Source organism: Virgibacillus sp. 7505, from assembly GCF_002272135.1.
Lineage (GTDB): Bacteria > Bacillota > Bacilli > Bacillales > Amphibacillaceae > Terribacillus.
Genome location: NZ_NPBF01000027.1, coordinates 1 through 57,671, shown reverse-complemented (window position 1 = coordinate 57,671; position 57,671 = coordinate 1). Strand labels below are relative to the sequence as shown.

Below are 57,671 nucleotides of genomic sequence, written 5' to 3'. Positions count from 1 at the left end.
TAGTCATCCAGTCTCCAACTGGTATTGTGTTTAAATTCTCCATGAAATTAAGCATGGCCATTCACCTCACCCTCCCCAGCAAGCGCACCGATAACCGCACCTCTGACGATAATTCCCAATAACTTTCCGTTCTCCGTAACTGCTAACGGAACAGGAGAATCATGGATGACTGCAAACAAATCATGCAATGGCGTATCCTTTTCCACTGTCGGCACATCACGCTGAATGATTTCTGATAGGTTCTTAACTTCATTCTTTCTGGCTTCATTCGCTGCATCAGCAGTAATTATCCCATGCAGCATACGTTTACTATCCACAACAAAGATACTGGATAGACCAGCTTCCCGCATACGCTCAAGCGCAACACGAGGGCCGTGCTTGTCTATATTTACAGTTTCTGGTCGTTTCATGATTTGGTGAGCAGTAAGCACTTTTGCCCGATCGACGTCTTCAACAAACTTTTCAACAAATTTATTGGCCGGATTTATAAGTATTTCCTCAGGAGTGCCAATCTGGACGATATGACCGTCTTTCATCAAGGCGATGCGATCACCAATGCGGAGTGCTTCATCTAAATCATGCGTGATGAACAGAATCGTCTTCTTCATTGTTTCCTGCAAATCCAATAGTTCATCCTGCATATCTTTCCGGATAAGCGGATCCAGAGCAGAGAAAGCTTCATCCATCAGCATCACTTCTGGATCATTTGCCAATGCACGTGCCAAACCTACACGCTGCTGCATCCCGCCGGATAATTGGTCAGGATATTGGTTAAGATAGCTTCCCAACCCGACAAGCTCCAAGGATTCTTTCGCTTTTTTTGTTCTTTCTTGTTTACTGATTCCTTGAACTTCCAATCCGTATTCTGTATTCTGCAAGATCGTGCGGTTTGGGAATAACCCGAATCGCTGGAATACCATGCTCAGCTTTTCCCGTCGCACACGACGAAGTTCCTTTTTGTCCATCTTTGCCAGATTTTCTCCATCAATATAAATGTTACCTGTCGTTGGCTCTATCAGACGATTAATCAGTCTTACCAAAGTGGATTTACCACTTCCTGACAGACCCATGATAACAAAAATTTCACCGGCTTCTACCTCAAATGATGCACGATTTACACCAACTGTGCTCCCTGTTTCTTTTAGAATCTCTTCTTTTGACTTACCCGCTTCTGCTAATTGCAGAGCAGCCTTCGTGTTTTTCCCAAACACCTTAGAGAGATTTTCTACTTTGATAATCGGCACAGTATTCACCTCTTTTTCACTAGTCTTCTGTAACTTATCTGTAATAATCAGGATTATTTTCCTATCCCTTTGTTTCGACCCTATTAATACTAAACATAAAAAACAAACAAATCAAACGAAATGAATCGTTATATCTGAACATATAGTACGTACAGTATATACTGTACAAAGCATAAGCTTGTTTTCCTTCTATTTCCGCCAAGATACTCCTAAATACTTTGATATGGAGCATAATCATTCTTTACAGGTTCCCCTAGGCTCGAGAAAATAGTTACATATAGACAAAAAAATGATAGCACTTCATTATAGGAACTTAACATAGAGCTGTCGTGCTGCTGGCTATATTATATGTAGAAAAACGTCCATCACTCTGAAGCAGAGGGTAATTTTGATTAAGAGGAATATCACATAGCTAGCCCGAGCCGTAAGTTCATAACCAGATAACAGAGAAAAAACCGCTATCAGCTCATGCTAATAGCGGTTTTTCATATCCAGTAAAATCAATTCATCAACCAGACCCTTATATGTATCGTCCTGTTTTTCTTCACGAAGTGCCAGCAGTACATCCCAATAATACAGCTTCTCAGGCAGCATCCCGACGAATTCCAGAAGCAGCGACGTGTAATCGAGCAAGCCTTCTTCCTTTTGCTCCTTATATAAGCTATTAAGCCGCTGGAGCATTTTTAGGACAGCAGCATACTCCTCCTCATTTATATTCCGTTCTATGAGGAGTTTACGGAAAGGGTATTTATCCAACACTCCAGTCTCTGCAATTAAATGCAGATGAAAAGACAGCGTACTCTTTTTTTCTTCCTCCATAAAAACGCTTCCTTTGCCTTTCAAACTGACCGTTTCATACAAACGGATCTTGTTCTTATATTTTAAAGTAAAATTTCCAGGAAAGCTATTGATTTTCCCGCCCAAACGTACTAATATCTCTTAAGTGAAGAAAGCTGACCCTAACTTTAAGTCAACTGAAGGGAGCCACTGGACATGAATTGCTGGAGAAGTGTCGATGCACAGAAAGATCTCGGTACCAATCGTATATTCCTTATTTCCACAATGATAGGTATATTGACATTCATCATTCTTTATCCGATGCTGACGCTCATCCACCCAAAAATGAAATTAGAAGAAACTGGTCTATTACTATCAATAATTTCCCTATATATGCTTCCGCTCATCCACGGTATCACACATTTGATTCCTTTTTGGATGACAGGGAAGCGCTGTGAATATAAACTGCAATGGAGCAGACAATTCATCCCGACCGTGCATTTCAAGGTTAGAACCAAGACAAGCCGGATTATTCCGTTTCTTTCCTTAATTATGCCGACTATACTGATTACCCTGCCTTTGCTGATTGGAGCGATTCTCATGGATACGATGCCTATCTATTATATCCTTCTTGTCAGTGTGAATGCAGGCATGACCTTCTCAGATGGCTTCTACCTTTGCAATTTATTGCAGGCCCCGCGCAAGTGTGTCATTGCAGGGACAGATAAAAGCTACGATATCTTGGTCAAATGACGCTCCCCCTGGAGCGTTTTTACATATGGAAAAACTGTGGAATTGCCGTCACAGGTTGCCTTTTATCCTTGAATATGTGATATATTGTCTTATGGGGAAACGGCGGACAGGCCGCCAATCAAATATAAGTGGATTAGGAGTGTTTGTTTTCATGAAGAAATTGGCTATCGCTGCAGTATTCGCGACAAGCGTTGTCGCACTATCAGCATGTGGTTCCGGTGAGACAGTGGTAGAATCAAAAGCTGGGGATATCTCCAAAGAGGATTACTATCAGGAACTAAGTGACAAATACGGTTCTCAAGTATTACAGACAATGGTTCTGGAGAAGGCCCTTGACGATAAATATGATGTGGACAAAGAACAAATTGACGAACAGGTCGACAAATTGAAGGATCAGTATGGAGATACTTTCGAATCTGTCTTGCAGCAAGCCGGCTATGCAGATGAAGATGCCTTCCGCGAATCCGTGAAAACAAGCCTTCTTCAACAGCAGGCAATTGCAGACGGCGTGGACGTTTCTGATGAAGAAATCCAAGCTCGCTATGATCATATGAAAACAGATCTAAATGCAAGCCACATTCTTGTTGCCGATGAAGATACAGCGAAAGAAGTTAAAAAGAAGCTTGATGACGGAGAAGATTGGGACAAGCTTGTTGAAGAATACTCTACAGATACTGGTACAGTAGAAAACAAAGGCTCTCTCGATTGGTTCACTGCTGGTACAATGGATGCTGCCTTTGAAGATGCAGCTTATAAACTGAAAAAAGGTGAAATCAGTGATCCAGTAGAATCCAGCTTTGGCTGGCATATCATTCGCCTGGATGACACTCGCGATACAGAACAAGAAGTAGGTTCCCTTGATGACGAACGTGACCAAATCAAGACAGAACTAGCTATCCAGAAAGTAGACTCAGCTAAACAGCAAGAGAAAATAAACAAAATATTAAAAGATGCAGACTTTGATATCAAGATCGACGAATATAAAGATCTAATTGATGATATGACTTCTACATCTACAACTTCCGGCTGATAATAAAAAAGACCGAAACGAATTCGTTTCGGTCTTTTTTTTATTACTTTTTAACTGCACGTCTCGCTTTTTCTTCCTCGATACGCTCCATATAAACATTTCCTTCCCGCTCGATGAACTGCTTCTCTGTTTGATAATCATGCCGTTGCGTCCGGAATGCCATGAAGCCGCTGCCGATCATGCAAAGAAAAATGAGCATGACCCACAATGGGATGTCCGGCATTGTAATACCCCCTTGTCCTTGTTGTGTAATATCTATGCAAGTGGACAAGGATTCATGACAAAGATCAGGACGCTGCCCGCTGTTCCTTCTGGTAGCGTTTGAACATCGCGTTATAGACGAAGGCACTCACTAGAGCCAGCAAAGCAAGAATCGTGAATGTGAGCTGATAGCTCATATAGCTGACGAGCACAAGGCTAAGCGGCGCAAGTAGCTTCCCAAGTGTGAAGCGAAGACTTGCTGCAGAAAAGTATTGCCCTCTGCTTTCCTCTGTGGCCAGCGATGCGACAAAACTTTCCTGTAAGCCAACTACCATAAGCTCCCCGATTGTAAAGAGAATGATTGCTACCACAAAAATCCAGAAGCTTTCCGTCATCCCGTAAAGCCATATACCTGCAGCATAGGCAATGCTTGATGCGACAAACACTCGGGCAATCCGGAATTTGGTGACAAACTTGGATGTAAATACTGTGAATATAGCTACTAACAAACCATTCAAAGCCAGGATAAGTGAAAATGCTTGTTTTCCATCCACCTCTATGCGGAAATCACCAAGTGCAAAAACGGTTTGATTGGTAATGACTTCGCTCGTATAAACAGCTATCAGGATATCCAGCTGCATGAACGTCTGCGCAACCAGCACACCCGCCACGATGAAAAGGAGGAAAGTTCGGTCTTTAGCAATGATGCGATATGTCTGGAGTTCTTTCCAGACAGCTTTATACCATGCTGCATGATCTGCTTTCTCTTGCTTCTTCTCTGGCACTGTTTCACGAATGAAGACTTGCATAATGACAAATAAAATGGCAGTAAGCAGGAATCCAGCCAGCAGCATTTGAAAACGGTACGAATAAAATAAAACGGTCCCAATCAACGGCCCTACCACTACAGCTATATTGAGGCTTGTATAGAAGACCGCAAAAACGGCAGTTCGATCTTTCTCCTTAACCACATCGGCTACCATCGCATGTGATGCTGGCCAATACAACGCACTCCAAATACCAAGGAAGCTAAACGCAAGGAAAGTCAGGGCTGATGATGTCAGCCAAGGTGAATTCGCGTATGCAAACACGAGGAAGGTGACGGATTGACCGGCAACCGCAATACTCATCATCCTTCTTCGGCCAAAGCGGTCAGCACAATATCCCCCTACTAAGCTTGCAAGTACGGAAAGCGCTTGGGATAACATGAGCAGCCATCCAGCTCTGTCCTTCCCGAAAGCGTCTTGGAAAAAGATCGTCATGAACGGGAAGTAAGCCCAGAACAGGAAATTCATCATTGCTTCCCCAAGCAATCGGATCTTTAAATTGCGATCCCAATCCTTCCATCTCATATAATTCCCTCTATTCTATTTTTCTCTCTATTACTTTCACTCGCGCTCGAAAGCAGGTTTATAAAAGCTGCGGTTCTCCAAAGAGAAGACGCGCTCCGAAAAGTCTCCCGGCGCTACTTTATCCATGACGCGCTGCAGTGTATTCATTTTCGCATCAATCAGGTCGATCATATGCAGGAGCTCCGCTTCACGCACGAGCGGCGGCTTCGGACTGCCCCATTCCCCTTTGCCATGGTGGCTTAAGATCATATGCTGTAAAATCATCACTTCTTCTGCCTCGATTTGCAATTCCCTGGCGGCCTGGGCGATTTCATCTGACATGATCGAAATGTGACCGAGCAGCTTCCCTTCTACCGTATAAGTAGGATTCGTTGCACCTGAGAGTTCCCGTAATTTACCGATATCATGAAGAATGATTCCTGCATAAAGCAAATCCTTATTGATCTCCGGATACAGATTTTTCAATTCGCGAGCAATCCGCAGCATCGATACAACATGGAAAGCCAGCCCGGAAACAAATTCGTGATGATTACGTACTGCCGCCGGATAAGCAAGCAGCTGCTCTTGATAATTGGATAGAAAATACCTCGTAATTCGCTGTAAATTCGGATTCTCCATATCAAATATGAATGATGTCAATTCTTCCAGCAGCTGTTCCTTCGAAAGCGGCGCACGCTTGACAAAGTCATGCGCATGTACACCATCATTCGGTTCTGCCACCCGAATAGCCTGTATTTTAAGCTGCAGACGACCGCGGAATGCGTTTACCTCACCTTGGACTTTAATTACATGGCCAGCTTGATAGCGCTGTTCATCCGCAGGTGATGCATCCCATAGCTTCGCCTCGATATCCCCGGTATCATCACCTAATATCAGTGTCATAAAAGCTTTACCATTACTTGCAATAGCTTTGTCTGCTTGTTTAATCAGCAGAAAGCTATCGAATTTATCGCCTACCTGAAAATACCCAATACCTTTTTTCAACGCTATTCTCCTCCCTCATAAATACAGCCCTTACTATTCAGCAAGGGCATCATGCTCCAATGCCCTTTATCTCTTTGGCGGCTTTGGAACGTATTTGAATATTTCTCCTGATTCGACCACATTGATGAACTGCAGGAGCCACGTGTAATAATCGCGAGCATATTGAAGACGGTCAATATCTTTGTCGATTCTCTCAATTAATTCTGGATCCTCAACATCTTCCTTCAAATGCTTCAGTTCCTCAATCGTCTCCTCAGCTTCCTCCAGATTCGATTGCGTACTTTTCTCCCATTTATTTCCGAAGAGCGACGTAAAAGATTTGTACCAGTCTTCCTCCGATTTATATAGATCCTTCCGCATACCTTTTTTATATGCAGGCTCTACCATTTTCATCTCAGCTAATGCCCTGACTCCTGTTGACATGCTTGTTTTACTCATCTCCAAAGCATCTCTCATATCATCCAATGTCATTGGTCGATCCGCAAAATAAAGCGCACCATATAGCCGGCCAACAGATGAGGTGATTCCATATAAATTCATATTCTTGGCAATGACCTGTATGAATTTTTCGATAGATTCCTCGTATTTAGCCCAATTTTCTTCGTTACTCGGCACTGCCCGACCCTCCAGCTTACAATAATCCAATTTTTATCTTAACCAGTTTACCATTATTGTCACCTTTTTGCGAATGCTAAAACGCTACAACGAACCAGTTTTCTGCGTTTTTTCAAGCTGAAGCAATTTAGACTGCTGAGTCCATTCAGGTGCCGGTTCTTCCCACGTGAATAAAATGATCTGCTGCACATCCGCGGCAGCCTGAAGTATAGGAAGAAAGCGTCCTCTTCTTTCAATATCTGTATGGCTGAATGCGTCGTCAATCAATAACGGAAAGCTCTGCTGCATACCAAGATGTCGGGAAAGTGCCAGCCGCATGCAAAGATAAAGCTGCTCAATCGTGCCTCTTGAGAGCTGCCCCAAGGCAATGTCCCTGCTGTATCGATCTTTCACAACCAAACTACCCGCTTCTGTCAGTGCCAGCCCGCTATACTGATCTGCTACCTGAGAAAACAAACTGCTCGCTTCTCTAAGGACTTTCGGAAATCGTTCTTCCTGAAACGTTCTTTTTGTTTGTGAAAGCATATCGTAAGCAAGTTTCCGTACAGCCCACTTTCGTCCAGCCGCTGTCAGCACCTGCTTCTGCCGCTGCAGCTCATGATAAGCTGCTGATGCTGTTGTGTCCGATTCAAGGTCGGCAAGCTTAACTTGCAGCGTGGCGGCGTGCTGTCGGCATTTATCCAGCTCCTCCTCCACAGCCTCTTGTTCCGTTTCAAGTTTGGCAATCACTTGCTCCACTCTATCCTGTTCATATTCCACTTCTTCTGATCTGTACTTTCCGTCTGGCAGAATGGCTCTTATCTGCACATGGAAATGCTCCAATTCTACGAGAAGCTGCTTTCTTTTCCGATATTGCTCTGCTGCGTGCAGGAACTGATGGTAGTCATTAGCTCCGCCTTCTTCAAGCAAAATAGCCTTTTGTTCCTGTAACGGCTTGAGCTGCTTATCCAATTCTTGTAAATACCGCTGTATCTCCTGCTGTCGTTCAAAAAGCTGTTCCTTTGCGTGTCTTAGCTTTTGCTGTGACTCGATTACATATTCTGCTTGCTCTATTATTTCCTCTGGCCGTGCACCAATTGTTACATCCATTATGTCACCCAGCCGGTCAATAGAATCCGTATAGCGCTGCTGCTCCTCTTCAAGCTCTCGCCTTACCCTGTTCTGCGCCTCTGTCAGCTGCTCTTTTGCTTTCCACTCGTGGACCGCTTTCACCCAATACACTAGTGGCACGTCCGTTAAGAAAGGAAATTTCTCTATCTGAATAGCTATCTGTTGCTCCAGATACTCTCTCCTTATTACTTGCTCAGACTGTTCTTGCTGTAACTCCATAAGCTGTATTTCCAACGGGTGGCGCTGCTCCTCCAATTGACGCCATCGGACTCGCAACTCCTTCTGTTCTGTGAGTTTTTCGGAAATATAGGAAGAGCTCTCAGAATGACCTCCGGGCTGATGCCCAAGGCGCCAGTTCAAACCAGCACCAACCAGCAGAAAAATGCCACTTCCAGCTAAGAGCCAATTTGCAGTCAAAATACCAATACCACTTAATAGTCCTGCAAAAACAACCAAAAGGGTAATAGGTGAAATTGTCCTCTTACGTAAATCATTTCCTCTATGTTTTCTGTCATTCTTGTTGTGAAGTTCCCTATATTCCTTTTCTGAAAGCAAACTCTGATGGATCCTATTTTGCAGATGATCCATTTTATCTATTTCCTGTCGCTTCTCAGCAATAGACTGATGAATTCGCTTACTCTCTGCCTGCAAAATCATCATTTTTTCCTGAAGCGGACGCCATTCCTCGGCAGCTTCCGCCATATGTGAATTCCAGGCAAAATCTTCTGGATACGGATAGCTGAGATGCACACGAGCTAGCTGATTTCGAAGTTTATCACGCTCTTCCTCCAATAGCTCGATACGTTTCTTCACAGCTGTCCAGTCTGTCCTGGCGCCCAGTTCATACAATTCCTTGTATAAGTCATCTTTCAACAACTGCTCTTTTGTCGACACCAAATCCTTTTGTATTAAAGCAGATTCCTTCTTGTGGACATGATATTGAGCTTCCAAAGTCTGAAGCTGATACTGGATTTTCTGCATCTGTTTGAATCCTTCAGAAGGAAAACCTTCCACATGTGCCAGCTGCTTCAGCTGTTCCTTCGCGAAAGAGGCCTTCTTTTGCCATGGAATAGCTTGCAGTACTTGTTTCTGGACACGGATCTGAGCGCGAAGCTCTGCCTTATGATTTTGCAGCTCATTTGTTTTTTCAAGTGTTGCGCGCAGTTTCTCTTTATCCGGCTGATAAGCCGCTTCCTTATCTGCTAGCTCTTGTACAAGGCGTTCCTGTTCTGAGACGGTATGCAGCATAGCATTGATTCTCGGCTTCCTTCCTTGAGGACGGAATAGCTGCTGCAATTCCTGCTGCAGCTTTTTCTCCAGCTTATGAACATCTGCTGATCCTGTCTGACCTGCATCCAAAAGGACTTGCCCCAGGTGCTCTTTGTCTGTCAGCTGCAAGGAAACAAGTGATTCCGTATCCAATGTGAAAACCTGGCGGAATACGGAAGCATCCATACCGCCAAGCTGGTCCTCCAGCCACTGCTGATCTTTTTGTTCAGAACCTATATAGCAGACAGCTTCACCATTATGCCGATCCAGGATCCGTTCGACAACTGCTTGTCCACCAGGTAAACGGAGGGTGAGTCTTCCGCCTGGAGTACCCCCTGTCCTTGGTTTATAAGATTCCAGTTCCCGCGTACGCATCCCAAATAGTATGTAGATAAGAAAAGCTTTTAATGTGGACTTACCAGCCTCATTCTCCCCCTGGATGATCACAAGGGAGCTCTCTTGGAAATCGAAAGTATAATCATGCCATTTACCGAAATCATAAATATGTCCGCCGCTGATTTGCATCGTTATTCTACCTCCAATAAAGTTTGGAGCAGCAGTTGTTTCGCTTCACCGAGCAGCTCCTGTAATTCCTCCTCGGAATAAAACTGCTGGATCTTACGGTATTGACGATTTCCCATCAACTCCTCCAAACTGCGTGTCATTTCATCAGCTGAATAGGAAGTGGTGTACAGCGCTGCAGTGAAGTCGTTACGTTCCAGAAGCAGCTCTTCCTTCATGTCAAGGGTTGCCTGTACCGTGAAACCTGCAAGTACAAGCTGGCTGCCCAGATTCTGCTGCTGCTCATTGATAATTTCAAGCAGCTCCTCCAAGCGCTCCTCCTGGCTCCATCGCATCAATAGATGGGCAGGACCATGGAAGATCACGTGAAGTACAGCATCCCCAAATGCTTCCTCCCATCGGAGACAGCTTTCCAGCAAAATCTGTTCCACATCATATAATGCTGATCCTTCTTTGACATCCACGTCCACTGTTTCAAATCGGATATCCTGCAAGGGAAGAAATGACATAACACAGGATTGGCCCTCCAACTCCACTAAATAGCAGCCTTTCTCCCCAGACTCTTTGCGATGTCTGCCCTGGATATTCCCCGGGTATACAATAGGCGGCTGCTCTGACAATACCTCGCGTTTATGAATATGCCCAAGCGCCCAATAATCAAAGCCGGTATGCTTCAGCTCATCTACACTGAAGGGAGCATAGACATCCGCATCTCCGCCTGTCCCCAGACTGCCATGGAGCATGCCTATCTGGTAAATCCCTTCTCCTTTGACTTCGTACTCCAGCGCCTTTCGAGATTTAATATGTCTTGTCGTATAGCTGAACCCGTGGATCGCCGCTGCTGGCTCACCATTTTTCTCATGGAAGAATGTTTCCACTTTTTCGGTTTGAAAAATATGTACATTGTCCGGGTAACTCATCATTGGCTGTTTTCCTGTAAAATCATGATTTCCATACTGCATGTACACATCGATACGGTGCTCTTGCAACTCTTTACAGGCTTCACGCAAGGCAACAAGTGCTTTTAGAGATTGCCTGTTAGCATCAAAGATATCTCCAGCCAGTAAGATAAAATCAACTTTTTCAGATATTGCACATTGTACAAGCTGTTTCAAGGCCTGGAAAGTGCTTTCCTGCAGCCGGCCTTTCATAGCAGGATGCGCAGCAGTCAATCCTTCCATTTGGCTATCCAGATGAAGATCGGCAGCATGAATGAATGTTAGTTTAGGCAGCATAGAAGGTTCCTTTCTTTAGTCGTCGTTTGCTTCTATAGTAGCATGCACCTCTTGCGAATGCACGTTCGGTTTCAAAACAAAAGAAAACCCCCTTGCCAAATGGCAAGGAGGTTATTGCTTACGCCTCTGGCTGTCCGTAAAGCTCTTCCAAAGGCTTCGTGATGATTCTGCTGATATCATTGATTGCGATGTTCAGACGCTGTTCTTGTTCCATCAATTTTGCAATTTGTTCGTCCTGCTGCACTACTTGAACTACGCTTTGTGCTTTTTGAACTTCTTCTTCTGTAATTTCCTGTCCTTGCATTTGTTTTTGCTGCAATTCAAGTTGGATGTTACGGAAGTTTTCGAACATCTGCTTGGATGATGGATCATTCATTACCGTATCATAAGCGGCTTTCAAGCCTTTGAATTCATCACTTTCACGGATTGCTTTTTCTAAGTCATACGCATGATCGTACATATTAGCCATGGGTACGTACCTCCTCATTTTTACTCAAGTTCCACTATAACAAACCGATAGAGCGCTGTATAGTTCGAACCATCAGATAAAGAGCGCGATAACTCCCTGAACGATCCCGATGATACCACCCAACAGGAATCCGAGGTATGTAATCAGCTTGAATTCTTTATTAGAGATAGCCAGGACAAGCTCTTCCACTCGTTCCAGAGGAAAACCGGATACTTCTTTCTCGACCATCTTGGAAAGCTCCAATTGTTCCATGATGACCGGCACCTGCTCAGATAGACGCTGTAGCACTCGTCCGACAAGCATGGTCAGCTTTTCTTCTATTACATGGTCTTGAATATCTTTCGTATACACCTGGATTGGTGTGTCTAGCAGCTCATCAAATGGGATCGATTTCCTAACCACTTGCTGAATAGCCTCATCCACTGTTTCTGGACCGATTGTTTCCGTTACATCGCCGACTGTCTTGCTCATCAGCTTATTCAGCTCACTAGCAAGCAGCTGCTGCAGCCAGCGACGGGTGCCTTCTGACCCGACAGATTCGATGATAACAGGCTGAATTTTATCGACTGCACTGCTAGGATCCATAAAAGAGGACAGCATACTGCCAAGAAAACCCCTGCCTTGCAGAAAGCTTTGGACAAGCTCCTGTATTTTGCGACGGCCATCGTAGCTATCTACATAAGCTGCGAGCATCTGCTGAATATGCATTGCTGCTCTGTCAGCAGCAGCCTCTGTCTTTTCTTTCAATTCCTCTGGCAACAAGCTGCCTAGTTCTCTTTCTGCTTGTTTCTCCAGCTGTGTTTTTAATAATTCGGCAGTCTTTTGGTGCAATATATCCGTATCCACAGCTACATTAAAATCTAACAGCAGCTGACGCAATGTTCGTTCTGAACGCAAAAAACGGAACACTTCACGTTTTGCCCAACTGTTGACCTTCCATTGGAAGCCTTCATCAACCAGCCTTGCTTGCATGCCCTTCGGCGTAAGAAGATGGTCAACGACCGTTTTTCCAAGCGAACGGGCCAAGTCACTTCTGCGTTTTGGTATTAATCCCGGAGTAAATGGGACTCGCCATTTCCCTATATATATAGCGCGATGAGGCTTAAACAGCATCTTTATCGCTAAGTAATTCGTGATACCGCCAATCAAGGCACCAATAAGCGCCATGGATAAAATCAACCAAATATCTCCACTATTCATGTTGTATCGACCTTTCTGTTTACTTCGGTTTTAGTATAATACAAATAACACCAATTACAAAGAAACAGATTGTATGGATAGGAGAAGTGCGTATGAAGGAGGAACTGGAAAGACTATTTTCGGGTATCATAACGGCAGACAGCCTTAATGGACTTGATACGAATACATACCATTGGTTTCGATTGGAGAATGGGGAGATTATCGGTTTGCCAGCCAATCAGCTGAACGAACGCGAACTTGCCTTACTTCATCACTTTGGTTCACCTGTTACAATACCAACTGGCAGCAGTACAGATACAGCCTGGTATCAACTGCTGCACAGCGGAAAAACAGCGGATGAACTAACCGAGAATGCTCTATATTCGTCTGGCTGCCGCTTCATTTTCTTTACTGTAGAGGGGCTTGTTAAACCCGAGGTGTTCAGGGAAGCAATGGATAGTCTGACTGATCATCCGCTTGCATGCCTGTGGTTTACGAAGCAAACAGGCTTACTGATCGAGAGCCGTCAAACAGAACCTATTCTTTATGAAAAAGTCATCGACATGCTTATGTATGATTTATCTGTCCCGCTCCGGCTATTTGTAACTCCCTGGCTGCATTCAGTAAAACACGCTTCTGAACAATATGAGTGGCTGCTGACAGTGTACAAACAGATTCCATTCCATTCAGCCAACCACGTGCTTCATTTCCATGATGCGTTACCGCAATTGATCAGTATGCTGATGCCGGAAAATGACCGAAAATATATCATGCATCACATCCTGCAAGGATTGCAAGAAGACGACGAACTGCTTCGGACAGTGAATATGTATTTCACTTGCAATCAAAATCTTACTCTTACAGCGAAAAAGCTGTACATACACCGCAATAGCTTGAATTATCGTTTAGACAAACTAACAGAGAAAACTGGCCTCGATATACGGAAATTCCAGGATGCGTTTGCCCTATACTTGGCCCTGCATAACCTTCCATAAAGAAAGAGGCACCGAAACGGTGCCTCTCTTGCCATCAATATTCAATTAGAATTGACCGCCGCTAAGCTGAGACTGTGCAGAAGCTACAAGACGTTTAGTGATCTCTCCACCGACAGATCCGTTTGCACGAGAAGTTTCGTTGCCATCAAGACCTACACCGAATTCTTGTGCGATTTCGAATTTCATTTGATCAAGTGCTTGTTGTACGCCAGGTACTAGCAATTGGTTTGAGCTGTTGTTGTTCGCCATGTTTGTTCACCTCCTATGCCTATAGTTTGGGCAAGAAGGCGCTTTTTATCAGGCTTACTTATTGGAACTCCTGGTCAAACATGGCAGTTACTTCGGATAAGTCATTTCTTCTGGTTTTATATAGGAATCGAATTGTTCTTCTGTCAGTAATCCGCTTTCTATAGCTGCTTCTTTCAATGTTTTATTTTCAGCAAAAGCTGTCTTAGCAATCTTGGCAGCATTTTCATAGCCGATATGCGGGTTCAAAGCTGTCACAAGCATTAAGGACTCTTGAAGATTTTTTGCGATTTTTTCCCGGTTTGGTTCAATTCCGACTGCACAGCGATCATTGAATGAAAGCATACTGTCGGCCAGAAGCTGCGCAGATTGAATAAAGTTATAAGCAATTACGGGTTTGAATACGTTCAGCTCAAAATTTCCTTGGCTGGCTGCAAATCCAATTGCAGCATCATTGCCCATCACTTGCACAGCTACCATCGTCACAGCTTCACTCTGGGTAGGATTCACCTTGCCAGGCATAATGGAGCTTCCAGGTTCATTTGCCGGAATTTCAATTTCACCGATTCCGCAGCGCGGCCCGCTTGCGAGCCAGCGCACATCATTAGCGATTTTCATCATATCTGCCGCAAGACCCTTCAGCGCCCCATGTGCATACACGAGCTCATCATGACTTGTCAGAGCATGGAACTTATTCACAGCTGAAATGAATTCTTTTCCAGTAGCCTCAGATAGTTCACGGCAAACCTTCTCAGAGAAATCAGGATGGGCGTTCAAGCCGGTTCCTACTGCAGTTCCGCCAATTGCAAGCTCCTTGACAAACGGCAGGCTTGTCCTGATCATCTGTTCCGATTTTTCCAGCATACGATGCCAGCCGCTGATTTCCTGTCCAAGTGTTAGCGGTGTTGCATCCTGCAGATGCGTACGGCCTATTTTCACGATATCATGAAAAGCATCTGATTTTTCTTTCAACGTTGTTTTGAGCTGGATCAAAGCAGGCAATACCACATCTTCCAGCTGTGTCACAGCAGCTATATGTAGAGCTGTCGGGTAAGTATCATTGGAGCTTTGAGACTTGTTGACATCATCATTAGGATGCAAACGCACTTCTTTTCCTTGTTCTTCAAGCCACTTGTTTCCGACATAAGCAATAACTTCATTGACGTTCATATTCGATTGTGTCCCGCTGCCTGTCTGCCAGACAACTAGCGGAAAATGATCATCCAGCTCACCGCTTATAATTTGATCCGCAGCATAGCCGATTGCATCACTTTTATCTTTTTCCAATAAACCTAAATCATGATTGGCCTTTGCGGCACTTTTCTTAAGCAAAGCGAAAGCGTATACAATTTCTTTCGGCATTCTTTCTGAACCAATCGGAAAATTCTCCCGGCTCCGCTGTGTTTGCGCTCCCCAAAACTTATCTGCAGGCACCTGAATTTCACCGATAGTATCTTTTTCCACACGAAATTCCATTTTACTTCCCCTCTCCAAAGTCTTCATTTGATAAGGCATCTTTATTGTAACAAATAATCTCTAATTTTGCGGCTATCATCTTCGGAAGGTTGGCCATCTTTTCATTTTTGAAAAAATTTAATAATTTCGCTACCTTTCCGGTTTACAATATGTTAGAATCGAGTTGAGTTAATAATCAATCAATTTTATTTCGTGCAGCATTTATAAGCACATTTGGACAAGTAAGTCTTAGGCATACCTTCTATGCCGCTAAATCTGTATGTGACCTCCCATCACATAAATTGGAGCCACTGCCCATTAGGACAGCGGCTCTTTTTCAGCTCTTAAGATCGGACTCCATTTGGAAATGCTCCTCCAATGTCGTTCCTTCTTCATAAATTTGCTTCGCCAGATCTTTTCCGACATATCGGATGTGCCATGGCTCATAGCTGTAGCCAGTTATATCGGACTTCCCTTCTGGGTAGCGAATGATGTAACCATATTCATGTGCATGTTCTGCCAGCCATTCCCCTTCATCTGTATCGATGAAAGTCTCTTCCAGCGCTAATGCCATCTCTGCAGATGTCAAATCGATAGCGAGCCCTGTTTGGTGCTCACTTCTGCCTGGTCTGGAAGATACTTTATCCGTCTCTTCCTGCCCTTGGGTCGCTACGTTATTCTCATAAATTTCCTTTTGCCTTGCTTCCGATCGGTACCCGCTTGCAGCCACAAGTTCCATCCCGTCCTCCTGGGATGCGTCGAACAGCTCTTCCAATGCTTCCGCTGCTTCTTTACGCATTTTCCGCTTCTCCAGATGCTCACTGAAGTAAAACGGTACGTCAGGCTCAACTAAGTCCTTCGGTTCCCAGCCATCCGGAAACTTTCTTGTTTTGTTCACGACAACTTCGATACTATCCGGATTATCAACCGTCACTGGTTTCTCGATTGTCCCTACTACATCTTCTGCTTCTTCCTGATGCTGGTCAGGCTTTGCCTCAGCGGTTTCATCAGCAGCAGTATCTTCTTCCTTTACTTGTTCTGCCTGCTGATTGTCGGTCTGCTTCTGGGCAGTTTTATTTTCATTTGTGTCTTGATTCTGGCTTGTTTGCTGGTTTTGACATCCAGCTGCAACTAACACAGCGCTAAGCGCAGCAAACAGCATCAAACGCTTCATTTCTAAAATCTCCTCTTCGTACATCTAGTTTTGAGGATATTATAGCATAGGTGCTAATTATTTTCGCACGTAAAAAGACCTGCCTTGTCCGGTGACAAAACAGGTCCTATAAAAATTTTATGTTATTCCAAAGTATAGGGGCGGTAAGCTGCACTTAATTCCTTGAATCGTTCCGCGTCTTTTTGGTCGATACACTCATTAATCTGTGCTTCCAGTTTATTCTTGTTCCAGTTAAAGTAAAATTCATCCAGCATAAGTCTTGTGGCCAGCTTCACTTCAAACGAAATTTCCCGTTTAGCAGTAACATAAGCACGCTTCCTCTTCGTTCTTTGCAGACGATAGACAACTTTATGCTTTTTCATGGAACGATTCCCCCTGGTTCCTTTTTTCCATTATGCTGGATTCACATTAATTTTGCAACAATTTTCTGATTTGTTCGTTAAATTAATGTAAATGCGGAACGGGGTTATGTTTTTGTTCATTCGGATCAGGCGGTTTGACAAATTTCAATGTCAGTAATGCTGCAACAAAGGCTGCTCCAGCAAATGTAACGATTAACCAAATAAAATCCACTTTCAACAAAATGGCTACAGCAGGCGGACCAGCAGCAACACCTACGTAGCGCATGGCACTCAACAATGATGTGATTGTCCCGCGAACATCCTTTTCCATATTGCTTGTAACCAAAGAATCCAAACAAGGCAGACCTGCTCCGATTCCTACGCCCGCAACAAGGAATACCGACATCATGAAGAAAATTCCCTTTGAGAAATAGAGAGTGATTGTTACGACACCCGCAACAAGCACACCCGTGAATATAATCCACTTCATCAGCTTCCCGTTATTTTTGATCCATTTACCTGTCAGATAGGATGCCAGACATAATGCTGCCAGTGGTATAGCCAAAACCGCACCCTTCAGTATGCCGTGCATGCCGTACTTCTCTTCCAATACCGTGCTCAAATAGAATAGGATACCGAAAAGAAGAAACATAAGAATGGCCCCAATCAGGAAGGTAGCTGTAAGCCAGCCGCCATGTTCATGAAATGTCGCCTTCGTGTTTTTCAAGAATGTCTTAAAATCATTGCCTTTTTTATCATCTTTCGGCTTTTTAATAAGAAAGATCACCAATAAGAAGGAAATTGCACAAAACACAGGGATCGCATAAAATGGCAAATACCAAAGGAACCCCGCCAGCAGTGCTCCAAGCACTGGGCTCAATACCTTCCCAAAAGTATTAGCAGTTTCAACAATACCTAGTGTGGCACTGACGTCCTCTTCTTTTTCAAACATATCTCCGACTAGCGGGAGTACAACTGGTGCTGCACCTGCAACACCTATCCCCTGCAGGATCCTTCCTATCAGGATCCATATATACGGATTATCACTGCCAACAGCAAATATCCCAGCTATCAGTCCGCCAGCTCCAGCTATAACCAACGAAGGCAAAATAACTGCTTTGCGTCCGAAACGATCGGATAAGAAGCCAGCAACCGGGATGAATATGATAGCTACAATGGAATAGAATGTAATGATAAAACTTGATTGCAGTTTGGTTATATCCAATTCCTTTTCCATCAGCGGAAGCACGGGCAGCAGCATGCTGTTCCCAAGTGTCATGATCAAGGGAATGGATGCCAATGCTACAATTGCCCAGCGCATATCCTTTGGTGATTTTCCTGATTTACTTGTTGAAGCATTTTTTTCACCCATACGTCGTCTCCTGCCTTTCACAAACTACTTTCATTTTCTGCAAGACAGGAGTTTTTTATCCAACGAAAAAACCCCAGACGAATCTGGGATTAATTTGCCTGCTGCAGCAGGGCTTCTTGATCTGCATAAGTCCAGTAACAATTGCGCCAGCCTTGTTCTCGAGCCAGCTCCTCGAAGTTCTCTGCCTCGCTACCGTAGAAACGGATGATCGCTCGCTCTGGTGTATCTTCCTCGGGACCGATCACGATATCCAGTTCCTTGTAAAACCGTACCCCTTCCAAGCTGCCTTCAATAATGATCTTTTCCTGGCTCATTTTTTTCAACCCCTTCGTATAATGATGAATCAGAAGAATATAATGTACTATCTTGTACCCATTCTGGACATGCATTAACCGTTCCTGCTCCAGAATCAGATCGGAGGAAATTTTACATATGGGCCAGTATGATAATCTGAAAGCTGGTGAGAAAGGAGCTTTGCTCAGCATAGCTGCATATTTGCTGTTATCCTTTATCAAATTGCTTGTCGCCTATCTCGGTGATTCAGATGCCTTGCTTGCCGACGGGCTGAACAATACAACAGATGTCGTAGCCTCCGTTGCCGTATTAATCGGACTGCGCATCTCCCGCAAACCGCCTGACACTGACCATAGATACGGTCATTTCCGGGCAGAGACAATCGCATCTTTAGTTGCTGCCTTCATCATGATCACCGTTGGTCTTCATGTTTTGTTTGATACACTGGAGCGTTTAATGGAGCCGGATTATGTCCAGCCTGATATGCTGACAGGCTGGACTGCCTTAGGCGCAGCAATCGTTATGATGCTTGTATACCGTTACAATTCCACCTTGGCTAAACGAATCAAAAGCCCCGCACTTATGGCTGCTGCACAGGACAATCGATCAGACGGGTTGGTCAGTATAGGTGCTTTCGTAGGAATCTTCGGAGCTCAGTTCGGCTATTACTGGCTGGATCCTCTGGCAGGCTTCATCGTAGGAATACTGATCTGTAAGACAGCATGGGATATCTTTTATGATGCAACCTATTCCCTTACGGATGGATATGACGTGGACAGGTTATTAAAGATCCGTCATAGCATCCTCGAGGATAAAGATGTTTTGGAGGTTGTCGAAATCAAAGCTAGACTGCACGGTAATCAATCCCTCGTTGATGTCATCATCCGAGTCGACGCATCTCTCAATGTAAAAGAAAGCCATGCCATCACGGAAAGATTGGAAAGGCTCCTTATCAAGAAGCATGATATATTCCATACTTTCATCCATATCGAACCATAGAAAAAAAGCCTATACCAAGCTGGTATAGGCTTCACTTTATTCTTCGTCTTGATTTGTCAGGATGACTGGACCATCTTTTGTGATGACGATTGTATGTTCATATTGAGCGGATAAAGAACCGTCGACTGTACGAGCCGTCCAGTTATTATCATCCATTTGGCTGCCCCATTCACCGATATTAAGCATCGGTTCAATTGTGATGACCATACCTTCTTTCAAGCGTGGTCCTTTATTCGGCAACCCAAAGTGCGGGATATGCGGATCTTCGTGGATAGTAGGACCGATTCCATGTCCTGTGAAGTCCCGCACGACTGAAAAGCCTTCTGCTTCTGCGTATTCCTGGATTGCATGGCCGATATCACCGATTCTCGCGCCAGGCTGCGCTTTTTCAATTCCTTTGTACAAGGATTCTTTTGTTACTTCAAGTAATCGCTGTGCCGCTTCACTGATTTCACCGACTCCATAGGTCCAGGCAGAATCCGCTAAACCGCCATTTAAATTAACAACCATATCGATTGTTACGATATCGCCATTTTTCAATGGCTCGTTTCTTGGGAATCCGTGGCAAATTTCATCATTTATAGAAGCACAAGTTGCATATGCGTAGCCATTGTAGCCCTTCTGCTCGGCTGTTGCGCCATGCTTGGCCAAATACCCTTCTACGAATTGATCAATTTCCATTGTTGTAATGCCCGGCTTGATCATGTTACGGATTTCTTTATGAATATCAGCAAGCAGCTGTCCAGCTGCTCGCATCATTTCTATTTCACGCTCACTTTTGCGATTAATCATATATTTCTCTTCCTTTCTGACGACAAAGCTTACTTTTCCACTATAGAGTGTATCATATTATGCCAAAACGTTTAAATCGTTACGCTGCTTATCTTATTCAATCCAACCGTTCATTGTCCTTCATATTGGAATGACTGGCAATCAGCAAAGCGAAGACAAGCAGGACTATCGCCAACGCATACAGAAGGATTGTAAGAGGATTTTCATGGTCAATGATAATCAGCCGAATGATTGCTGTAATCCCTATGTAGATAAAATAGCGGAGCGGAAAATGGTAGTCATGTGTGAAGTACTTGATGATCAAACTGATGAACTCAAAATAAAGGAAATAAACGATGATGCCTTCCGCCAGATAAAAGTAGCTTACCTCTTCATTGCGTATTAGCAGTACATCGAAGATGAATACTGTTTTCTTCAGAAGGAAGACGACAAGTATCATTGCTAGGATGGTCAAGGTAATATTCAATACTGTTTGGAGAAATACGGCAATAAATGCCGTTTTCTTTTGCAGATTCCGCATTTTTACTACCTCCTATGCTTGTCTTAAATATACTAGTAAGAGCGACATGTTATGCGGAGGGATATAGCCTTTTTTTATGGCAGATAATCTTGAATATTTGGCAAGGAAAGCCCAGAATGGAAGTAATAGACAAGGAGGTCCTGCAGTGATACAAATCGACCATGTACATAAGCAATATGGAAATAAGAAAGCTGTGAGCGATGTCAGTCTGATAGTCCCAAGCGGCAAAATATTCGGTTTTCTAGGGCCAAATGGTGCTGGTAAATCGACAACGATCAAAATGGTTACCGGTGTCTTGCCGGTTGATTCAGGGACCATCACCATTAATGGGAAGAACATCACTTCGGATACAATTGCTGCGAAGCAGGAATTCGGCTACGTCCCGGATAGCCCAGATTTATTTTTGCGGTTAAAGGGATTGGACTACCTCCATTTCTTAAGTGATATTTATGGGATTGCCGCGGATGTTAGAGAGGCTAGAATTGAGGAATACAGCAAGATGTTCAGCATCTATGAAGCACTAGGAGATCAAATCAAGACTTATTCGCATGGAATGCGGCAGAAGCTTTTTATAACCGGCATGCTTGTGCAGCAGCCCTCTGTCTGGATTCTGGATGAGCCAATGACAGGCTTGGATCCCAAATCCTCTTATCAACTGAAGGAACTAATGCGAAATCACGCAGCGAATGGCAACACTGTCTTTTTCTCCTCTCATGTGCTAGAAGTGGTGGAACAGCTTTGTGACGAAGTGGCCATCATACGGAAGGGTGAGCTTCTTTTCCAAGGTACTCTAACGGAAATGCGGGAAAGATTCCAATCCGATGAAAGCTTGGAGCATATCTTCTTGGAGCTGACTCAGGATGTATAGGCCGATCCTCTCCCTCGTCCGTATCCAGCTGAAGATGCAGTATGCCAACGTATTCAAGAAACCAAGTGTAGTTATCGGATTAGTATTTGGGATGATTGGATTACTTTTTATCGGCATGATATTCGGCGGGTATATGCTGCAGATCATTGAGATGATGTACAGCTTGCTGGAACCGTCAGGCAATACCGAGGCCATTTTAGGCTCCTTATTCTTGATGAATTTCTTTCTCATTTTCATCTTATCGTTCATGCTGATCATGAATACGTTCTATTTCACGGAGGATATTTCGTCATTCCTTCATCTGCCGGTCCACTCTTATCAGCTGCTTATCGCCAAGTCGATGAATCCGCTGATTTATGCATATTTGCTTACAGCTGCCATGTATTTCCCTGTCAGCATTTACTATGGCATATTAAGCAGTGCTGGCTTTATGTATTATGTCTTTGTCCTGATTCTTTTCTTCCTGATGCCAACCATACCTTATGCATTAGCGGCAGCTGTAGTAATGTTCGCCATGCAGTTTGTCAATAAAGGGAAGAACAAGGATAGAAGTAAGGTCATCGGTGGTATTATCGGATTTATTTTGCTCATCTTACTGAATATAGTCCTGCGCTTACAGCAGGATCCTGAACAAATCGCACAAGTGATAGCTGATAATGCCGAAAAAGGCGGACTGCTGCAGATGGCAACAATGTACTACCCGCCTGCTTCACTGATGTCACATATACTTACAACTGCAGGAGGCTGGGAAAGCCTGCTTTACTTAGTCATCGTGATGTTGCTTGCAATTGCCGCGGGGCTTCTCTTCTTTGCAGCTGCGCAGAAATTCTACTTGAAGGGTGCATTAGGCCTTAATACTGGTTCGGGTAAAGTATTCAGCGGCAAAGGTCTAGCTCGCAAACCGAAGTCAATAATCAGTGCATATCGTTCAAAAGAAATACAAACCATTTTCCGAACGCCGACATTCTTCCTGCAATGTGTCGCTGGAGCTTTTGTAATGCCTGCACTACTGGTTGTGATTTTCCTCATGGGGGATTTTGCTTCTGCCACAACCATGTTGGAAGGAATCAGCGGCAGCATGTTATTTGTGGTCATCCTTTTCGCGAACGTCTTTTCAGTCGGGCTGAATCCGATCAGCATCGTAAGCTTCTCAAAAGACGGGCAAAGCTGGGAAGCACATCTCTTCCTGCCATTAACCATGAGACAGATTGTCATTGCCAAACTGCAAGCTGCGTTCCTTATTAATTTACTCCCGCTCACCGTTTTATTTGTGATCGCTGTACCCGTGATACAGATGAATGTATGGGAAGCATTGATATGGGTGGTTATAGCTTTGTTAGTTAATGCCGCAGTTACTGTCGTCGGAATGGTCAGCGACTTACTTTATCCAAAACTCGGCTGGACGGAAGAGACAGAGCTATTTCAAAATAGGCTGGCAACTCTAATCTCCATCGTAATAACAGCGGGGGCATTCGTTTTCCTTTTTGCTCTGCTGCTCATACTGAAAATGTCTATGCTTGTTTCATTCATTGTTACAGTGCTGTACATCAGTGTGGTTATCGTTTTCCTATTATATTTAGTCAGCAGGCTGCTGAAAACTGCTGACCGAGCAACTCTCTCCAGATAAAAAGAAGCTTTGCACGATATTGTGCAAAGCTTCTTCATTTATAAATTAATAGTGGCAGCCGTAGCCATAGCCATAATCGCAGCCACCTACATAGGATGAACCGACAATAATCAAAAGGATGAATAACACAACCAAAAATGCGAAGCCGAAGCCTCCCTCATTACCTTTAGACATTTTACTTCCTCCTTTTCCTACAGGATACTGCATTGTATGTGCAGAACCCAGAAAGGAGCGGGCGCATACCTATTCCATCTTACACATAATCCTTCACTGCATAACGTTTCCCATTTTCAATTTCATTTCCGGTCAGAATTTCGGCCAATACACCTGCAACAAACATTGGATCCCTAAGCGACTTGTTCGTCACATAATCCTTGAACTTCTGAACATCCTGGAATTGTTCTGGTTCGCTCGAACGTATATCTGCCTGCATATCCGTATCCATGATACCGGGATTGTAAGCAATAGCGATATTACCAGTATCAGCTTCGGCCTCTTCAAGAGCGACAGTTTCCGTGTAGCGGTTCAAACCAGCTTTTGATGTGCTATAGGCGCTCCAGCCATGCACAGAACGTTCCGCTGCACCAGAAGTGACATTCACGATGATAAGCGGGATATTATACTTTTTAGCATATTTGAGGAAAATTGAGCAAGCCAGCATTGGTGCAGTCAAATTAATTGCCATATGAGCTTCCCACTCCTGCAGACTGTATGCATCAGCAGTTGCAATCGGACCGACCACACCTGCATTGTTGACTAAATAAACAGTATCGTCGGCTTTTGTGAAAATGTCTTCTGCTAATTCCTCGAAAACGTTCGCACACGCCGCTGTATCCTGTAAATCACCATAGCGGTACGTATAACCAGCATTATCCTTTCCTTCAAAGGAAGGAAGATCATCACTATCCTTTCTTGCAACTCCTATTACTTGAATGCCTTTATCCATTAGTTGCTTGGCAATTGCTTCCCCCAATCCGCGGGAAGCCCCTGTTACTACTGCTGTTTTCATTTTTTCTCCTCCAATTCCCGTAGTATAGCTGGGATTTCTGCATAGATACTGACGATTTCTTTTATCGGCATTCGCACCAATCCGCTCGATGACGGAGCCACAAATTCTGTAACATCTTGCGTCACCGAAGCTTCCTGAATACCCCAGCCAGTCTGTTTTACCTTGCTGTATTGCTGGTAAACGCCTTTGCCGACAAAACATGCCACCTGCGGTCGGTAATAAGCTAGTTTTTCCCGGAGCATCTTCGCTCCTTCTATGTATTCTTCCTTGGTTATATCTGCTGCAGCCTTGGTTGGTCTGGCTACTATATTCGTAAAACCTATTCCCTTACCCAGCAGATCCTGATCTTCAAAGGGTTCACATTTTCTCTCTGTAATGCCAGCTTGATATAAAATATTCCAGAATCGGTTATTGCGATTTGCATAGTGATGACCGGTTTCGCTTGAGCGTACACTTGGATTGAAGCCGATGAACAAAAGCCGCAGTCCTTTTTTAATGTGATCCGGTATTGGTTCAAGTTCCATTTCAGCACCTCCGCTCTTCCTCCATTGTAGCTTGAGGGACCTCAAGACGCAAAAAAAGCACAGTTTGACTGTGCTTTCCCTTAGTTATTGATATAAATCGCCTGACTGCCAAGCTGCTCCCAAGCCTTCTCGAAATTCTCGCGATCCACTTCCTGGTCTTTCTGGCCATATGGGTTATTGATGAACACAGTGTCTTCTGTATAACCTGTAACTGCGACGCTATGGACACTGTAAGTTACGTCAACTGCTCCATTTGGTGTGTCCCATGTTTGTATATCATTAACCGGAGCAAGAGTCGCAGTTGTGATGATCCAAACCGGATTGCCATTATCCAAAGGTTGATAAATAGCCTCTTCGACTGATTTACCAGTCATGTCAACTGCCTTATCACCTGCTACTTGTTTCGCTACATCCATGACTGGTCCATGATAAACACCAAGTCCTGGCCCATTCCGCATGTCTCCGACGAATCCCTCATTTGGATCGCCATGCAGACCGTTGTCATAATTCAGAGGTACGTTTTCAATTTGATCGGCCAAGTCATTCTTTGTTACATCATATTCTGCATACTGCAGGACCATCGCTAAACTCGTTACCTCACAGCCATTATATAGCCGTGGTGCGTCCATTTGGTTAAGAAGCGGCACATCCAAGGGCCCGTCCTCAACCGCTGATAACTGCAGCACATCTTCTTTGTGCGCAATCTCTGTTTTCCTCGTTGCAGTATCTGATTCCGCGCGTATTTCATCCGAACGGTTCTGGTAAGTCAAAATAGCAAATATAAGAGCCAGGGCTGCCAAACTCACTAAGATGATAACATATTTATTTTTCATTTTTTCTCTCCTGTTGAATAGCTAGTTGAAAGGCATGATACTAATTATAAAGTAGCCCAGCTTACTATGACAATATACATCAATCTTTTAATAAAAATAAGGACAAATGCCATACTAACCAGGAGGTGATTGGAAATGAGCAGAAAAAAAAGCCAGTATGAAAAAGCAGCTACCAGTGTAAACAGACAAGGACTATCAGAAGACGCAGCAAATCAGGAACCGAAAAGCCAGCTGGAGCAGCGCGCTAAAAAAAAGAACACGAAAATATAAGAAATCCAGCCTCACTTGAGGCTGGATTTTCATTTTTTCCGTGCTACGACGAACCAAAGCTGGGCATCCTGTTCTGCACCTGCTTTAAAATCCACTCGCTGTTTATGAAGTGTCATCTCGACAACTTGATAGTCATCATCAAGCAGCGCATACAATTCTTCTTCCTGGAAGAAATGCGCAATCCGGTCATGCACGAGGAATGTATCCTTTTCCATCTCCACTCCAGAACCATATAGCTTCTCATCTCTTGCTGACAGGCAAGAGAAAATCAATAATCCATCCTTGCGCAGCAATGATGTGAAATGATCAAGCAGTTGTTCACGCTCTTCTTCTGTGTACATATGAAGGATACTCGATAGATAAATGCCGTCAAATCTCTCTGTCGAAGGAAACGGCAAATTTAAATAGTCTCCTACGAAATGATTTACATTGGCTAATCCAACTGCCTTAGCATGGCTGCTGGCACGCTCGATAGCCACTTCTGATATGTCACACGCTGTCACTTCAAATGCATATTCCCCAAAGAAGTTGCTATTCCTTCCATATCCGCATCCTGGTACGAATAACTGCTTCGCCTGATCCGCAGCAAAATATGGATAAGCCATGACAGCTGATGGTGTTGCTTCCGTTCCCCAAATGTCCCCTGCTTCAAAACGACTATTCCAATATGTTTGTAACATCATACTCATAGCGCCATTTCCCCCAGCATAGAGTTATATATACTTTTGGTAAATTATTTTACAAAGAATTTACTATGCATAGTGTAACATGTTTGGACAAGGATGAAAGGGTTATTTCTAAAAAAGATTGTAAAGAAATACTTATTATAATTTGTGCATTTCTTCACTTATTCCCACTCTTCTCGCAGCAGTCCCATACGAATGGAATCATAATATTCTCCATTATAATATCTGCATTTTCTCATACGGGCTTCCATCGTCATACCAAGCTTTTCTCCGAGCCGCACCATCCGTTTATTTCCTGACCAAGTTGTATAACCTACCCTAACAATCGGCATCGCCTTGAATAAATGTGATATCCATTGCCGGAGGGCCTCTGTCCCGTAACCTCCATTCCAATAGGCAGGATCATAGATTGTGATGCCCATCTCCAGCCATCTGGAAGGTTTATGTTCCCAGTAATAACTTACTGTTCCAATGATAGCTCCATCTGTTTCAATCACCCATTGGTCTGGAGAATCTTCATCAAAGCGATAGCTAGCCAAGAATTCTTCCTTCGGCACGTGAACCAAAGGAAAATAAGGTGCGTCCCACTTTTTCCAAACTGGCTCCTTTTCTCCATATTTCAGCTTCCATAACACAGGTCCGTCCTCTTCTTTAGGCGGTCTGATTTTCAGATCAATCACCCTGTCATTCCTCCATTCGAACATGCGGCCACAGCCGCTGCCAGTTTTTCTGTTTTATTCTTTTCAGATAGATAGGATAATAGCTTGCGGCCTTCACGTATAATGGAGTCGGCGCAATACGGCAAGCCAGTAAATCATCCACTCCATATGGCGCAAGCAAACGTAGCTTCTCTCCCTCAAAAGTTACACCAATACTGGTAGCTGTTTCCGGATAGCATTCAATAGCATGCTCCGTATCCCGAAAAGCAGGCATCCTATTGACTTTATGCATTCTGGCCTGGTTTTTCACGGACCATGGTATATCAGGTATCCTCTTCCGCAGCATATTTTCGTATCTTTTTTCTGTTGCTTTCTTTGTATCGGAAGCATCAAAATACACAACATCAACATCCGGAAGCGGAGTTCTTCGAGTATACCCATGTTGGACATCCCAAACCTTTGATCGGACAAATCCGGCGCTTATACAGAAATCAGGGAGGTGTAGCATTGCTGCTGCGCTGAGCACTTCCATCATCCATTTGTCTTGTTTGATTGCTTTTAGTATATCTTCTTCTGTTTTAAGCATCAGACACATTCCTTTTTAGCTATTCAGCGTGTATCTTATTTAGGCTCATACCGGTGCACCTTCAAATCGATACGTCCATTCAAGATCTCCAGCCCTTCTTCATACAATCTCTCCAGCTGTTCGTTTCGTGTCTCTTCATCTTGAATTTTCAGTTTTCCATCGGCACTGATGACGCGATGCCACGGAAGATCATGTTTTCGGCTCATGCTATGTAATATTCTTGATACTTGCCTCGCTCCTCGTGCTTTACCGGCTGCGGCACCGATTTGCCCATAGGTCATGACCTTTCCTTCTGGTATTGATCTAATGATTTGAATCACTTTTTCGGTGAAGGGATCCATCACATACCCTCCTTTTTTAGAACTATCTGACAATTAGTATAGCAAACTTCCAGTCGCTGTGAAATTTATATGAAAATATGATAGACTCGTTCTAAATAGTCTAGCAGATCAACTTCTGTTTAACATCATGCTGGACGGGCTATGTAGTAAACGAGAGGAGAATGTGTGATGAAGCATATTGTATTTTTTGACGCAAGCTGCCCACTTTGTTCAACTGCAAAGCAAGTTATCCAAAAATTGGATTGGCTGGATAACGTGAAATGGATCCCGGTACAAAATATCGAGAATTACGAGCGTTTCCGTTTCCTTGCCAAAGGTGATGTGTACGACCGAATTCATATGATGTCTTTCAAAGGTGATATCTACAAAGGACATGAAACTGTCAAGAAGGTATTGACACTGCTGCCAGTTACCGCAGTATTAGGATGGATCCTGCATCTTCCATTCCTTAACCCCTATTTGGAATCCCTATATAAATGGGTATCCGATAACCGCCATGACTGGTTTGGCACAAAACAATTAAAAGCAATTTAAAAAAGAAGGGGCAGCTGCCCCTTCTTCTTTTATAGGTATTTCTTTAGAACTCGTTTCCCTTCATAGCTGAATAACACATGTTTTCCCTCAATATACGTTTCCATATGGACGAATCGACCCCATAGCTGATAAAAGTACGGCAATGTCCGCTCCAGATAAGTCAAATCCAATTCGACACCTTCATAATGATGCTTCAGATACAGCTCACCATTAGACATATAATCGCCGTCTGTTACGGTCAAATAAGGAAAACCTCCGTTTACCCGCATCGTAATCAGCTGATCGCGGACCGCTTCCCAGTCTTTGTCTGTGATTTTATATTCATTTCCTTGCTTCTGGAACAAGTACATATCTTCCCGGTGCACAAGGTCTTTTGTCAGGTAATTTCGCAGGAAGGATATATCCGATTCTATTTCCCGGACCTCGAACATTTTTTCCCTTCCGGAGCCTGGCTTCACGCCATACCGTTTCATCTCTTCGGTCGGATTGTCAAACCGGTCTTCGATATCTTCAAAAATCTTAATACCAAGATAATAGGGATTGATTTGTGATGGAGACGGCTGCACGACACCAGCGTTGAGTTTTGCATACTCGATTGCTTCATCACTCGTCAAATCCATTTCTCGGAGAATACGAGCATGCCAGTACGAAGCCCAGCCTTCATTCATGATCTTTGTCTCAAGCTGGGGCCAGAAATACAGCATTTCCTCCCGCATCATTGTCAGTATATCCCGCTGCCAGTCTTCTAAGGTCCGGCTGTATTCCTCTATAAATAGAAGAATATCTTTTTCCGGACGAGGCGGGAATGCTTTTCGTTTCCTTTCTTTCTTATCTTTTGACTTTCCGCGATCAACAAACCAAAGATCATCATATTCCGTCGACTTTTCCGGACTTTCATCTGTCTCATCGTCATCAATATCCCAGCCGAGCTTCGGCCGCAGCAAGGATGGATCAATATGCTCCTGAATTGCCAGCACAGCATCGAGGAAATCCTCGACTTCCTTCTTGCCGAATTCTTTTTCATATGCAGCTATCCGTTCTGCTGTAGCTGCCATACTATCGACCATGTTACGGTTTGTATTTTGGAATCGAACATTATTTTTAAAGAAATCACAATGCGCAAGCACATGAGCCACAATCAATTTATTCTGAACAAGACTATTGGAATTTAACAAGAAGGCATAACAAGGATTGCTATTGATTACAAGCTCATAAATCTTGCTCAAACCAAGGTCATATTGCAGCTTCATTTTATGAAATTGCTTCCCGAAGCTCCAATGTGTGAATCTTGTCGGCATACCATAAGCACCGAATGTATAAATGATGTCAGCAGGACAAATTTCATAGCGCATCGGGTAGAAATCAAGGCCAAAGCCCTTTGCGATTTCCGTTATTTCCCCAATAGCCCTTTCCAATGCATGTGTATCGGATTGCAGCACGGGCTTTCTCCCCTTTGTACGTAATAGTACTCATACATATGCTGATAAGACAGAAAAAAGACACCCTTTCGGATGTCTTTTTTTCACTCGCTTGCTTTTTGATAGTAATAAACCAGCGTCTCCATTCCTTTATCAAAACTTTCCAGCGGGAAGCTTTCATTCGGGGAATGCAATCTGTCCTCAGGTGTTCCGAAACCAAGCAGAACCACTGGCATTTGATAAACCGTATCAATCCATTCGACAACCGGAATCGATCCTCCCATACGAACGAAGACAGTTTCCTTACCGAAGGCCTGTGTCAGACTTTCCGCTGCTTTTTGGATCAGCGGATGATTCGGATCGACTTTGTATGCTTTTGCTTTGAAAGGTTCCGGTCTCACTTCCACACGAACGCCAGCAGGTGCATGTTTTTCGATGTGTGCCGTGATTTTCTCCACGATATCCACTGGATCCTGTCCAGGTACGAGACGGCTGGTGATCTTCGCTGTTGCCTCAGCCGGGATGATTGTTTTCGTACCTTCCCCTTGGTAACCACCATACATACCGTTGATTTCCAAGGTTGGACGAGCCATTGTATGTTCCTTGGCAGTGTAACCTTTTTCGGAAACTGCTTCAGGCACACCGACTGTCTGAACAAAGTCTTCACCTGGTGCTTGCGCAATCAGTTTACGCTCTTCTTCAGGCAATTCCTCTACACCATCATAAAAACCTTCTACTTGAACGACTTCTTCTTCATCCTTCAAGGAACTTAGGATATGCGCCAATGCCTGAAGTGGATTACGGACAGCACCACCATACATACCGGAATGCAGATCGCGATCTGGTCCATACACAGAGAATTCAAGCGCAGCTGCACCTTTCAAGCCATATAGCATAGTCGGCTGGCCTGCTTCGACCATCCCGGAATCGCTGATGATAGCGAAATCGGCTTGGAATTGCTCTGTCTGCTCATGCAGTACAGCATGCAGATTCGTACTTCCGATTTCTTCTTCTCCTTCGATACATACTTTTACATTGATCGGCAGCGCGCCTTCTGTTTTCATGAATGCTTCGAATACTGCCAGGTGCATGAATACCTGACCTTTATCATCACTCACGCCTCGTGCATAGATCCGTCCGTTGCGTTCTGTCGGCTCGAATGGCTCGCTGTCCCAAAGCGGAAGCGGATCTGCCGGCTGCACATCATAATGTCCGTAGAAAAGTGCAGTCGGTTTATCCGGACCTGCACCAAGCCATTCACCCGTTACGATTGGATGACGCTCTGTTTCTTGGATGGTCACTTTATCGAAGCCGATTTCTTTCAAATACTCAGCCGTAAAGGCGGCTGTCTTTGCAACATCTTCCTTGTATGCACTATCTGTGCTGATACTGGGAATCCGAAGATATGTATAAAGCTTCTCCAGCAATTTCTCCCGATTTTCCTGTAAATAAGCGACAACTTGATTCGTCATTTGCGCCACCCTTTCCTTTTCTTACTAGTGTAGCATAAATCGGCTGATTCTTGTTTAGCTTGTACCTGCTGGTGGAAACTAAATAGAAATACACAGTCACGTCAGGAGGAGAACAATGGGTAATGTATTGATTATCGCAACGAATCACGACAGCCTGAAACAGACACCCCACACAACAGGACTCTGGTTCAGTGAACTGACGAATTTTTACGATAAACTAAAGACGCGTCATGTCATGACGGTTGTCAGTCCAAAGGGCGGAAATATACCAATAGATCATCGCAGTCTTACAGGGCTGTTCAAAAGCCATAAGCTGCGGAAGTATTACCGGGCTCCGGGGTTTAGGAGATTATTGGAGAACAGCCTGTCCCCGAAAGAAGTGAATGCGGCCGATTATGATGCCATTTATTTCACTGGAGGTCACGGGACAATGTGGGACTTCCCTGAAAATAAGGAGCTGCAGCAGTTGACTAGGGAAATCTATGAAAACGGAGGAATTGTTGCCGCCGTTTGTCACGGCCCTGCTGCATTGCTGAATGTGAAGCTGTCTGACGGGACTTACTTATTGCAAGATAAGACAGTCACTGGTTATTCCGACCGCGAAGAAACTGCTAGCCTGAATAAACACGAAATTCCTTATAGCTTGGAAGAGCAGCTTAAAATACGTGCACTTACCTACCACAAATCAAAAGTGCCTTTCAAAGGACATGTAGAAGCAGACGACAGACTGATCACCGGGCAGAATCCAGCCAGTGTCAAAGATGTAGCGAAAGCAGTCATCAAGCGAATTGAACAAAAAGATTTTGAAGAAAATCCTCGTTCTTTCCGCGCTGTGCTGCGAATTCCAGAGGAAGAACAAATTTTAAGAAGAAAGCCAGCTCCGTAAACGGAGCTGGCTTTTTATCAATCTTCCATTGCTTGCTTCAAGTCTTCGATCAAATCTTCACTATCCTCGATACCAACACTGATTCGGATCAAACCATCCGTAATACCCAATTCTGCTCTGCGCTCCTGTGGAATGGATGCATGCGTCATTTTAGCAGGAAGGGATATGAGGCTTTCGACTGCTCCGAGGCTTTCTGCCAAGACGAAATATTTCGTTTTACGCAGTACTTGATCTGCTTTTTCACCACTGCCGACATCAAAGGATATCATACCGCCAAAGCCCTCTGCTTGGCTTGCAGCAATATCGTGTCCTTTATGCTCAGGCAGACCAGGGTAATAAATCGTACTCACTCCTGGATGAGCTTTCAGGAAGTCGACTAGCTTAACACTATTTTTCTCTATAGCTTCCATGCGGATACCAAGTGTCTTGATTCCGCGAAGAAGCAGCCAGCTGTCTTGCGGTCCAAGAACAGCACCAGCAGAGTTCTGGATAAAGTGCAGCTCATCAGCAAGTTTGTCATCATTTACGACAACGAGCCCTGACACGACATCGCTATGACCGCCAATATATTTCGTTGCACTGTGAAGTACGATATCTGCTCCCAAATCAAGCGGATTCTGCCAATAAGGTGTTGCGAACGTATTATCGACAATCAGCAGAACGTCATGTTTCTTCGCGATTTCCGCCATCTTTTTGATATCAGTAATTTTCAATAATGGATTGGTCGGTGTCTCGACATAAATGGCTTTTGTTTCTGGTTTGATTGCCTGCTCAACCTCTTCCGGCGAACTGGTATCTACAAATGTGTGCCCAAGCTGATAGCGATTCAGTACTTTTGTCGCTAAACGGTAGCTTCCGCCATACACATCGTCAGTCATGACAACATGGCTGCCTGCTTCAAAAAGCATCATCACAGAAGTGATGGCCGCCATACCGGAACTGAATGCAAAGCCTCTTTTACCATTTTCCAAAGCTGCAATTGTTTCTTCCAATGCATGCCTTGTCGGATTCCCTGTACGGGAATATTCATAGCCTGTGTGTTCACCAGGTCCTGGCTGTTTGTACGTACTTACCTGGTAAATAGGCACACTAACTGCGCCCGTTTTTTCGTCCGATGTAATTCCACCGTGAATCATTTTTGTTTTCCGTCTCATCGTAATCCTCCTTGGTAGATCTGCTGGCTGAGGTAGCGCTCACTGCTGTCAGGGAAGATGGTCACAATCGTCGTCCCTGGCTTAGCATGCTCTGCTTCTTTAAGTGCTGCAGTGAAAGCAGATCCGGAAGAACTGCCGACAAGCAGCCCTTCTTTGGCAGCCAACTCTTTTACGTAATAAAATGCATCATCATCTGAAATCGTATGAATTGCATCAAAATATGCTGTATCCATATAATCAGGTAAAAACTCCATGCCTATACCTTCTGTACGGTGTGATCCTGGAGCACCTCCGTTCAGGATCGAACCCTCCGGCTCAACAATGACTGTCTTCACTTCAGGATTCTGATCCTTCAAGTAACGCGCTGTACCCATGAACGTTCCGCCTGTGCCGCCACCAGCTACAAAGATATCCACTTTACCTTCAAGGTCACGCCATATTTCCGGACCTAGCGTCTTATAGTAAGTCTCCGGGTTAGCAGGGTTAGCAAATTGCTGCGGGCAATAGCTGTCAGGGATTTCATCCAGCAGCTCTTTCGCCTTTTTAATTGCTCCTGTCATCCCTTCGGATGTTGGTGTATTGATTACCTTTGCCCCAAGCGCCCGCATCAGCTCCTGTTTTTCCTGGCTGAATTTCTCTGGTACGCAGAAGATTACGGAAACCCTGCGTTTCAAGGCAGCCAGTGCAATACCAATACCGGTATTACCCGCTGTCGGTTCAATGATCGTACCGTTTTCCTTCAGTTTCCCTGTCCGAAACGCCTCATCGATCAAATTGACACCAAGCCGATCCTTCACACTGCCACCAGGGTTATAAAACTCCAGTTTCGCAAATAAACGAACTCCCTCCGGAAGAGAAAAGTTCGTTATTTGTACAATAGGTGTATTTCCAATCAGTTCGTGTACTGAATTGTAAACAGCCATTTTCTCCCTCTATTCAGCGAAAACTTGACGCCATTCATCTTTTTTGGAAAGCATTTCTTTCGCGATCTCCTGTGCACCCTCAAGACTATGGTTAGCTGCCCAGCCGCATTGCACTTCATTGCAAGCAGGCACTTCTGTTGCATCGAGCACATCTTGCAATGTTTTTTCCAAAGCGACGAGGATGTCGTCATAGCTGTCATTATTCAAAATGGAAACATAGAAACCTGTTTGGCAGCCCATTGGACCGATATCAAGGATATTGTCGATATTATTGCGGATATTCTCAGCCATTAAATGCTCCAAGGAATGCAGACCTGGCATTTCCATATACTCTTTGTTAGGTTGCTTGAAGCGGATATCGTATTTGTATACTTTGTCTTGTGCTCCCTCTGTTGTGCCGACTAAGCGGACATATGGTGCAGCAACTTTAGTATGATCAAGGTTGAAGCTTTCTACGTTCATTTTCTTTGTCATGATTGTCTCTCCCCTTACGCTTTTTCTGCTGTGATCAAATAGACGAAGCGGTTCATTTGCTTAAATGTAACATGAAATCCGTGCGTTTGGAAAATGTTACGAAGCACTTGCATCGTCGTATAATATTCGGTTGTTAAATCCTGGACAAGTCTGTCATATCCCTTATCCTTTTCTTCCTGAATAAGCTGAGCACGACCTTCTTCACTTGAGAATACCGTATCAGCAAATATTACTTTTCCGCCTGCTGGAAGCAGCTGTGCATATTTCGAAATTGCCTGCTCCTTCTCCTCATCTGTCAGATGATGGAATGCCCACGTACTTACGATGGCAGAAACCTCATGTTCAGGCTGCGGAAAGGAAAGAAAATCACCGTCTACTATCTGAAGCTGCGGGAATTTCCGGGATGCATGCTCGCGCATCTCTTTGGAAGGTTCAATTCCAGTTACATTCAAACCTTTAGCTAACAGCTTTTCAGAAAGGTTGCCTGTTCCGACACCGAACTCCAGTGTGTTTCCTTCTGCAGCATCCGCGACAGTTTGCAGGATTTCATTGTATTTATCAAACACTTCTTTATATTGTGGATCCTGGCCAGTAACCGTATCATCATACGTCTCTGCCCATTCATCGAACATATCGATAAATTCGCGGCCCATTTCATCACCTCAAGTGTAATATCTCAGATATCCAAGTAAACTAATAAGGATTATCATGTTTATGACAGAAGAATACCATAGTACCTCAGTTTATTCAATGAAAAGATACGATGCCAGTCATAAATTCCACTTTTTAGGAATACAAAGTCAACAACTATAAAAATAGTGGAAAAGTTACAAATTCATACTATATAATAAGATGGAGAGGAGTGGTCGTCATGATCGATCTGCGTAGTGATACGGTCACCAAGCCATCAGAAGCAATGCGAAAAGCTGCTTATGATGCAGAAGTCGGAGATGATGTCTATGGAGAGGATCCAGCTGTAAATGAGCTAGAGGAAACGGTTGCCGATTTACTTGGAAAGGAAGCCGCACTATTCGTGCCGAGCGGTACTCAGGGGAATCAAATCGCAGTACTTTCTCATTGCAACCCTGGTAATGAAATCATCTTGGAAGAGGAATCCCATATTTTTCTCTATGAAGGAGCTGCTACATCCATTTTTGCAGGAGTGCAGACACGTACACTGAAAGGGGAACGCGGGGCGATATGTCCGGAGGGATTAGCTGCTGCTATCCGCAAGGACGATATCCATTTTCCGGAAACAGGCTTGATTTGTCTGGAGAATACGCATAACAAAGCAGGCGGAGCCGTCATCCCGATCGAGAATATGATGGTGATTGCCCAAATAGCCCGTGAACATCGAATTCCGATTCACTTGGATGGCGCACGTTTGTTCAATGCATCCGTCGCTTCCGGTATTAGTGTGGCAAAATATGCGCAGCTGACCGATACTGTCCAGGTTTGTTTGTCCAAAGGCTTAGGAGCGCCTGTCGGTTCTGTTCTGGCAGGATCTGCAGTGTTCATTGCTAAAGCTAAAAAATGGAGAAAACGTCTTGGAGGCGGCATGCGCCAAGCTGGCATATTAGCAGCACCTGGCCTTGTTGCCCTGCGTGAAAATGTGGAACGTCTCGCAGACGACCACGAGAATGCTAAGCTATTGGCAAATGGCCTAGCTGAAATTGACGGTATTGAAATCATGAATAAGGTTGAAACGAATATCGTACTTGCAGATGTGCAAGGTACCGGTATGACAGCAGATGCTTATGTGCAGCTGCTCAAGGAACAGCAAGTATTGGCAAATGCTTTCGGTCCTTACAGTGTTCGTTTTGTCACACATTATGACGTTGGTAAAGGTGCGATTAAGAAAGCTTTGGCAGTTGCTTCATCTCTTTCGAAACAGCCAAATTAAAAAGAGGCTCCCGTATGGGAGCCTCTTTTTTATCTTTCGTTATTAGGGAACACACGATTTAGCATATTGCCGAATTCTAAGAAGAAGCCTTTTACTGGCTGACCTTCATCAATTTTGTTGTTGTAGTCTTCTGCCATTCCCAAAAAGTCTGGATCTGCGGATACATATACATTATCGATATCTTCATCGACTGATTTAACTGCTTTTTCCACATCTTTTTTCATCTTATCTGTTACTTCATTATTGTCGTTATTACCAGTAGCTGTGTTGCCCATTCCGTTGTTGCCTGTGTTACCGTTATTTTCGTTATTTCCATCGTTTCCGTTGTTACCGTTGTTACCGTTATTGTTATCGTCCTTCATATCGACAGCTACATAAGCATTGTTATCTGTTGTAAATACATACGCTCTATCTACACCTTCAACTTCTTCCACTTTTCTTGCTACGTCATCTGCAACCTGGTAACGCGGCTGTTGGTCATCACCATTTTTCTGGCGATCATCCCCATCTCTTGTATTGTCAGTATTACGGTCGACTAAATTATTGTCCGTATTATTGAATCTAGTCGGTTCTACATTACCCATGCCAGTGTCATTGTTATTATCGTCATTCTGACAAGCTGTAAGCGTAATCGCAGCAAGGGCAGCCATGCTGATTAACTTCCATTTTTTCATTGGTGTTTCCTCCTTTGATTTGCCATACTGCGCTTAGTATGTACGGATTTTTTCACCCTATACAAAGGAGGCAACAGTGCTGCTTATATCTGCCAGCAATGTTCCTGCTCATTGGAGAGATACTATCTATACCCTGACAGGAAGGGGATAGCGCAATGAAAGTCCAGGATTACGAAAAAGCACTGCTATTTACAATTTGGGGTCAATGGGATGATCTGCTTGTCCTCATGGTACGCACGAAGGATGATCTGCTTTCCAAGCGGATTGAAATCTTTCTGCATGCCTTTCATTATCCCTCCGAACAGCACGCTGTCGTGAAATCACATGAAGAGCTGATTCAATATATCGATCACGCGTTAGGTCATACAACCCTATATGCTTTGGACATGTAAAATAGACTCGAGCATTGCGCTCGAGTCTTATTTAATGAATCACTGATCATCCGGCGTTTCGCTCTCCAGATTCTTAAACCTTAATTCGAAGAGATCTTTGCGGCGATCATGCAAATGACGTACTGTACCAGTCTTCCGCTGGCGCTGCAATATCTCCAAATCAACATCGCCAACAACAACTGTCTCAATATTCGGCGGACATTCTCCAACAATTCCATCACGCGCAAATTCAAAATCAGAAGGTGTGAAAATTCCAGACTGTGCATATTGAATATCCATATTTTCTACTTGAGTCAAATTGCCAACCGTTCCTGCGATGACAGTATACACTTGGTTTTCGACTGCACGCGCCTGTGCACAGTAGCGAACTCGCAAGTAGCCTTGCCGATCATCCGTACAGAATGGTACAAAAATGATATTCGCACCTTGATCCACTGCATAGCGTGCAAGCTCTGGAAATTCGATATCATAGCAAATTTGGATTGCAATTCGGCCGCAATCTGTATCAAATACTTTTACTGTGTCCCCAGGCTGGATTCCCCACCATTTTCTCTCATTCGGTGTAACATGTATTTTATATTGCTTCTCAATTGTGCCATCCCGGCGGAAAAGATAGGCAATATTATATATATGCTCGTCCTCTTCCACAAAGTGCGAGCCTCCGACAATATTGACATTGTAGCGGACAGCCAGACTAGTGAATAGCTCGATATACTGCTCCGTAAATTCAGATAGTTTACGGACTGCTTTAGAAGGAACTTTTTCTTCAAGGAAGCTCATGAGCTGGGTTGTGAAGATTTCGGGGAATACAGCAAAGTCAGATCCAAAATCATAGGCGACGTCAACATAATATTCGACTTGCCTTGCAAACTCCTCAAACGATTCGATTTGCTTCATCATATATTGAATAACCGTGATTCGCACCGGATAAGACGTTTTGAAATGACGTTTCGTTTTTGCATGATATTCAATGTTATTCCACTCCATTAAGGTAGCGAAAGTTGCGGATTGCTTGTCATCAGGCAAATAGTCACGATTAATCCGCATCACGCGAAATCCGTTCATCATTTGGAAAGTAAGTACGGGATCATAGATATTCTGTGATTCCACTTCCTCCACATACTCCCGTGGTGTCATTTCATCTTTGTACTTATGATAATTTGGGATTCTTCCGCCGATGATGATGCTTTTCAAATTCATCTCTGCGGCCAGTTCCCTCCTCGCTTCATAAAGGCGCTTCCCAATCTTCATGCCACGATAATCCGGATGCACCATGACCTCAATGCCATACAAATTGAAACCATCCGGGTTATGGTTTGTGATATATCCTTCATCCGTGATGTCATCCCACGTATGTCGATCATCGTATTCATCAAAATTGACTATCAAACTGGAACAACTGCCAATGATCTTACCGTCAACTTCCACACAGAATTGGCCTTCTGGGAATATATCGATATGACTTTTCAAATGGCTTTTTTTCCACGGCTCCATGCCTGGGAAGCACACTTTCTGCATGTCCAGGATTTGATCAATATCTGCTTCCGTAATATTACGTAAAACAACCTTTTTCTCAAACTGCGACAAATCAAGTTCAGACATAGTAGGTATCCTCTCTATTCAGCAAAGTTCACTATTGTTTTTACCCTTCCTGATATACATGTAGTCCTATTATGAGCTAAAAGCCTGTCTAAAATCGATACTTCCCGGCACAGATTACCTATTTCATCCTAAAAAGGTTTAGTTGTCGTCATGATTTCCATGTCTTTCATCATCACGTGAATCTCTTTTATCATTATTATCTCGTTCATTTCCTTGCTCTCTCGCAGATGAATGTTTAGATTCTTCGGATTTATTTCGATTATCTTTTTCATTTTCTTTTTGTCTATTCGACTCTTCTTTTTCCATCTGCTTTTCTTTCGCTTTGGATTCCTTCTGAGCTTCCCTCAACTGCTTCTCAGCTTCTTTTGCTCGCTTTTTTTCATCCTTGGATGGCTTAGCTGCTTCTTTTGCTTTTTCTTTATCTTCCTTCATTGCTTCTCTTGGACGCACAGCTTCTTCGTTCTTTTTTTGTTCACTTACTGCTTTTAGCGGTTTGGCTTCTGCCTGTTCCGCCTTTGCTTTCGCTATATTTGCTTGTTGATCCGCTTTCTCCCTCTTTTCAGCGGATTCTGCCACAGCATGTGCAGACTGTGAATCAGGGTCCTCACTTGTCTGAAGGGAAGTCTCTTCTGCTTCTGCTCCATCTTCTTCCACATCATTTTTATAAAAATCTTTAATAATAGCTGAATCTGATTGTGTAAGAGCAGGTACAGACTTAGATGAGTCTTCATCCAGGATGGACTCTGCCATAATTTCATTCATGGATTTTTGCTCGTCCTGGGCTGTTTCACGTACCTTATCAGGTACTTGGTAGGAAGCAATATGTAATGTATCGTTGAAACCAATGATCGATCCTTCTAAAATATTGGTCAGCTGCTTGTCCTCTTGCTTAGTGTCAATATAATTCACACCAATAATAATACTTTCCGAGTCAGCTAAAAGACCTAAGTCACTCGATATTCGCAAAATACTGGCCGCGACCGTCTTAACATCCTCACCTTGCCAATCATCCAGATTAGCTAGGACTGTTTTCGCATCTTCGTTCAAAGCTGCCACAGAGACGACATCCATACGATTATTCACTTTCAATTCAATGCTCGGATTGAAATCCAAACTGACGTAAGCGTATGCTTTATTGCCGTTGTACCAGGAATAAACCGGGAATAATGCCAGAACAAATACAAGCACCAGTACAGCAACCCGCATGAAATTTTTCATGGAAGGTGTCCAATGCCTAATTCTTGTTCTCCGAACCAGTTCCTGTGCACTAAATTCGACTTCTTGCCCGATCTCTGCCTGCCCTTGCGCGTTGATTTCCAGGAATGTGCCTTCACTGGTCAACACAATCGTGCTCCGGCGGCTCTGTTTCACGACGACTCCTCTCTTCACTAACTCACCCCCTTCATGTAGTCCTTCAGGTAGATATAATCCTCGCTCAGTATAACGAAAATAGCGAGAATATACTTCCTGTTCCTTTCCAGCGTCTTCTTACTAACTGTTACCTTTTCGACAAGCTGCTTAATCGGGATTTTCTTTTTTCTTATCACATAATCCCGCAACTCATGATCTTGATGAAGAATCTTAGCAGCTTCGATGGCCGATTCCCTCGCATCACGGTGCTTTGGCGCTACACGGATCAGCTCCTGAAAGGATAGCTTGTATTCCTTCAATTTCCTATCATACTCCTCGATTTCAGCACGACGATACCATGCTTCCGTTTCCTGATTATAAGCTGTCTGGGCAGCTTCAGCTTCCCGCGGATTCTCGCTGTCATCTTCATACAGCTCATCGAGCGAAGCAGCCGGAAGGCGGATCCGTTCATGTCTGATATAGTCGATCGTCTTTCGTTTTATCACAAGCTTGGCAAACGAAAGGAACGAGCTTCCTTTGTCATCTGCATATGCAAGCATCGCTTCATTGAAAGCAGAAAGGCCAATGCTGAATTCTTCATCCTTGGTAGGATCGATAAATCTGCGGCATACCTCGGAAACAGATTTCGCAATAAAAGGCTGATAGCTCTCAATCAGCTGATTTTGCATATCGGTATTCCCGGCCTGCACTTGTTTGATTTGTTCTTCTAATTTTCCGCGGTTAGGATCATTAGACTGGCGTAGATACAAGACCTATCACCTCCAGCCTTCTATATTTTTCGTAACATAATTGTAATTTTCGGGTGTAACATGCTAATTTCATTTGTAAATTTCGTATAAGTTCATTCGTAATTTTTTTATATGACATATGGCTTACTCCAATACTTAACCAATATGCCTATCATACAACACCCAGAGTGAAGGGTGCTTCTCAAAATAATTACAAAAAAATTAAATCTCTGCAACAATAACCCCCATAAAAAAGCCGTCCTGTTTAAACAGGACGGCTTTTTTTAACCGGCAGAACGTTTGATGCCGCTCTGCTGCATTAAATACATCTGATAATATTGTCCCTTTTTCTCCAATAGGGACATATGATTGCCTTGTTCCAATATCTTCCCGTGATCCAGGACAAAAATCTGGTCAGCATGCATAATCGTCGAAAGCCGATGCGCAATAACCAATGTCGTTCTGCCCTGTTTGAGTACATCCAAAGCCCGTTGGATAATCGCTTCTGTTTCCGTATCGATATTGGCTGTTGCTTCATCAAGGATTAGGATAGAAGGATTGAAAGCCAAAGCCCTCGCAAAGGAAACCAGCTGGCGCTCTCCCATAGAAAGTGTGGAACCGCCTTCCTTGACCGGTTCATCATACTGTTTTGGAAGTTTGGAGATGAATTGGTCCGCTCCTACTGCTTGCAATGCCTGGATTGCCATTTCCCGAGAAATATCCGGATTATTCATCGTCACATTCGTCAAAATAGTACCGGTGAAAAGGAATGGATCCTGCAGTACAATTCCCATACTGCTGCGAACCTGCTGGCGTGACATTTCTTTTGTATCGACTCCATCGATCGTTATTTTACCCTTTTGGTGATCATAAAACCGGAATAGTAAATTCATGATAGAACTTTTCCCAGAACCAGTATGACCAACAAAGGCTGCTGTCTGGCCGCTTTTCACTTGGAAGCTAAGATTCTTTAAGACATAATCTTTATCATTATATGCAAAGCTGACATGATCGAATTCGATCTCTCCACGGTTTTTCTCCCGTTTAGCCTCCAAATCCACATCTTCACCCGGCTGATCAAGCAGCTGGAATACCCGGGAAGCGGCAACACGGGCCTGCTCTAGAAGCGGCAGCTGGTTCACTGCATCTGTAACCGGATTAAACAAGCGGTTCAAGTAATCTACAAAGGCATACAGTACACCTACGGTAACGATTGAGCCGCCTGTTGCGGCAGCACCGCCGAAATACCAGATGAATGCAACAAAAGCTAAATTACGAAGCACTGTCACTAAGTTATGCGAGGTTAAGGCGCTAAGCTTCATCAGCTTACGCTGATAAGTGAAGTTCCGGGTATTAAGGACTTCGAATTCTGCTTTCGTTTCTTTTTCTCTGTTGAACGCCTGGATGATCGGCATCCCCTGTATCGATTCATTGATACTGCCGTTAATCTCACTTACTGTTTTTCGGACGACTTTATTATATTTAGTACCAAAATACTTATAAACTTTCATCCAAGCCCAGAAAATCGGAATGACGAGCAAACAGATAGCAGCAAGCCGGGCATTCAGGAAGAACATCGCAACGAAAATACCAGCCATATACACGAAACTCGTAACGAAGGTTGCCAGAACCCTTTCATATAGATCACGGATTGCCTCCGTATCGTTTGTGATCCGAGCCACGATTGTACCTGCTGGCCGATCCACATAATAATTGATCGGAACACGCTGCGTATGGGCAAATATATCATTCCGCATCCTGCGGACAATTTTATTGGAAGCCTGCTGGAGCAGGAATGTCTTCCAAAACTGGAATATAGCTGCGATGAATAGAAGTGCTGCATAGACAATCAGAAGTATGATAATCGGCTGGAACTGCGGACTGAAAAATTCGTACAGCTCACCAGCTGATAGTCTCGCAGCTTCTGCTTCTTCAATCCCCACGGGACTTTCAACCGTGATTGTTCCATTCTCATATGATCTGGAACCATCCAAAGGCAAAACCGCATCCGTGAAATAAAAATGCCTGCCAATCTGAAGAATCGTTGCTTCACCGACTGCATCTTCTTTCGTTTGTATTTCATCAGACCGGACATAAGTTTTTCCATCGTAAATTACAGTTTTATCGGTTTCATCTTCTACCTCATACCAAGTAGCTTCAATACCAAGGATATGGTGATCAATGATTCTTGCGGCTATTAAAGGACCCGCCAGCTCCAGTACCACTGCAATCAGCAAACAGACAAGACCGATACTGATCGTTTTTTTATTGCTTAAAGCGTATCGGAACAGTCTTCGTTCCGTGGTGTTTTTCTTCATGAGGAGATAACCTCCTTATCCTCTAGCTGCTGCAAGTAATACTGACTAGCATACCAGCCGTTTAAAGCCAAAAGTTCTTCATGCGTGCCCTGTTCTATGATTTTCCCCGCATCCAGCACAATAATCTGTTCTGCATGCTTAACAGCGGAAAGACGGTGAGCTGCAATGATTGTGGTTTTTTCCTGGCGCTCTGTTTTCAAATGTTCAATAATATTTGCCTCAGTCTTACCATCGACCGCACTCATCGAATCATCAAGGATCAGCACTTCAGGATTTTTTATAAAGGCACGCGCAAGGGCTACGCGCTGCTTCTGGCCTCCAGAAAGCGTTACACCGCTCTCGCCAACCTTTGTATCCAGTCCTTCCGGCAGACTCTGAATATCTGTAAGAAAATGCGCGAGTTCCATTACGCGGAATATCTCTTCATCAGATGCATCATGTTTTCCATACCGGATGTTCTCTCTGATTGTTTTAGAGAAGAGAATTTGTTCCTGCGGCACATAACCGATCCAGCTGCGTGTCTTTTCCAATGTAAACTGATCGATCGGCGTACCTCCCAGAAGCAATCTGCCTTCTCCTGGCGGATATTGCCGAAGCAGCTGCTTGAACAGCGTCGACTTACCGGCACCAGTCTTACCGACAACACCAAGAGTTGTTCCCTGTTTGATTTCAAGGGTGATGTTCTGAAGGCGTTCTGTATCATTCCCTGGATAGCGGAAGCTAACGGAATCGAAAACGATATCCCCTGGCTTTTCCTTATCAGCAGGCTGTGAAGGATCTTTTACATCGGCAGGATAATCCAGTGTCGTATTGACACGGTCCAGGGAAGCATTGCCCCGCTGCAGGACATTGATCAGTTCCCCTACCGCAAACATCGGCCAAATCAGCATGCCTAGATACATATTGAATGACACTAAATTCCCTAGCGTGATCTCATTCCGGAAGACGAGCAAGGCGCCATAGCCGATGCCGATTGTATAGGAAAGTCCAACTAGGATTTTCATTGTCGGCTCGAACAACGCATCGATTTTAGCTACCTTGATATTCTTCTGATAGACATCCTCTGTCATATCCTGGAATCGTTTCTCATCTTGTTTTTCCTGAACGAACGCCCGGGTCACACGAATGCCGCGGATCGACTCCAACACTTCATTATTCAGGTTTCCGAAGGCTTCCTGAGCTTCTGTGAAGCGTTCATTGATCGCTTCCCCGTATTTATGCATCACGATTGCCATGATAGGCATCGGGATAAGAGCGACTAAAGTCAGCTCCCAGCTGATTGAAAATCCCATGATTCCAATGATCATCAGCATGAAGATGCTTGAGTCGACCAAGGTTAGCACCCCGAAACCGCTCGTCATATAAATGGCTCTTAAATCATTTGTACCTTGAGCCATCAGATCACCTACTTTTTTCTTATCAAAAAACGTAGGCGTCATACGGAAGAAATGTCCCATCAGCTTGGAACGCATCAACCGCTCCAGAATTGCGGAACCACTGAAAAGCGTGTAATCCCATACAAAAGAAATGACGTAGTGTAACACGATCAGCAAGAGAAATAAACCGATGACTTGCCAAAGCCTTTCTGTCGTTAATGAGTTATAGTTAATCTCATCGATGGTCTGGCCGATCAGCATCGGCGGAATCAACCCGATCAGACTTGCAATAATAAGAGCGATAATTGCAATCGTATATCGCTTCCAATATTTCAGGAAGAACCAATCCAGCTTTTTCAATACATCAAACATACTTTCCCCAACCTTCTCTCACGAATTTGTCTCAGTCGTTCAGCTAGCCATCATCATTCCAATCTTCTTCCCATGGTCTTGTTTGAACGTTCAGCATAAGCTTTCCTCCTTGTTTTCTTGTTATGATAAAAAGCCGAACAGGAAATCCAGCTTGTATCAACAACTCGTTGAATTTGCGCATAAAAAAAACGCGCACGCCCGCAGACGTACACGTTCTCAGAAGTAAGCAGCAAGCGATATGCGGCAGACTCCGTCCAGATAAAGTTATCCCTGAAAAGATTCCGAACAAAGGAGGAGCTGCCCATTATGAAATTGGCTGATAAAAACTATTTTCCGGTTATTCATTTTGGGCTCCTCCTTTCAATTGTTATTTTATGCATAATAAGTATATACATACCGGTTTAAAAAGGTCAACGATATTTTCAAACAATTTGAGCAATAAGCAATAGATAAACATTTGTCCTTATGTGGTAAACTAAAGAAGATAACTAAAAAAAGGAGTGTCACGATCTATGTTATTAGATGACATCTTGGCTCATAACCAAAAATTCGTAGAAGATAAAGCATATGCACAGTATGAAACGGACAAGTTTCCTTCCAAAAAAGCTGTCATTCTAACTTGTATGGATGCCCGCTTGCTGGAATTGCTGCCTAAAGCAGTCAATTTGAAAAATGGAGATGCAAAAATCATTCAGAATGCTGGTGCAATGCTCGTTGACACTTCTGACAGTGCCATGAAAAGTATCTTAGTAGCAATCCATGCCTTAAAAGGCGAAGAAGTCTTCGTAATCGGCCACAAAGACTGCGGTATGCACCATTTGCATGGCTCTGATATGCTGGAACAGATCGGTAAGCAGGGTGGAGATGTTGAGACATACTTACGTCAATCATCCAGCGAAGATATTGCAAATACATGGTTCGATGGATTTAACAGCGTGGAGGAATCTGTAGAAAGCAGTGCATCCTTGATTGCAAATCATCCATTGCTTCCTAAACAGGTACCAGTACATGCGCTTGTAATCGATCCAGCAACTGGAGAATTGACTGTCATCCGCAACGGATACGAAAAAACCAACTGACATTTTGTCAGTTGGTTTTTTTTGAATGTTCTTTTATGATTTCAATTACACGTTGTTTCGCTTCTTGACTTTCATAATGACTCATATTTCGCAGTATTTCATTTTTATGTTCCTTAAGATCCTGTAAATGCTGAATCAAAGAGGCACTTGTCAAATCTTCTTCTTCCAGTACATCTGCATAGCCTTGTTTTTTAAAGGAGCTTGCATTAAGCAGCTGATCGCCCCGGCTCGCTTTACGAGATAAAGGTACCAAAAGCATGGGCTTACGCAGTGCCAAGAATTCGAATATGGCATTTGAACCAGCACGTGACAAGACAAAATCGGAAGCGGCGAACAAATCATTCAGCCCTTCGTTCACATATTCAAATTGTACGTATCCATCGCGCTTGATTGTATCATCCATTTGATTCTTACCGCAGATGTGTACAATTTGGAATTCTTTCAGTAGCGTATCCAAGCTGGAACGAACGGCTTCATTTATCACTTGGGAACCACCGCTTCCTCCCATTATGAACAGCACTGCTTTATCAGGAGAAAAACCAAGCTGTTCTAAACCAACCCGGCGATTACCCTGAATCAGTTCATCCCGTACAACTGCTCCAACCCATTCTGCTTTCTTGGCAGATACATGTGATACTGTTTCTGCAAATGTCGTCACGATTTTCTTCGCGAATGGCATTGCCAGCTTATTCGCAAGACCTGGTGTGATATCTGATTCATGAATGACTGCCGGAATATGACGCAGCCAAGATGCAAACAAGACAGGAACGGAAACGAATCCACCTTTGGAGAAAATCACATGTGGTTTCACTTTCCCCATGATTCGATACGCCTGCATTGTTCCTTTCATCACTTTAAAAGGATCTTTGAAATTCTCTTTAGACATGTACCTTCTCAGTTTTCCTGTTGAGATACTATGATAGGTCACGCCTTCCATCGGTTCAATGAGGTCACGCTCTATTCCATTCTTTGAACCAATGTAATCGATCTTCCACCCTTCTTGCCTGAATACAGGAATCAAGGCCACGTTCACGATTACATGGCCGGCAGTGCCGCCCCCCGTAAATAGAATCCGTTTTTCCTTCATGTTGTAAATCCTTCCCTTTCCCATTAAAAGCACTTCTCTATTTAATATATCTGTAATTTATTTGTAATGTAAACGAAACATTTAATCGCCTATTCTATCCTAAAGGATATTTTAGAAAAAAGAAAGGGCTTTTTGGCATATGACCAATATATGCTTTTTCGATCTGATTTTTTCCTGAAAACAGAAAAAAACAGCAGTGAAAAACTGCTGTTCAAACGGAAACTTCTGTCTCTTCGTTCGAGAAGAAGCGCTGCATGGCGTAGAAAACATCCGTTTTCTTCCGCAGCACATAATACCGGAATTTCGGATGATCCATCTTACGGAAAATCTGCATAAGCGTGGAATGACGATTATACTGGTTGACTTCTCCGTAGCCGAACATACTTGATTTCTCGATCAGCTGATTGATCAGTCCAACGCAGCGGCTGTTATCAGATGTAAGGTTGTCACCATCTGAAAAATGGAATGGGTAAATATTATAAGCTGATGGCGGATATTTCTCATCTATTAACTGCAAGGCCTTTCTGTAAGCCGAGGAACAGATCGTCCCGCCGCTCTCCCCTTTGGAGAAAAAGGACTCTTCATCGACAACATTCGCCTCTGTATGATGGGCAATGAATTCAATCTCCACTGTTTCGTATTTCGTCCGCAGGAATCTTGTCATCCAAAAGAAGAAGCTTCTTGCCACATACTTTTCCCAATTTCCCATACTGCCGCTCGTATCAAGCATGGCAAGTACCACTGCCTTCGAATCCGGTTTTTCAATCGCGTCCCAGGTTTTGTAGCGTACATCCTCCGGATAAATCGGAGCGAATGCCGCAGTACCGCTTAAAGCATTGCGTTTGAATGCCTCCAGCATCGTACGTTTCTTGTCGATATTACCGACAAGCCCTGTCTTGCGGATGTCATGAAATGCAATATCCGTCACAATCATCTGCTGTTCATCTTTTTGCTCCAAATTCGGCAGCTCCAGCTGACTGTAAAAATTCTCTTCCAATTCCTCAAATGAAACTTCCGCTTCGTAATAGTCCTGACCAGGCTGGTCCCCTGCTTCTCCCTGCCCTTTACCTGGCGCCTTCTGCTGACCGCCGGCACGCCCCAGCACATCTCCTACTTTACTGTCGCCTTTTCCTTGGCCTGCATGTTTATTCTTGTCTTGGCTATAGCGGATCTTGTATTCATCCAATGATCTAATCGGTATCTTGATCAGATCTTTCCCATTAGACATGATAATATTTTCTTCTGTGATCAAATCGGGCAGCTTGTTCTTCAATACTTCCTGGACCTTCTCCTGATGCCGCTTTTGATCATCATATCCTTTTCGATGGAGGGACCAGTCTTCTTCTGACACTGCAAAATGATTGGAATCACTCATTCGCCAGCCTCCTTAAGATAATTAGTCTATCTTATGCGGGAGTGCTGGTATTGATTAAACAAACTATAGAAAAGTGTTAAATTATCTGAAAATTCCGCGTGAACGGATGTTTACAGTCACATGAGGAACAATTTTTATTTCCTTGAAATCCTTTTCCCAATCAAGCTTTTCCCAGTGTGACGGATAATGACCATATATGCTTCGGCCGATTCCGAACACATCGCTATTCGCATCTTGGATTATTTTGATTGTTTCATTTGCTTGGTCAGTTAATGCCTGTTCCAGGTTTTTTTTGACCTCAGGTAAATCTTTCAAAGCAAGATGGTCCTGTGGGTATTCTTGAATCATTACGGTTAAATTCAAAGTTATATCGGTCCTTACTTTGTTCTGCTTATCTGGCTTCGACTTGATTTTACTGGAAAAATCCACAATATTAATGGTCGTATAGTTATCTGGTTTCGGCTTCTTTCCATCAAATATTTTGGTAGTAATGCGAGCTACTTTACCTTTAACCTTCTTCATCAATAAAAAGAGCGTCGTATGTTCGAAAGGAATATCCTTCCCCGTATAACTTGATTTATGGAACAGCGCCAACCCTTCATAAGACACCGTTTTTCCCCCGTCCCCGACTTGTAAGAGCGGTAAGCTGAAGTCTTCCCCCTCTTCATAAAGCTCGGAACCGATCGCTTGCAAACTGGTCTCAAGAGTATTTGTTGTTTCTACTTCCGATTCGACGATACCTTCTATATATTCACTTGGACGCGTCTCGGATTTAGGAACTACTTTCAGCGCTTGTTCTGCATTACCCTTCACTACCACTGGCACCACATCAAGATGCATCCTCGGATCGCGGTAAAAGGCATCCACATATGGATATATGTCTTGTCGGGCAAGCTTATCTCCAAAAAGAACAACATCAAGCTGTGTCGGACTATACGTCGATGATAACCGTCTATCAATGTTCGTTCTTGCTTCCGAGGGAGTATTTCCGGTTGCCGTTAGAAATTGGGTTGATTCCTGTCCCGGTCCTTGTGCGCTATTCTGTACATTCGGTATGAGTATGGTATTCGTATAAACACCATCCTCTGTCAAATCATAGGCAGCAGAAATGCCCATCTTCACTTCCTTGAATTCCCTGGTATCCCAGCAGCCAGACAATATAAGCGTGCAGCTTAGCAGTATCATAGTCAGCTTTTTCATTGTGCTGCCCCCTTTTTCTTATCCTTTCGGCGAAAGAAAGATAGAAGGAATAGTAAAATAGGAATATATATGGTGAAGTATTCTGTAATTAAATCCTGGAAATTAATGATATTTCTGATATGCTTCTCATTTAGTCCTCCCCAGTAGGAAACAGCAAGAACGATGATGGAAGCTGTATATACATTCAGCATCTTCTTCTTCGGCTTCGGTATTTTAGCGAAAGCCCTTTCTGCACCATACAGATACGCTGCAAAAGCTGTCATTGCGAAAACAGTCCACATGGTAAGCACAAAGATATCGATCCTTGTAATAATGACAGAATCCGCAGTTCGAAGCATATAAAGAACAGGCTGTGACAAATGTTCAATCTGATCTGATCCAAAATGTGCAAAAGAAACGATGACTGTATACAGGTAGAATAGGAGCACAAGTAAGTTTGCGCCGATCAATGTCCGCTTTTTTTGTTTTAAATCGCCCTTTGCATAAGGAACAAACAGCAATAACAGTACATAACTGCTAAACGAATAAATCGTGACTCGTATCCCTTCCATATAGCCTGAAAAGGAGGCCTGACCAATCGGCAGCATGTAAATGAACTTTGCATCCACAAAACCGAATAGAAACAATGCGGAAATAATAAACAAAATAACCGCGAAAAAGGTGAATACCTTGGCAATGATAGTTAATCCACCTGAAATAGTATAGAGCGCACTAACGAGAAGGAGCAGATAGAGTACCAGGATCGGTGTTTCCGGTAGCAGCCATTCATTGATCAGTTCCCCGTAAGACGTCAGAAGGTATATCGCAACAACAAGAAAATAAACATAATATCCGAATCCGGCTAGATTGCCTAACGGCTTCCCAAAACTGCTTCTTAAAATATCGAACAAACCTTCACCAGGATAACGGTTGCTGATATGCAACACCATTATTACGAAGACAGTGGAAATCACACCACCGATTAGTAAAGGAATCCAGCCATCCGCCCCAGCTGCTTTATGCAGTACTGTGGACAGATTCAATATATCGACGCCAATTTGACTTTGAATAAAGATATAAGCAAGTTGGGACAAGGTGATTTTCTGCTTCGTATCACTTACTGCCATTTTCATCACTCAGTTCATTGGACTTGTATGGACGCGGTGATCCTAATTGCTCTGGGCGGCGCTTCATTAAAAATTGCGGAACACGTATTACTGTATCTTTTAAATCCCGGAACTGGATAGGTGTAAAGTAGCTGAGTCCCAACGATTCCATCCGGCAAAGATGGATCAGAACCATCAGTAAACCAAAAGCAATCCCGATAAAACCAAGAACAGAGCTCAGGATGATCAGCGGAAATGTCAGTATCCTTAGCGAATCACTCATTTCATTCGATGGCACAACAAAGGAAGCCAGAGAAGTGAGGGCAATGACGATTACCATCAAATTGGATACCAATCCAGCTGTCACAATCGCATCACCGATAACAAGACCACCGACGATACCAATTGTAGAACCGATAGGGGATGGCAGCCTGATACCGGATTCCCGTATCAGTTCGATGACGATTACCATCAGAACTGCTTCTACAATTGGCGGATAAGCAATATCCCGAATAGCACCCAGTACAGGTGAAATAAGTGCTTCCGGAATCACTTCAAAATGAAAGCCTACTACTGCTATATAGAAAGAAGGCAGTGTTATAGCCAGAATAAAACTGAACAAGCGAATTAAACGAATATAAGTTGCTACGAGCCAGCGTGTATTATAATCATCCGGCGATTGATAAAAGGCAAAGAAAGTAACCGGAGCAATTAGACATGTCGGATTGTTAGCAAAAAGAATCGCAATTCTGCCTTCCATCAATTGTGCAACAGTTTTATCGGGTCTTTCCGTACTCAAAAATTGCGGAAAGATACTATACGTGCGATCTTCAATATATTCACTGAAGGCCCCTGCACTCAATAGTGCATCACTGCTGATATTTTTCACCCTTTTTTCCAGTTCCTTCACTACATCTGGATTTACTATGCCCTCCACATAGACCAAGGCAATTTCAGATTCTGTGTAATCGCCAACCGTCTGCTTTTTTATCGTCAGGCTCCTATGCTGAATACGGCGGCGAATGAGATTTATATTCTGCTTGATATCTTCATTGAAACCATCATGCGATCCTTTGATAACCTTTTCGTTCATCGGCTCCATGATAGCCCGGGTCACATTTTGCTGAACATTGAAGAAGTAGCATGTAGCATCCCCTTCTACTAAATAGACAGCTTTACCTTCCAAAAGTGCAGAAACGGCTTTATTGAGATCTTCACTTTCTTCCCGATCTTTAACTCTTTGAATATTCCCATCCATTTCCATTAGCGGTACGAATATATATCGTTGTATTTTATCCGGATCTGTAATGTCATCCAAGTAAACCAACGCTTGTTTATTGCCTGGAAGCAGCCGTACTTTTAGATCAGCCGAATTCTTCATCTCTTCCTGGATATAACGGATGTTCTTCTCTAGTGATACTGTGGATTGATGCGGCGGCATCTTGTCTTCACGTATGACTTTTTCTTGTACTGGCTGGTTCTTCTTCTGTTTGAAAAAACCCATGGCGACGCACCTTTCCAGTTTCATTTTTGTTAGTTTGTGCAGGTGCAGGAAAGATATGTAGAAAAAGAGCACACAAAAAACCGCCCTCATAACGAGGGCGGTTTTTATAGTTTAACCTTCCAAAAGGAGATCGTATGGATCTTCCAGCAATTGCTTGATACGCACAAGGAACTGTACCGCATCTTTTCCATCGACGATACGATGATCGTAAGATAATGCAAGGTACATCATCGGGCGAATCTGGATTGTATCATCCGGCATCGCGATTGGACGTTTTTGGATCGTATGCATTCCCAGGATACCTACTTGCGGTGTGTTCAAGATCGGTGTGGAAACGAGTGATCCGAAAATACCACCGTTTGTGATAGTGAATGAACCTCCGTTCAGTTCATCCAAGCTAAGCTCTTTGTTACGGGCTTTCTTACCTAGTCGGGAGATCTCGCTTTCAATGCCAGCAAAGTCCAGTCGATCTGCATCCCGCACAACTGGAACGACAAGTCCATCATCGGTAGATACAGCGATACCAACATCGTAGAATTTCTTCAAAACGATTTCATTACCCTGGATCTCTGCATTGATATAAGGGAATTCCTTCAATGCCCCGACAACAGCTTTCGTAAAGAAGGACATAAACCCAAGCTTCACATCATGTTTTTCGAGGAATTTATCCTTGCGTTCACTGCGAAGCTGCATAACTGCTGTCATATCGACTTCATTGAAAGTAGTCAGCATTGCCGACGTGTGCTGTGCTTCCACCAGCCTGCTCGCAATCGTTTGACGACGGCGAGTCATTTTTATCCGCTCGACAGGTTTCTCGAATTCTGCCTTTGCAGATTGTTTTTGTTTATCATCTTTTGACTGCTTGGCAGGGTTTTCTTTCGGTTTCGCTGCTTCCTCGACATCTTCCGGACGAACTCTGCCAAATGGATCACGTGCTGAGATCTCATCCAGGCTAATACCTAACTCACGAGCACGTTTACGAGCAGCCGGCGTTGCCAGCGTATTTTTATTGGAGGCAGCCGGTTCAGCCGCTTTGACTTTTGTCTCTTCCTTCTTCTCTTCAGCTGGAGCTTCTGCTACAGCTGCCGCTTCTGCTTTCGTCTCTTCTGCTGCAGATGTGTCTGCCTCACCGCCAGCCTCGCCATTCTCGTCAACTGTAGCAATGATATCGCCTACTTCTACATCATCGCCTGCTTCCTTCAGCAGTTCCTTTACCACACCGCTATATTCCGCGTTGACTTCCACATTTACCTTATCTGTTTCCAATTCGAGAACCGGATCCCCTTTTTCAACATGGTCACCTGGATTTACTAACCACTCGGAAATCGTTCCCTCTGTAATTGATTCTGCCAGCTCTGGTACTTTCAGTTCCTTCATACGCTAACTCCTCCCTTGGACAGCTTTAAGGCTTGATTGATGATCTGCTTCTGTTCTGTTTTGTGTACAGCAGGCTTTCCTACTGCAGGTGATGCACGATCCGGTCGGCCGATATATTCAAGTGTTTGACCTTCTGAAAGAATTGATTCAACTCTTTCGCGGACGAATGTCCAGGCTCCCATATTACGCGGTTCTTCCTGAACCCATCTCACTTCTCTGATAGAAGGGTAGTCTTCAAGAATCTGCTTGATTTTCTGGGAAGGGAATGGATAAAGCTGCTCTACACGGACGATATGAAGCTCTTCAAATGCACCCGCTTCTTTTTCCATCGCTTCTTCCAGATCCACCATCACTTTTCCGCTTCCTAATACAAGTGTTTTAGCTGTTTCAGATGTCGCCTCGTTATTAGGCTGAACACGCAGCGACGAAAAGCTTCCTTCTGTGAATTCTTCCAGGTTACTTGCCAGACGAGCACTTCGCATCAAGCTTTTCGGCGTCATTAGCACAAGAGGTCGAGCCTCTTCTCTTCCCCCCAGTTTCGCTTGTCGACGAAGCAGGTGAAACAGCTGAGCAGAACTTGTCACATTCGCTATAATCAAATTATTCTCTGCTGCAAGCTGAAGGAATCTTTCTACCCGGCCGCTGGAATGCTCCGGTCCTTGTCCTTCGTATCCATGCGGCAGCAGTATAGCCATATTGGACTTTTCGCCCCATTTTGCACGGCCAGCAGCGATAAACTGATCGAATAGGACCTGTCCTGTATTGGCAAAGTCTCCGAATTGCGCTTCCCAAAGAACAAAAGCATTCGGATTGTGTACGCTATAGCCATATTCGAAGCCGATAACGCCTGCCTCTGACAGCGGACTATTATGAAGGGCAAATGATTTTGCTTCATCCAAGCCATGCAGCGGAGAATAGGTTGCGTCTGTTTCGACATCATGCAGCACCGCGTGCCGATGGGCAAATGTGCCCCGTTCTGAATCCTGACCAGTCAGACGTATTGGTGTGCCTTCCTGTAAAATGCTGGCATAAGCCAGAATCTCACCGACAGCCCAGTCTGCTTTCCCCTCTTCCTCGAATGCCTGATGCCGTTTAGAAATAATCTTGATCAACTTCTTGAAGACTTGGAATCCTTCCGGTCTCTTCTGTAGCTGTCTATTAAGGGAGAACAAAGTATCTGCTGGGACACTGGTCTGGATATCAGGCAGATCACATTTCAGAGCTTCCGGTTCTGGTTTCGGCAGCTTTTCCTTCGCATCTTCTTCCTTCATATTCTGGAAGATATCCTTCAGATATTCACCGACTTGCGCACTAAGAGAGTCGTAGCCTTCTTCTCCTGTGATGACTTTCTCTTCTTCCAGTTTCGCAGAGAAGATTTTAGCTACCGTATCATGCGCATCGATATCCTGATAAAGGATCGGCTGTGTGGAACGCGGCTCATCCATCTCGTTATGACCATAACGACGGTAGCCTACAAGATCAATCAGAATACTCTTATGAAAACGCTGGCGGTAACGGAAAGCAAGCAATGCAGCTGCCACGCATGCAAGCGGGTCGTCAGCGTTCACATGAACGATTGGGATTTCAAAACCCTTCGCTAAATCGCTTGCGTATCGGGTTGAACGTCCATCGCGGCGATTTGTTGTGAAGCCAACCTGGTTGTTTGCGATAATATGCACCGAACCAGCAGTCGTATATCCCGGTAAATCCCCTAGGTTAAGCGTTTCAGCTACAACACCTTCCCCAATGAAAGCAGCATCACCATGGATAAGGATACTAAGCGCTTTCGACGGATCCTGATCCGGATACCCTGCTTGTGATGTATTGTCCTGGGCCGCTCTTGTAAATCCTTCTACGATCGGATTGACAAATTCCAAGTGGGAGGGGTTGTTAGCCAATGTAATAGTTGTATGCTTTTCCTGACCTTCATGGTGTTCCGCTACAGCACCGAAATGGTATTTTACATCACCAGTCCAGCCGCCATGCAGGCCTCTAGAACCTTCTGAAGGAAGCAACTCTTTCTCACCTGTGTGATTGAATTCAGAGAAGATAAGATCGAAAGGCTTGCCTAATACATGTGCTAGTACAGATAGCCTTCCTCTATGCGCCATGCCAAGCATCACTTCATCAGTATCAGCGAGACACGCTTCTTTAATGATAGAATCCAGCATCGGAACCATCGCTTCAAGACCTTCGATGGAGAAACGTTTCTGACCGACGAAAGTACGCGCCAGGAAGGATTCGAAGCCTTCCACGTCTGTAAGCCGTTTCAAAATTTCTTTTTTATCGGCTTCAGTCCACCCTGGAATATAGGATGCAGTCTCAATCTGATCCTGAAGCCATTTGCGCTCTTCATGGTTGCCGACATGATCATACTCGAAGGAAGTGGTGCCTGCATATCTTTCCTTCAGTAGCTGAACGGCTTCCAAAGCCGTATGTACATCATTCGGAGCCTCTTCCCAGACAAAGCTTGCCGGTATATCCCGTAAATCAGATTCAGTTAGCTGAAAATCCTCCATCTTGGTCAGTACCGCAGTTTCCGTATGCTCTCCGCCTACTGGGTAGATATCTGCTTCCAGATGCCCATAGCGGCGAATTGCTTCTACAAGCTGAATTGCCGCAGTGATTTTCTTTATGGATGCTTCGGACATTCCTGTTGATGGCGTGTCTTCCCCTTGACGCCGCATCACCCTCGGCTCTCCATACGTATCGAATAGTTCCTTCAATGATGCTTCCACTGATTCCGGATCTTGCCTATAATTGTCGTATTGCTCCTCCACATAACCCATATTCGGTCCATGGAAGTTCTCCCAGAATCTTTCGCTAGATTCCTTTTGTCCCACGACTGTTCCCCCCAATAGAAGTAACTTTTTTTAAAATAGCAAAGGCTTTGAAATTGGAAATTTTTTTAAGTGGCTTGTTGCGATTTCACACTCCCAATATACCGTAACAAAACAAAACTTACAACTAAAACAAGAAATTTTTTAAAACGCTTTCTTCATTGATATATAAGGGTTTATATTAATACCTTTCATA

58 protein-coding genes (1 of these 58 running past the window's edge) are annotated in these 57,671 nt (G+C 43.9%); 12 read left to right on the top strand and 46 right to left on the bottom strand.

Annotated elements, in window-relative coordinates; all coding sequences use genetic code 11:
- The 3 genes from CHH91_RS12305 to CHH91_RS12295 form a co-directional block, all read right to left on the bottom strand.
- Positions 1-55, bottom strand: the 5' end (the start) of a protein-coding gene (locus CHH91_RS12305) for an ABC transporter permease (RefSeq protein WP_095223848.1). Its footprint begins 800 nt before the window's first position; the window shows 55 of its 855 coding nt (coding positions 1-55); the start codon lies at positions 53-55; its stop codon lies off the left edge, out of view.
- Positions 48-1,244 carry a quaternary amine ABC transporter ATP-binding protein gene (locus tag CHH91_RS12300; protein ID WP_095223753.1) on the bottom strand — a complete coding sequence of 399 codons (1,197 nt, stop codon included), beginning with the start codon at positions 1,242-1,244 and terminating at the stop codon, positions 48-50. Before CHH91_RS12300 ends, CHH91_RS12305 begins: the two co-directional genes overlap by 8 nt.
- Before the next feature lie 471 nt (positions 1,245-1,715).
- Positions 1,716-2,063, bottom strand: coding sequence for a DUF1878 family protein (locus CHH91_RS12295; protein ID WP_141234160.1), 348 nt, complete (start codon positions 2,061-2,063; stop codon positions 1,716-1,718).
- A gap of 174 nt (positions 2,064-2,237) precedes the next feature.
- Between CHH91_RS12295 and CHH91_RS12290 the strand changes: the two genes are divergently transcribed.
- Together CHH91_RS12290 and CHH91_RS12285 are read left to right on the top strand one after the other, a co-directional pair.
- Positions 2,238-2,774, top strand: coding sequence for a DUF3267 domain-containing protein (locus CHH91_RS12290; protein ID WP_095223751.1), 537 nt, complete (start codon positions 2,238-2,240; stop codon positions 2,772-2,774).
- Positions 2,775-2,925: 151 nt separating this feature from the next.
- Complete coding sequence (locus CHH91_RS12285; RefSeq protein WP_095223750.1) at positions 2,926-3,804, top strand: peptidylprolyl isomerase; 879 nt, start codon at positions 2,926-2,928, stop codon at positions 3,802-3,804.
- 43 nt (positions 3,805-3,847) lie between these two features.
- On the opposite strand, the gene CHH91_RS12280 is transcribed toward CHH91_RS12285, so the two are convergent.
- From CHH91_RS12280 to CHH91_RS12245, 8 genes are all read right to left on the bottom strand, one after another.
- Positions 3,848-4,027 (bottom strand): sporulation YhaL family protein, encoded by a 180-nt coding sequence (locus CHH91_RS12280; RefSeq protein WP_095223749.1) that lies wholly within the window; start codon positions 4,025-4,027, stop codon positions 3,848-3,850.
- Positions 4,028-4,091: 64 nt separating this feature from the next.
- On the bottom strand, positions 4,092-5,357 hold the full coding sequence (locus CHH91_RS12275; protein WP_095223748.1) for an MDR family MFS transporter: 1,266 nt from the start codon (positions 5,355-5,357) through the stop codon (positions 4,092-4,094).
- Between the two features lie 36 nt (positions 5,358-5,393).
- Entirely contained in the window at positions 5,394-6,341 is a 948-nt protein-coding gene (gene yhaM / locus CHH91_RS12270; RefSeq protein WP_095223747.1) for a 3'-5' exoribonuclease YhaM, read from the bottom strand.
- Between the two features lie 66 nt (positions 6,342-6,407).
- A complete protein-coding gene (locus CHH91_RS12265) occupies positions 6,408-6,956 on the bottom strand; it encodes a GbsR/MarR family transcriptional regulator (protein ID WP_095223746.1) in 549 nt (182 codons plus the stop codon).
- Positions 6,957-7,040: 84 nt separating this feature from the next.
- Complete coding sequence (locus CHH91_RS12260; protein ID WP_095223745.1) at positions 7,041-9,860, bottom strand: ATP-binding protein; 2,820 nt, start codon at positions 9,858-9,860, stop codon at positions 7,041-7,043.
- Positions 9,861-9,862: 2 nt separating this feature from the next.
- Positions 9,863-11,092, bottom strand: coding sequence for a metallophosphoesterase family protein (locus CHH91_RS12255; protein WP_095223744.1), 1,230 nt, complete (start codon positions 11,090-11,092; stop codon positions 9,863-9,865).
- A gap of 118 nt (positions 11,093-11,210) precedes the next feature.
- Positions 11,211-11,561 (bottom strand): YlbF/YmcA family competence regulator, encoded by a 351-nt coding sequence (locus CHH91_RS12250; protein ID WP_095223743.1) that lies wholly within the window; start codon positions 11,559-11,561, stop codon positions 11,211-11,213.
- A gap of 72 nt (positions 11,562-11,633) precedes the next feature.
- Positions 11,634-12,761 carry a DUF445 domain-containing protein gene (locus tag CHH91_RS12245; RefSeq protein WP_095223742.1) on the bottom strand — a complete coding sequence of 376 codons (1,128 nt, stop codon included), beginning with the start codon at positions 12,759-12,761 and terminating at the stop codon, positions 11,634-11,636.
- A 92-nt stretch (positions 12,762-12,853) separates the two neighbouring features.
- Here CHH91_RS12245 and CHH91_RS12240 point away from each other — a divergent pair, with 92 nt between their 5' ends.
- Positions 12,854-13,735, top strand: coding sequence for a PucR family transcriptional regulator (locus CHH91_RS12240; RefSeq protein WP_095223741.1), 882 nt, complete (start codon positions 12,854-12,856; stop codon positions 13,733-13,735).
- Between the two features lie 45 nt (positions 13,736-13,780).
- Here the strand turns inward: CHH91_RS12240 and CHH91_RS12235 are convergent, their stop codons facing one another.
- The 6 genes from CHH91_RS12235 to CHH91_RS12210 all read right to left on the bottom strand — a co-directional run bounded on the left by CHH91_RS12235 (position 13,781) and on the right by CHH91_RS12210 (position 18,637).
- Positions 13,781-13,984 (bottom strand): alpha/beta-type small acid-soluble spore protein, encoded by a 204-nt coding sequence (locus CHH91_RS12235; RefSeq protein ID WP_095223740.1) that lies wholly within the window; start codon positions 13,982-13,984, stop codon positions 13,781-13,783.
- Between the two features lie 87 nt (positions 13,985-14,071).
- Positions 14,072-15,457, bottom strand: coding sequence for a class II fumarate hydratase (gene fumC / locus CHH91_RS12230; protein WP_095223739.1), 1,386 nt, complete (start codon positions 15,455-15,457; stop codon positions 14,072-14,074).
- A 316-nt stretch (positions 15,458-15,773) separates the two neighbouring features.
- Positions 15,774-16,610, bottom strand: a complete 837-nt coding sequence (locus tag CHH91_RS12225; RefSeq protein WP_286160773.1) for a M15 family metallopeptidase — start codon at positions 16,608-16,610, stop codon at positions 15,774-15,776.
- Positions 16,611-16,732: 122 nt separating this feature from the next.
- Entirely contained in the window at positions 16,733-16,972 is a 240-nt protein-coding gene (locus CHH91_RS12220; protein WP_095223737.1) for an IDEAL domain-containing protein, read from the bottom strand.
- Between the two features lie 82 nt (positions 16,973-17,054).
- Positions 17,055-18,323, bottom strand: coding sequence for an MFS transporter (locus CHH91_RS12215; RefSeq protein ID WP_095223736.1), 1,269 nt, complete (start codon positions 18,321-18,323; stop codon positions 17,055-17,057).
- An 89-nt stretch (positions 18,324-18,412) separates the two neighbouring features.
- Positions 18,413-18,637, bottom strand: coding sequence for a hypothetical protein (locus CHH91_RS12210; protein ID WP_141234159.1), 225 nt, complete (start codon positions 18,635-18,637; stop codon positions 18,413-18,415).
- Positions 18,638-18,755: 118 nt separating this feature from the next.
- Between CHH91_RS12210 and CHH91_RS12205 the strand changes: the two genes are divergently transcribed.
- The gene (locus CHH91_RS12205; RefSeq protein WP_095223734.1) at positions 18,756-19,616 is read left to right on the top strand and encodes a cation diffusion facilitator family transporter; all 861 of its coding nucleotides are present in this window, start codon (positions 18,756-18,758) and stop codon (positions 19,614-19,616) included.
- 36 nt (positions 19,617-19,652) lie between these two features.
- On the opposite strand, the gene map is transcribed toward CHH91_RS12205, so the two are convergent.
- Positions 19,653-20,408, bottom strand: coding sequence for a type I methionyl aminopeptidase (map, locus tag CHH91_RS12200; protein WP_095223733.1), 756 nt, complete (start codon positions 20,406-20,408; stop codon positions 19,653-19,655).
- 97 nt (positions 20,409-20,505) lie between these two features.
- Positions 20,506-20,928, bottom strand: coding sequence for a phosphate-starvation-inducible protein PsiE (psiE, locus tag CHH91_RS12195; RefSeq protein ID WP_095223732.1), 423 nt, complete (start codon positions 20,926-20,928; stop codon positions 20,506-20,508).
- 145 nt (positions 20,929-21,073) lie between these two features.
- Between psiE and CHH91_RS12190 the strand changes: the two genes are divergently transcribed.
- Together CHH91_RS12190 and CHH91_RS12185 are read left to right on the top strand one after the other, a co-directional pair.
- Positions 21,074-21,796: an ABC transporter ATP-binding protein gene (locus tag CHH91_RS12190; RefSeq protein WP_095223847.1), complete on the top strand. Its 723-nt coding sequence runs from the start codon at positions 21,074-21,076 to the stop codon at positions 21,794-21,796.
- Positions 21,789-23,423 carry a putative ABC transporter permease subunit gene (locus CHH91_RS12185; RefSeq protein WP_095223731.1) on the top strand — a complete coding sequence of 545 codons (1,635 nt, stop codon included), beginning with the start codon at positions 21,789-21,791 and terminating at the stop codon, positions 23,421-23,423. The genes CHH91_RS12190 and CHH91_RS12185 overlap by 8 nt, the downstream gene beginning before the upstream one ends.
- A 45-nt stretch (positions 23,424-23,468) precedes the next feature.
- On the opposite strand, the gene CHH91_RS12180 is transcribed toward CHH91_RS12185, so the two are convergent.
- The 4 genes from CHH91_RS12180 to CHH91_RS12165 all read right to left on the bottom strand — a co-directional run bounded on the left by CHH91_RS12180 (position 23,469) and on the right by CHH91_RS12165 (position 25,789).
- Positions 23,469-23,597: a YjcZ family sporulation protein gene (locus tag CHH91_RS12180; RefSeq protein ID WP_095223730.1), complete on the bottom strand. Its 129-nt coding sequence runs from the start codon at positions 23,595-23,597 to the stop codon at positions 23,469-23,471.
- 79 nt (positions 23,598-23,676) lie between these two features.
- Positions 23,677-24,432 carry a (S)-benzoin forming benzil reductase gene (locus tag CHH91_RS12175; protein ID WP_095223729.1) on the bottom strand — a complete coding sequence of 252 codons (756 nt, stop codon included), beginning with the start codon at positions 24,430-24,432 and terminating at the stop codon, positions 23,677-23,679.
- A complete protein-coding gene (locus tag CHH91_RS12170; protein ID WP_095223728.1) occupies positions 24,429-24,956 on the bottom strand; it encodes a mismatch-specific DNA-glycosylase in 528 nt (175 codons plus the stop codon). The genes CHH91_RS12175 and CHH91_RS12170 overlap by 4 nt, the downstream gene beginning before the upstream one ends.
- A gap of 80 nt (positions 24,957-25,036) precedes the next feature.
- Complete coding sequence (locus CHH91_RS12165; RefSeq protein ID WP_095223727.1) at positions 25,037-25,789, bottom strand: C39 family peptidase; 753 nt, start codon at positions 25,787-25,789, stop codon at positions 25,037-25,039.
- A gap of 135 nt (positions 25,790-25,924) precedes the next feature.
- Here CHH91_RS12165 and CHH91_RS20285 point away from each other — a divergent pair, with 135 nt between their 5' ends.
- A complete protein-coding gene (locus CHH91_RS20285) occupies positions 25,925-26,059 on the top strand; it encodes a small, acid-soluble spore protein L (protein WP_141234158.1) in 135 nt (44 codons plus the stop codon).
- A 29-nt stretch (positions 26,060-26,088) separates the two neighbouring features.
- On the opposite strand, the gene CHH91_RS12160 is transcribed toward CHH91_RS20285, so the two are convergent.
- From CHH91_RS12160 to CHH91_RS12145, 4 genes are all read right to left on the bottom strand, one after another.
- Complete coding sequence (locus tag CHH91_RS12160) at positions 26,089-26,748, bottom strand: class I SAM-dependent methyltransferase (RefSeq protein WP_095223726.1); 660 nt, start codon at positions 26,746-26,748, stop codon at positions 26,089-26,091.
- 158 nt (positions 26,749-26,906) lie between these two features.
- Positions 26,907-27,425, bottom strand: coding sequence for a GNAT family N-acetyltransferase (locus tag CHH91_RS12155; RefSeq protein ID WP_483372401.1), 519 nt, complete (start codon positions 27,423-27,425; stop codon positions 26,907-26,909).
- A 4-nt stretch (positions 27,426-27,429) separates the two neighbouring features.
- Positions 27,430-27,990: a nucleotidyltransferase family protein gene (locus CHH91_RS12150; RefSeq protein WP_286160772.1), complete on the bottom strand. Its 561-nt coding sequence runs from the start codon at positions 27,988-27,990 to the stop codon at positions 27,430-27,432.
- Between the two features lie 35 nt (positions 27,991-28,025).
- Positions 28,026-28,331 (bottom strand): MGMT family protein, encoded by a 306-nt coding sequence (locus tag CHH91_RS12145; RefSeq protein ID WP_095223723.1) that lies wholly within the window; start codon positions 28,329-28,331, stop codon positions 28,026-28,028.
- 168 nt (positions 28,332-28,499) lie between these two features.
- Here CHH91_RS12145 and CHH91_RS12140 point away from each other — a divergent pair, with 168 nt between their 5' ends.
- Positions 28,500-28,865: a thiol-disulfide oxidoreductase DCC family protein gene (locus tag CHH91_RS12140; RefSeq protein WP_095223722.1), complete on the top strand. Its 366-nt coding sequence runs from the start codon at positions 28,500-28,502 to the stop codon at positions 28,863-28,865.
- A 29-nt stretch (positions 28,866-28,894) separates the two neighbouring features.
- Here CHH91_RS12140 and CHH91_RS12135 read toward each other — a convergent pair whose 3' ends face one another.
- Entirely contained in the window at positions 28,895-30,304 is a 1,410-nt protein-coding gene (locus tag CHH91_RS12135; protein WP_095223721.1) for a SpoVR family protein, read from the bottom strand.
- 83 nt (positions 30,305-30,387) lie between these two features.
- Positions 30,388-31,755, bottom strand: a complete 1,368-nt coding sequence (locus CHH91_RS12130) for a dipeptidase (protein WP_095223720.1) — start codon at positions 31,753-31,755, stop codon at positions 30,388-30,390.
- Positions 31,756-31,870: 115 nt separating this feature from the next.
- Here CHH91_RS12130 and CHH91_RS12125 point away from each other — a divergent pair, with 115 nt between their 5' ends.
- Entirely contained in the window at positions 31,871-32,641 is a 771-nt protein-coding gene (locus CHH91_RS12125; protein ID WP_095223719.1) for a type 1 glutamine amidotransferase domain-containing protein, read from the top strand.
- Between the two features lie 17 nt (positions 32,642-32,658).
- Here the strand turns inward: CHH91_RS12125 and CHH91_RS12120 are convergent, their stop codons facing one another.
- Genes CHH91_RS12120 through CHH91_RS12105 form a run of 4 tightly spaced genes read right to left on the bottom strand, consistent with a single transcriptional unit; the run spans position 32,659 to position 35,845 of the window.
- Positions 32,659-33,795, bottom strand: coding sequence for a bifunctional cystathionine gamma-lyase/homocysteine desulfhydrase (locus CHH91_RS12120; RefSeq protein ID WP_095223718.1), 1,137 nt, complete (start codon positions 33,793-33,795; stop codon positions 32,659-32,661).
- On the bottom strand, positions 33,792-34,718 hold the full coding sequence (locus CHH91_RS12115) for a PLP-dependent cysteine synthase family protein (protein WP_095223717.1): 927 nt from the start codon (positions 34,716-34,718) through the stop codon (positions 33,792-33,794). Before CHH91_RS12115 ends, CHH91_RS12120 begins: the two co-directional genes overlap by 4 nt.
- A gap of 9 nt (positions 34,719-34,727) precedes the next feature.
- Positions 34,728-35,192, bottom strand: a complete 465-nt coding sequence (locus tag CHH91_RS12110; protein WP_095223716.1) for an S-ribosylhomocysteine lyase — start codon at positions 35,190-35,192, stop codon at positions 34,728-34,730.
- Positions 35,193-35,206: 14 nt separating this feature from the next.
- Positions 35,207-35,845 (bottom strand): class I SAM-dependent DNA methyltransferase, encoded by a 639-nt coding sequence (locus tag CHH91_RS12105; RefSeq protein WP_095223715.1) that lies wholly within the window; start codon positions 35,843-35,845, stop codon positions 35,207-35,209.
- 218 nt (positions 35,846-36,063) lie between these two features.
- Here CHH91_RS12105 and ltaE point away from each other — a divergent pair, with 218 nt between their 5' ends.
- Positions 36,064-37,095: a low-specificity L-threonine aldolase gene (gene ltaE / locus CHH91_RS12100; RefSeq protein WP_095223714.1), complete on the top strand. Its 1,032-nt coding sequence runs from the start codon at positions 36,064-36,066 to the stop codon at positions 37,093-37,095.
- A 29-nt stretch (positions 37,096-37,124) separates the two neighbouring features.
- On the opposite strand, the gene CHH91_RS12095 is transcribed toward ltaE, so the two are convergent.
- On the bottom strand, positions 37,125-37,769 hold the full coding sequence (locus CHH91_RS12095; protein ID WP_095223713.1) for a YhcN/YlaJ family sporulation lipoprotein: 645 nt from the start codon (positions 37,767-37,769) through the stop codon (positions 37,125-37,127).
- Positions 37,770-37,924: 155 nt separating this feature from the next.
- Here CHH91_RS12095 and CHH91_RS12090 point away from each other — a divergent pair, with 155 nt between their 5' ends.
- On the top strand, positions 37,925-38,161 hold the full coding sequence (locus CHH91_RS12090; protein ID WP_095223712.1) for a YhdB family protein: 237 nt from the start codon (positions 37,925-37,927) through the stop codon (positions 38,159-38,161).
- A gap of 39 nt (positions 38,162-38,200) precedes the next feature.
- Here CHH91_RS12090 and CHH91_RS12085 read toward each other — a convergent pair whose 3' ends face one another.
- From CHH91_RS12085 to CHH91_RS12065, 5 genes are all read right to left on the bottom strand, one after another.
- A complete protein-coding gene (locus CHH91_RS12085; RefSeq protein ID WP_095223711.1) occupies positions 38,201-39,763 on the bottom strand; it encodes a bifunctional GNAT family N-acetyltransferase/carbon-nitrogen hydrolase family protein in 1,563 nt (520 codons plus the stop codon).
- A gap of 138 nt (positions 39,764-39,901) precedes the next feature.
- On the bottom strand, positions 39,902-41,152 hold the full coding sequence (locus CHH91_RS12080) for an anti-sigma-I factor RsgI family protein (protein WP_095223710.1): 1,251 nt from the start codon (positions 41,150-41,152) through the stop codon (positions 39,902-39,904).
- A complete protein-coding gene (gene sigI / locus CHH91_RS12075; protein WP_286160771.1) occupies positions 41,152-41,883 on the bottom strand; it encodes an RNA polymerase sigma-I factor in 732 nt (243 codons plus the stop codon). The genes CHH91_RS12080 and sigI overlap by 1 nt, the downstream gene beginning before the upstream one ends.
- A 263-nt stretch (positions 41,884-42,146) precedes the next feature.
- Positions 42,147-44,180: an ABC transporter ATP-binding protein gene (locus CHH91_RS12070; RefSeq protein ID WP_095223709.1), complete on the bottom strand. Its 2,034-nt coding sequence runs from the start codon at positions 44,178-44,180 to the stop codon at positions 42,147-42,149.
- Entirely contained in the window at positions 44,177-45,928 is a 1,752-nt protein-coding gene (locus CHH91_RS12065) for an ABC transporter ATP-binding protein (RefSeq protein ID WP_095223708.1), read from the bottom strand. The genes CHH91_RS12070 and CHH91_RS12065 overlap by 4 nt, the downstream gene beginning before the upstream one ends.
- Positions 45,929-46,440: 512 nt before the next feature.
- On the opposite strand from CHH91_RS12065, the gene CHH91_RS12060 reads away from it, so the two are divergent.
- The gene (locus CHH91_RS12060; RefSeq protein WP_095223707.1) at positions 46,441-47,007 is read left to right on the top strand and encodes a beta-class carbonic anhydrase; all 567 of its coding nucleotides are present in this window, start codon (positions 46,441-46,443) and stop codon (positions 47,005-47,007) included.
- 7 nt (positions 47,008-47,014) lie between these two features.
- On the opposite strand, the gene CHH91_RS12055 is transcribed toward CHH91_RS12060, so the two are convergent.
- The 7 genes from CHH91_RS12055 to CHH91_RS12025 form a co-directional block, all read right to left on the bottom strand.
- Complete coding sequence (locus tag CHH91_RS12055; RefSeq protein ID WP_095223845.1) at positions 47,015-48,094, bottom strand: undecaprenyldiphospho-muramoylpentapeptide beta-N-acetylglucosaminyltransferase; 1,080 nt, start codon at positions 48,092-48,094, stop codon at positions 47,015-47,017.
- A gap of 211 nt (positions 48,095-48,305) precedes the next feature.
- Positions 48,306-49,469, bottom strand: coding sequence for a sporulation protein YhbH (gene yhbH / locus CHH91_RS12050; protein WP_095223706.1), 1,164 nt, complete (start codon positions 49,467-49,469; stop codon positions 48,306-48,308).
- Positions 49,470-49,550: 81 nt separating this feature from the next.
- Entirely contained in the window at positions 49,551-50,669 is a 1,119-nt protein-coding gene (locus CHH91_RS12045) for a Ger(x)C family spore germination protein (RefSeq protein ID WP_095223705.1), read from the bottom strand.
- The gene (locus CHH91_RS12040; RefSeq protein ID WP_176465777.1) at positions 50,666-51,775 is read right to left on the bottom strand and encodes a GerAB/ArcD/ProY family transporter; all 1,110 of its coding nucleotides are present in this window, start codon (positions 51,773-51,775) and stop codon (positions 50,666-50,668) included. Before CHH91_RS12040 ends, CHH91_RS12045 begins: the two co-directional genes overlap by 4 nt.
- Complete coding sequence (locus CHH91_RS12035; RefSeq protein ID WP_176465776.1) at positions 51,762-53,258, bottom strand: spore germination protein; 1,497 nt, start codon at positions 53,256-53,258, stop codon at positions 51,762-51,764. Before CHH91_RS12035 ends, CHH91_RS12040 begins: the two co-directional genes overlap by 14 nt.
- 111 nt (positions 53,259-53,369) lie before the next feature.
- Complete coding sequence (gene odhB, locus CHH91_RS12030; RefSeq protein WP_095223702.1) at positions 53,370-54,635, bottom strand: 2-oxoglutarate dehydrogenase complex dihydrolipoyllysine-residue succinyltransferase; 1,266 nt, start codon at positions 54,633-54,635, stop codon at positions 53,370-53,372.
- Entirely contained in the window at positions 54,632-57,478 is a 2,847-nt protein-coding gene (locus tag CHH91_RS12025; protein ID WP_095223701.1) for a 2-oxoglutarate dehydrogenase E1 component, read from the bottom strand. Before CHH91_RS12025 ends, odhB begins: the two co-directional genes overlap by 4 nt.
- Positions 57,479-57,671 lie beyond the last annotated feature (193 nt).

Excerpts from the sequence above, each read along its gene's own strand:
- CHH91_RS12225 (WP_286160773.1), bottom strand. The coding sequence starts at position 16,610 with ATGAAGCGTTTGATGCTGTTTGCTGCGCTTAGCGCTGTGTTAGTTGCA.
- CHH91_RS12115 (WP_095223717.1), bottom strand. The coding sequence starts at position 34,718 with ATGGCTGTTTACAATTCAGTACACGAACTGATTGGAAATACACCTATT.
- CHH91_RS12185 (WP_095223731.1), top strand. The coding sequence starts at position 21,789 with ATGTATAGGCCGATCCTCTCCCTCGTCCGTATCCAGCTGAAGATGCAG.
- CHH91_RS12095 (WP_095223713.1), bottom strand. The coding sequence starts at position 37,769 with ATGAAAAAATGGAAGTTAATCAGCATGGCTGCCCTTGCTGCGATTACG.
- CHH91_RS12065 (WP_095223708.1), bottom strand. The coding sequence starts at position 45,928 with ATGTTTGATGTATTGAAAAAGCTGGATTGGTTCTTCCTGAAATATTGG.
- CHH91_RS12215 (WP_095223736.1), bottom strand. The coding sequence starts at position 18,323 with ATGGGTGAAAAAAATGCTTCAACAAGTAAATCAGGAAAATCACCAAAG.
- CHH91_RS12110 (WP_095223716.1), bottom strand. The coding sequence starts at position 35,192 with ATGACAAAGAAAATGAACGTAGAAAGCTTCAACCTTGATCATACTAAA.
- psiE (WP_095223732.1), bottom strand. The coding sequence starts at position 20,928 with ATGCGGAATCTGCAAAAGAAAACGGCATTTATTGCCGTATTTCTCCAA.
- CHH91_RS12235 (WP_095223740.1), bottom strand. The coding sequence starts at position 13,984 with ATGGCGAACAACAACAGCTCAAACCAATTGCTAGTACCTGGCGTACAA.
- ltaE (WP_095223714.1), top strand. The coding sequence starts at position 36,064 with ATGATCGATCTGCGTAGTGATACGGTCACCAAGCCATCAGAAGCAATG.
- CHH91_RS12145 (WP_095223723.1), bottom strand. The coding sequence starts at position 28,331 with ATGGATCCCTTCACCGAAAAAGTGATTCAAATCATTAGATCAATACCA.
- CHH91_RS12280 (WP_095223749.1), bottom strand. The coding sequence starts at position 4,027 with ATGCCGGACATCCCATTGTGGGTCATGCTCATTTTTCTTTGCATGATC.
- CHH91_RS12120 (WP_095223718.1), bottom strand. The coding sequence starts at position 33,795 with ATGAGACGGAAAACAAAAATGATTCACGGTGGAATTACATCGGACGAA.
- CHH91_RS12285 (WP_095223750.1), top strand. The coding sequence starts at position 2,926 with ATGAAGAAATTGGCTATCGCTGCAGTATTCGCGACAAGCGTTGTCGCA.
- CHH91_RS12105 (WP_095223715.1), bottom strand. The coding sequence starts at position 35,845 with ATGGGCCGCGAATTTATCGATATGTTCGATGAATGGGCAGAGACGTAT.
- CHH91_RS12255 (WP_095223744.1), bottom strand. The coding sequence starts at position 11,092 with ATGCTGCCTAAACTAACATTCATTCATGCTGCCGATCTTCATCTGGAT.
- CHH91_RS12275 (WP_095223748.1), bottom strand. The coding sequence starts at position 5,357 with ATGAGATGGAAGGATTGGGATCGCAATTTAAAGATCCGATTGCTTGGG.
- CHH91_RS12040 (WP_176465777.1), bottom strand. The coding sequence starts at position 51,775 with ATGGCAGTAAGTGATACGAAGCAGAAAATCACCTTGTCCCAACTTGCT.
- CHH91_RS12125 (WP_095223719.1), top strand. The coding sequence starts at position 31,871 with ATGGGTAATGTATTGATTATCGCAACGAATCACGACAGCCTGAAACAG.
- map (WP_095223733.1), bottom strand. The coding sequence starts at position 20,408 with ATGATTAATCGCAAAAGTGAGCGTGAAATAGAAATGATGCGAGCAGCT.
- CHH91_RS12205 (WP_095223734.1), top strand. The coding sequence starts at position 18,756 with ATGGGCCAGTATGATAATCTGAAAGCTGGTGAGAAAGGAGCTTTGCTC.
- CHH91_RS12085 (WP_095223711.1), bottom strand. The coding sequence starts at position 39,763 with ATGTCTGAACTTGATTTGTCGCAGTTTGAGAAAAAGGTTGTTTTACGT.
- CHH91_RS12175 (WP_095223729.1), bottom strand. The coding sequence starts at position 24,432 with ATGAAAACAGCAGTAGTAACAGGGGCTTCCCGCGGATTGGGGGAAGCA.
- CHH91_RS12035 (WP_176465776.1), bottom strand. The coding sequence starts at position 53,258 with ATGGGTTTTTTCAAACAGAAGAAGAACCAGCCAGTACAAGAAAAAGTC.
- CHH91_RS12220 (WP_095223737.1), bottom strand. The coding sequence starts at position 16,972 with ATGAAAAAGCATAAAGTTGTCTATCGTCTGCAAAGAACGAAGAGGAAG.
- CHH91_RS12060 (WP_095223707.1), top strand. The coding sequence starts at position 46,441 with ATGTTATTAGATGACATCTTGGCTCATAACCAAAAATTCGTAGAAGAT.
- CHH91_RS12150 (WP_286160772.1), bottom strand. The coding sequence starts at position 27,990 with ATGCTTAAAACAGAAGAAGATATACTAAAAGCAATCAAACAAGACAAA.
- CHH91_RS12090 (WP_095223712.1), top strand. The coding sequence starts at position 37,925 with ATGAAAGTCCAGGATTACGAAAAAGCACTGCTATTTACAATTTGGGGT.
- CHH91_RS12130 (WP_095223720.1), bottom strand. The coding sequence starts at position 31,755 with ATGACGAATCAAGTTGTCGCTTATTTACAGGAAAATCGGGAGAAATTG.
- CHH91_RS12070 (WP_095223709.1), bottom strand. The coding sequence starts at position 44,180 with ATGAAGAAAAACACCACGGAACGAAGACTGTTCCGATACGCTTTAAGC.
- fumC (WP_095223739.1), bottom strand. The coding sequence starts at position 15,457 with ATGGAATTTCGTGTGGAAAAAGATACTATCGGTGAAATTCAGGTGCCT.
- CHH91_RS12140 (WP_095223722.1), top strand. The coding sequence starts at position 28,500 with ATGAAGCATATTGTATTTTTTGACGCAAGCTGCCCACTTTGTTCAACT.
- CHH91_RS12055 (WP_095223845.1), bottom strand. The coding sequence starts at position 48,094 with ATGAAGGAAAAACGGATTCTATTTACGGGGGGCGGCACTGCCGGCCAT.
- CHH91_RS12160 (WP_095223726.1), bottom strand. The coding sequence starts at position 26,748 with ATGAGTATGATGTTACAAACATATTGGAATAGTCGTTTTGAAGCAGGG.
- yhbH (WP_095223706.1), bottom strand. The coding sequence starts at position 49,469 with ATGAGTGATTCCAATCATTTTGCAGTGTCAGAAGAAGACTGGTCCCTC.
- CHH91_RS12295 (WP_141234160.1), bottom strand. The coding sequence starts at position 2,063 with ATGGAGGAAGAAAAAAAGAGTACGCTGTCTTTTCATCTGCATTTAATT.
- odhB (WP_095223702.1), bottom strand. The coding sequence starts at position 54,635 with ATGAAGGAACTGAAAGTACCAGAGCTGGCAGAATCAATTACAGAGGGA.
- CHH91_RS12045 (WP_095223705.1), bottom strand. The coding sequence starts at position 50,669 with ATGAAAAAGCTGACTATGATACTGCTAAGCTGCACGCTTATATTGTCT.
- CHH91_RS12170 (WP_095223728.1), bottom strand. The coding sequence starts at position 24,956 with ATGGAACTTGAACCAATACCGGATCACATTAAAAAAGGACTGCGGCTT.
- CHH91_RS12210 (WP_141234159.1), bottom strand. The coding sequence starts at position 18,637 with ATGAGCCAGGAAAAGATCATTATTGAAGGCAGCTTGGAAGGGGTACGG.
- CHH91_RS12290 (WP_095223751.1), top strand. The coding sequence starts at position 2,238 with ATGAATTGCTGGAGAAGTGTCGATGCACAGAAAGATCTCGGTACCAAT.
- CHH91_RS12245 (WP_095223742.1), bottom strand. The coding sequence starts at position 12,761 with ATGAATAGTGGAGATATTTGGTTGATTTTATCCATGGCGCTTATTGGT.
- CHH91_RS12165 (WP_095223727.1), bottom strand. The coding sequence starts at position 25,789 with ATGAAAAATAAATATGTTATCATCTTAGTGAGTTTGGCAGCCCTGGCT.
- CHH91_RS12250 (WP_095223743.1), bottom strand. The coding sequence starts at position 11,561 with ATGGCTAATATGTACGATCATGCGTATGACTTAGAAAAAGCAATCCGT.
- CHH91_RS12180 (WP_095223730.1), bottom strand. The coding sequence starts at position 23,597 with ATGTCTAAAGGTAATGAGGGAGGCTTCGGCTTCGCATTTTTGGTTGTG.
- CHH91_RS12260 (WP_095223745.1), bottom strand. The coding sequence starts at position 9,860 with ATGCAAATCAGCGGCGGACATATTTATGATTTCGGTAAATGGCATGAT.
- CHH91_RS12240 (WP_095223741.1), top strand. The coding sequence starts at position 12,854 with ATGAAGGAGGAACTGGAAAGACTATTTTCGGGTATCATAACGGCAGAC.
- CHH91_RS20285 (WP_141234158.1), top strand. The coding sequence starts at position 25,925 with ATGAGCAGAAAAAAAAGCCAGTATGAAAAAGCAGCTACCAGTGTAAAC.